A 56049-nucleotide genomic window follows, 5' to 3' on the forward strand; every position below is an offset into this window, starting at 1 on the left:
AATGATAGCAGCCTAACCATCGAGAGAATCGTTTCAGCGACAAAAACACCGTATCAGCTGCCTCGATTCACGATTCTTTGACGGGCCACTCACGCCCCATTCACCCCCACATGACCATTCTGTGAGCCATCAACCTCACCCTATTCGGTCGTGTCACGCATGTTCACCCTTCGATTGCTGCCTGCCTTCGGTCTAGCGTTCCTGGCACTGCTTGCAACCTTCAACACCCGTGCAGACGAGGCTGCCTCCATCCGCTCACCCGAATGGGCGCAGCCGGTGGGCGACCAATTCAACCTGCATCAAATGACGTCGACGCTGTATCGCAGCGCGCTACCGGACAGCAATGCGCTGCCGGTTTTGCAGCAGTTGAAGATCGGCACGGTGATCAACTTCCTGCCGGAGTCTGATGCGCCCTGGCTGAAAACATCTGATATCAAACAGGTGCAGTTGACCTATCGCACCAACCATGTCGACGATTCCGACGTGCTGGCGGCGCTCCGGGCGATTCAGGCAGCCGAAGCCAATGGCCCGGTGTTGATGCATTGCAAACACGGCTCCGACCGCACCGGCCTGATGGCGGCGATGTATCGCGTAGTGATCCAGGGCTGGAGCAAGGAAGATGCGCTGAACGAAATGACCTTGGGCGGCTTTGGCACCAGTAATGGCTTCAAGGACGGTGTTCGCTACATGATGAAAGCCGATATCGACAAGTTGCGTACAGCCTTGGCGAATGGCGATTGCAGCACCAGCGCGTTTGCGCTGTGCTCGATGAAAGATTGGATCACGACTACCGCCAAAGATGAGAAGGCCCTGTAACACGCTCTTCTCTCGGAGCTGGCTTGTGTGGGAGCTGGCTTGCCTGCGATAGGCCCCATGCGGTGTAACTGACACACCGCAGCGCCTGCATCGCGGGCAAGCCCGGCTCCCACATAGAGCCGGTTACGGGCCCTAGTCTTTTTTCAGCTTCGGATTGGGGAAAAACTGCACCGCCTGCACCTTCGGGTCCGCTGGCGCTTTCAACGCCGACGTATTCACCCGCGTGCCCAACTCCTTGGGCACCGACAACCCCTGGTCATTCAGCGTATCGGTATAACCGCAGGCCACGCACTCACGGTGCGGCACGTTGTCTTCGGTCCACATCTTCAACTTGTCCGGCTCACTGCACGCCGGGCAAACCGCCCCGGCGATAAATTGCTTTTTGGTTATCACAGGCCCTTCACTCATGCTGCCGCGTCCTCACTCAGGCCGCTGTGGCGCAAGAGTGCGTCAATCGACGGTGCACGTCCGCGGAAATCGACGAACAACACCATCGGCGCCTGAGAACCGCCGCGCGCCAGGATTGCCTCGCGGAAGGCGCGACCGGTTTCGGCATTCAACACGCCGTCTTCTTCAAACTTGGAGAACGCATCGGCCGACAACACTTCAGCCCACTTGTAGCTGTAGTAACCCGCCGCGTAACCGCCGGCGAAGATATGCGCGAAGCTGTTCGGGAAGCGGTTATAGGCGGGTGGGCGCATCACCGAGACTTCATCGCGAACGCCTTCCAGCACTTGGGCAACGCTGCGGCCATCGCCGTGAGTGGCGTGCAGCTCGAAGTCGAACAACGAAAATTCAAGCTGGCGGACCATCATCAGGCCAGACTGGAAATTCTTCGCCGCAAGCATTTTCTCCAGCAAGTCCTGAGGCAACGGCTCGCCGCTTTCATAGTGACCGGAAATCAGCGTCAGGCCTTCCGGCTCCCAGCACCAGTTCTCCATGAACTGGCTCGGCAATTCCACCGCATCCCAGGCCACGCCGTTGATGCCGGAGACACCGGCGTGTTCAACACGCGTCAGCAGGTGATGCAGACCGTGGCCGAATTCGTGGAACAGCGTGGTCACTTCATCGTGGGTCAACAAGGCAGGCTTGCCGCTGTCGGCCGGGGTGAAGTTGCACACCAGGTTGGCCACCGGGCTTTGCAGCACGCCATCGAGGGTGCGGCGACGGTCGCGGGCGCCGTCCATCCAGGCACCTCCGCGCTTGTTGGCGCGGGCGTACAGGTCGAAGAAGAAACGGCCGACATGCTGGCCGTTTTCCTTGATTTCAAACAGGCGCACATCCGGGTGCCAGGTGTCGAAACCCTTCAGCTCGGCGATCTCGATGCCGTACAGGCGCTGCACGATGGCGAAAAGGCCGCCCAACACTTTGTCGATCGGGAAGTAGGCGCGCAGGGCTTCCTGGGACACGCTGTAGCGCTGCTCGCGGAGTTTTTCGCCGTAGAAACCACTGTCCCAGCTTTGCAGGTCAGCGCAACCTTGTTCGGCGGCGTAAGCCTTGAGCTGCTGCAGGTCCTGGGCGGCAAACGGTTTGCTGCGCTTGGCCAAGTCACGCAGGAAACTCAGCACTTGATCGCTGGACTCGGCCATTTTGGTGGCCAGGCTCAGTTCGGAGAAGGATGCGTAACCCAGCAGCTTGGCCAGTTCCTGACGCAGGTCGAGGATCTGTTCCATCACCGGGCCGTTATCGTTCTGACCGGCATTCGGGCCTTGGTCCGACGCACGCGTGCAGTAAGCGGCGTAAAGCTCTTCGCGCAATGCACGGTCCTGGGCGTAGGTCATCACCGCGTAGTAGCTCGGGAATTCCAGGGTGATCAGCCAGCCGTCGAGGCCTTTGGCCTGGGCGGCGGCCGCCATTTGCGCCTTGGCCGAATCGGTCAGGCCGGCGAGGGTGGCTTCGTCGGTGACGTGTTTGGTCCAGGCCTGGGTGGCGTCCAGCAGTTGGTTGGAGAACTTGCTGCCCAGCTCGGAGAGTTTGCTCTGCACTTCGGCGTAACGCTTTTGCTGCTCCGGCGGCAAATCGATACCCGACAGGCGGAAATCACGCAGAGAGTGTTCCAGGATGGTTTTTTGCGCCACGTCGAAACCGGCGGCTTCGGGGCTGTTGGCCAAGGCTTCAAACGCCTGGAACAGCGCGCGGTTCTGGCCCATCTCGGTGGAGTAGGCGCTCAACGCGGGCAGGCAGCCTTCGTAGGCTTCGCGCAGTTCGGCGCTGTTGCACACGGCATTGAGATGGCTGACCGGGCTCCAGGCTGCGCCGAGGCGGTCATTGAGCTCGTCCATCGCCAGCACCAACCCGGCCCACGTAGGGTTTTTACCCTGGCTTTGCAGGATGCCTTCGATGGCGACGCGGTTGTCGGCGAGGATCTGTTCGATGGCCGGTTGCACGTGCTCGGCACGGATCGCCGAGAACGGCGGCAGGTCGTAGGACTGCAGAAGCGGGTTGTTCGCGCTCACGGTGGGTACCTTGGCTGAAGAAACATGTAAGAACAAAGATGGGGCCATCTTAATTACAATCAACTCCCACCGCAGCTATCAGCAAAAGAGAGAGAGGCTATCGTGACCCTTCGCACCTATCAGAACCACACGCCAACCCTGGGCGCCGGGGCTTTTGTCGATATTTCGGCGGTGGTGATCGGCGATGTCGAAATCGGCACCGACAGCTCGGTCTGGCCGCTGACCGTGATTCGCGGCGACATGCACCGCATCCGCATCGGCGCGCGCACCAGCGTGCAAGACGGCTGTGTGCTGCACATCACCCACGCGGGGCCGTTCAACCCGGACGGCTTCCCGCTGCTGATCGGCGATGACGTGACCATCGCCCACAAAGTCATGTTGCATGGCTGCACAGTCGGCAATCGCATTTTGATCGGCATGGGCAGTATCGTGATGGACGGCGCCGTGGTGGGAGACGACGTGATCATCGGCGCCGGCAGCCTGGTACCGCCGGGCAAGAAACTTGAAAGCGGTTATTTGTATGTAGGCAGCCCGGTTAAACAAATCCGCGAACTGACTGACAAGGAACGCGCCTTTTTCACCTACAGCGCGGCGAACTACGTGAAGCTCAAAGACCTGCACCTGGCCGAAGGATTCGATCAATGACCCTGAAATATTCAACCGTACTGTTCGACCTGGACGGCACCCTGACCGATCCGCGCGAGGGCATCACCCGTTCAATCCAGTACGCCCTCGGCAAACTCGGCATTGATGAGCCGGACCTCACCAGGCTGGAACACTTTATCGGCCCGCCGTTGCTGCAAGCCTTCATGCAGTTCTACGGCTTCGACGAGGCCAAGGCGTGGGAGGCGGTGAATTTCTACCGCGAACGCTTCAAGGTCACCGGCCTGTATGAAAACCGTGTGTTCGACGGCGTGATGCCGCTGCTCGAAGCGCTGAATGGCCAGGGCCGCCAGTTGTATGTAGCCACGTCCAAACCTTGGGTATTTGCCCGCGAGATCGCCCGGCATTTCGATTTTGCCAAGCATTTCAAGGTGATTTACGGCAGTGAGCTGGACGGCACGCGCACCAACAAGGTCGAGCTGATCGCGCATTTGATGAGCGAGGAGGGGCTGGACCCGGCGACCACACTGATGATTGGTGACCGCAAGCACGACCTGATCGGCGCGCGCAGCAATGGGCTGGACTCGGCGGCGGTGGGGTATGGGTTTGGCAGTTTTGAAGAGTTGAATGCTGAGGCACCGACTTGGCATTTTGAAACGTTGGATGAGATGCATCAGATGTTTTTGCAGCACGGCTGAGGCAGCCTTCGCGAGCAAGCCCGCTCCCACATTCGACCGCATTTCAAAGGTAGAACTCGGTCAACTGTGGGAGCTGGCTTGCCTGCGATGAGGCCCTAAAGCCCACCCCCCTCCAGCTGTTTCAACGCCGCCTTGCGCTGCGCCACCGGCAACCCACCCATCTTCTCCACTGCCGCAAAAAACCTCACCCAATCCCCATCTACCTGCGCAAACAACGCTGCAAACGCCGGCACCCATTGGTCATACAGCCCGAACGGCAACAGCCGCGCGTTGTTCATCGGCTGGTTGATCCACACGTCAAAACGCTTGTCCCCGCCCCATTGGCGGTCGCGCATCTGCCGGTATTCGCTGCGCAGGCGCTCAAACTCGGCCGCCTTGGCTTGGCGCATCACATCCGCCGCCAACGGCTGGGCGTACAACGCTTCCAGGCGTTTGCGGGTATCAAGAATCAAGCGGATGAACTGGTCACGCTGCTGCAATGCCGCATCGTTGATCGGCGGCAAACCCCGCGCTGCGCGCCATTGGCGCGTGCCTTCCTGTTCGACGAAGTTGGCATACGACTCGTTGAATTCGGTGTCGTCCTTCACATAAAAACGCTGATGCGCCAGTTCATGGAAGATCAACGTGGCCAGGCGCTCATCGCCCCAGCTCATCATCGAACTCATGATCGGGTCGTTGAACCAGCCCAGCGTGGAATAGGCCTCCACGCCGCCAATCGAGACGTCCAGGCCCTGCTGCTTCAACAGCGCCGCCTCACCCCGGGCAGCGCCCTGGTTGTAATAACCGTGATAGGCCACGCAACCGGCGATGGGGAAACAATGGGTCTCAGGCGAGAGGGAAAATTCCTGCGTGGCGAAGACATTCCAGACCACGTAAGGCCGGCCAATGTCGGCATACAGCCTGTAACTTTGGTTGTCAGGCAAGTGCAGGTGTTCGCTGGCGAAGGTGCGCGCCTTCTGCGACTGCACCAAATGGTCACGCAACGCCTGGGGGCGTGCAGGGTCGGCAATGACCTCGGAAACCGGCTCACGGGCCCGCAGCAGGTGCCATTGGCCGCTCGCCAACTGGCTGTAATAACTGATGCTGGAGCAGCCGCTGAGCAGCAACACCAGCAACCCTGGAAGAAAACGCCTCACCATGCCTTGAACACCCCGTGGGTAATTGGCTCGCCAGACTATCCTGCCCTCACGGAATTTTTCCATGGCACAGCGTGTTTATACTCATAGGGAGTCTGCTGCCATCGGCGCCGGGCTCAATTCTTTCCTTGCGCCCGAGTACCTGCCATGCGCCAGCTCTTGCTACCTGTCACCGCCCTGTTTCTCAGCGCCTGTGCGTCGACGCCAATTCCCCCGGCTGACCCGCAACAAGCCTGGGTCGATTTCGCTACGCCGACACCCGGCGCCAAGTTGGTGATGGCCCAGCGCCTGGATGGCAAAAACCTCTACGACGGGCGTTTCTTCCAGGTGCCGCCCGGCAGCCATGACCTGATGGTGCGCTTTGATTTCGAGGTGAACACCGGCACGGGGATCGGCGGGTTGGACCAGACGCGCGACCGCACCTGTTTCATGTCCTTGCAATACAACAACTTCCAGGCGGGCCAGCATTATGTGCTGGAAGGGCGCTCGCTGGCGTTCACGCCCAACATTCGGCTGTATAACTCGGCGCGCCAATTGCTGGCCGAAGAACACAGCGTGAACTGCCTCTGATCAGTCGTTGTTCTTCTGGTAGATGATGCGTTTGGTACCGTTCTCGCAGGAGCCAACGATCATGGCACTGTCATGATTTTTGGCTTCCTCGGCGGTGATGATTTCCAGGGTATAAGACGGAATCGCCTTGGCCTGAATCTTCACTTCGATCTCTTTCTTGAGCTCTTCACAATCTTTAGGCGCGGCCACAGCCGATGTGGCCAATACACCGCAGATGATCGCCAAGGCAAAACGTTTCATGTGTGAAGCTCCCTGAATGCACTGCGCACGGGTGTGCGGCCAAGACTGCATAGCGTATAGGACCACATCACAGAAACACGAGTTCTGATTTAACGCAGAACAAAATGTGGGAGCTGGCTTGCCTGCGATGGAATCGCCTCGGTCTAACTGAAAACCGAGGTGAACCCATCGCAGGCAAGCCAGCTCCCACAAAAGCTCCACATTGGATCTTGCTGTGTCAGCCGACCAGGGTCGCATCCAGGCTGACTTTCGCATTCAGCACCTTGGACACCGGGCACCCTTCCTTGGCCTTTTTGCTCAGTTCATCGAACTGCGCCTGGCTGGCACCGGGGATTTTGGCTTTGAGGATCAAATGCACGGCAGTGATCGCAAAACCGCCGTCAACCTGGTCCAGAGTGACTTCGGCCTGGGTGTCGATGCTGTCAGCCTTAAGCCCTGCATCGCCCAGAATCATGGAAAACGCCATGGAGAAACAGCCCGCGTGGGCCGCGCCAATCAGTTCTTCAGGGTTGGTACCCTTGCCACCCTCGAAACGCGCCTTGAAGCCGTAGGGCGCTTCGCGCAATACACCGGTTTCCGTGGAAATCGAACCCAGGCCAGTCTTCAGATCACCTTCCCAATGCGCGGATGCTTTTTTAACGATACTCATAGCGGTCTCCTCGAACGGTGGTTTTGCGTCGGTAAGGTTCTGAGGATAGACGGCGGGACAAAGTTCATCTTGTCGGATAAACCTAGTAAAGCAGTAGGAAATTTCTCGATTAGCTATTGAATCTCGGGTATATGCCCTCATTGCATAGACCATGCACATGAAGCGGCAGGTTTTGGTTCGTCTATAAGCCTGCGCACCTAATGGAGAAGCAGGCTTATGAAATCGCTGTCCGACGTGAAGTTTTCGACCCTAGACCTCGTGCCCGTGCGCGCCAACGGCAGCATCGCGCAGTCGTTGCGCAACTCTCTGGACCTGGCGCAGCACGTGGAAAAGTTCGGCTACCACCGTTTCTGGGTGGCTGAGCACCACAATATGGATGGCATCGCCAGCTCAGCCACCTCGGTATTGCTGGGCTATCTGGCCGGCGGCACCTCGACTATCCGCGTCGGCTCCGGCGGCGTGATGCTGCCCAACCACGCGCCGCTGGTGATTGCCGAACAGTTCGGCACCCTGGAAAGCCTCTACCCGGGCCGTATCGACCTGGGCCTGGGCCGCGCGCCCGGTTCCGATCAGATGACCGCCCGCGCCCTGCGCCGTGAACGCTCCGGCAGCGCCGACGATTTCCCCGACGATGTGGCTGAACTGGTGGCCTACCTCGGCCCGCGCACGCCCGACCAACGCATCATCGCCGTACCGGGCACCGGCACCAACGTACCCGTGTGGTTGCTCGGTTCCAGCCTGTTCAGCGCACAGTTGGCCGGCGAGCGCGGTTTGCCCTACGCCTTCGCCTCCCATTTCGCACCGCGCCTGATGCACGAGGCGATTCGCGTCTACCGCAACCACTTCAAACCTTCAGCCGTTTTGGATAAACCCTACGTGATGCTCGGCATTCCGTTGGTGGCCGCCGACACCGACGAGCAGGCCGATTACCTGGCCACCTCCGTGTACCAGCGCATCCTCGCGCTGATGCGCGGCCAAAGCCTGGTGCAGCGCCCGCCGGTCAAAACCATGGACGGCCTGTGGCTGCCCCATGAAAAAGACGCCGTGGGCAGTTTCCTCGGCCTGGCCATGGTCGGCAGCCCGGCGAAAATTCGCGGCAAACTGGAAGTGTTGATCGAACAAACCGGCGCCGATGAGCTGATCTTCACCAGCGACCTGTACGAGCACGCCGACCGGATTCATTCCTACGAGCTGCTGGCACAGGCAATGAAAGGCTAAACCCCAAACGAAAAAAACGACGCACCTGTGGCGAGGGAGCTTGCTCCCGCTGGGCTGCGTAGCGGCCCCAAGAATCTTGGGAGCGCTGCGCACTCCAGCGGGAGCAAGCTCCCTCGCCACAGGTGCGTCGTCTTTATGCTGTCTGCAACACGGGATCAACCGCGCTTGTAGACGATTTCCTTGGTGCCGCCTTCGCAACTGCCAATCACTTTGCCATCAGCGGCTGCGCCTTTCTCGACAACATCCAGCGAATAATGCTGAACGCCTTTAGCGTCAAGCTTCGCCGCGAGTTCGCTTTTCAGCTCTTCGCAAGGCTTGCCCGCCGCCAGGGCTGTACCCGCAATGCTCAACAGACCGACTGCTAACAGGAACTTCTTCATCCGTTACTTCCTTACGCTGATCGAAAAGAACGTGCCGACGCTGTCGCATCGGCACCCCAACGTTGTAGCGCAGGTTATGGCAATCGGCCAGTCAGCAAGTTCAACTCGCGGCGTTAACTACTGGCAATTCGGAACCCCACCTTCAGCGTGACCTGAAAATGCGCAGCCTTGCCGTCCTTGATGTGGCCACGGGTTTCGGTCACTTCAAACCATTCCAGGTGCTTGATGCTTTTGTTGGCTTCGGCAATCGCGTTGTTGATGGCGTCTTCGATACTGGTGGTCGAGGAGCCGACCAGTTCAACTTTCTTGTACGTGTGATGATCAGACATGGCGTTTCTCCTGAGGGCTTTAGTGAGCGTAGCAGTCAATGTTCGTACTGCTTCTGGCGACCGTTCCTACTCGAAAGTTCAGATTTACTGCACTTTCTGAAAACGCTGGAGTCGGTATCTACACATGCCACTCAATCACTTCAGGAGAGTCCCAATGGCCAACACTTCTTTACGCAAAGCGTCGCTGGAAAGCATGGAAGCCGAGATTTCGAGCCTGCTCAAATCTCTGGAAAGCCTCAAGGACGATGCATCCGACGAGTCGCGCAAAACCTTGAAGGCCCTGAAAAGCAATGCCGAGAATGCACTCAAGCACTCCCGCCACCTGATCAGCGACGCCTATGAAGAAAGCAAAGTCAAAATCCGCGAAACCGGTGCTGCAACCCGGGACTACGCTCAAGAGCACCCGTGGACTACAGCCGGTGTCGCCGTAGGCGCTTTGGGCCTGCTGGCCGCTTACCTGCTGTGCAAACGCGGCGATTAAAGCGGTTGGCGCAACAGCTCAGCCTTGAGCCACTGCGCCAATTGCCGAGCGCGCCCGTCTGCGGCGCGCTTGGGTAGCCACAGCGCCAGGTGCGCCGGGGTTTCACTGAAACCCCATGGCGCCACCAGGCGGCCCGCTCGCAAGTCCTCTGCCACCAGCGGTTCGGGCGCAATCGCCACGCCCAATCCCGCCACCGCTGCCTCCAGCAAATAATACAAATGCTCAAACCCCTGGCCGTGTTTCAACGCGCCCGGTTCAATGCCGTGTTGCTGTGCCCAACTGGGCCAGGCTTGCGGGCGCGACGTGGTGTGCAGCAGCGCTTCGCCACGCAAGGCCGAGGCAGGCGCCCGGCACAGGCGTTCATAACCGGCAAAACGCGGGCTCATGACCGGGCCGATGCGCTCGCTGGCCAGCTCATACACCTGCATATCCACTGGCCACGGCGGCTCTGCGAACACCAACAGCGCGTCGAGACCAGGACGTCTTGGATCTAGATCACCGTCACCCGCCGACAGATGCAGGCGCAGATCCGGCAGGTCGGCATTCAAACGGCCCAAGCGCGGGATCAGCCAGCGCGCCAGCAAACTGCCCGAGCAGCCGAGCACGAAGGGCGCGTCTGCGCTGCTTTGGGTGAGTTCGGCGCATACATCCCTTAAACGCTCAAAGGCCTCGCTGCTCGCGTCGCGCAAACGGATACCGGCATCTGTGAGTTTAAGGCCACGCCCATCCTTGGCGAACAGGCTGACACCCAAGTGTTCCTCCAACACTTTCAATTGGCGGCTGACCGCGCCGTGCGTTACATGCAATTGTTCGGCAGCCTGGCTCACACTGTTGAGTCGGGCGGTGGCTTCAAACGCGCGTAAGGCATTGAGGGGCGGAAGGTCTCGGCTCATCTGTGAGTTTTCCTGACAGGTTGTGGCGATCTTATCGGTTTTCAGCGTAGAACGTCAGGGGTAGAGTGGCCCTCATTGTTTCCCATCCCCATTCTCTCCTGGAGCGTCCCATGACTCAGTCCCAGACCGATCTACGCAACGGCCCGGATGCCAACGGCCTCTTCGGCGCCTTCGGCGGCCGTTACGTCGCTGAAACCCTGATGCCGTTGATCCTTGACCTGGCCCGTGAATACGAAGCGGCCAAGATCGATCCGGCCTTCAACGAAGAATTGGCCTACTTCCAGCGCGACTACGTCGGACGCCCAAGCCCACTGTATTTCGCTGAACGCCTGACCGAGTTCTGCGGCGGCGCCAAGATCTACCTCAAGCGCGAAGAGCTGAACCACACCGGCGCGCACAAGATCAACAACTGCATCGGCCAGATTCTGCTGGCACGGCGCATGGGCAAAAAACGCATCATCGCCGAGACCGGCGCCGGCATGCACGGGGTGGCCACCGCCACCGTTGCCGCGCGTTTTGGCCTGCAATGCGTGATCTACATGGGCACCACCGACATCGAGCGCCAACAGGCCAACGTATTCCGCATGAAGCTGCTGGGCGCGGAAGTGATCCCGGTCGTCGCCGGTACCGGCACCCTGAAAGACGCGATGAACGAAGCCCTGCGTGACTGGGTGACCAACGTCGACAGCACCTTCTACCTGATCGGTACCGTGGCCGGCCCACATCCGTACCCGGCGATGGTGCGCGACTTCCAGGCCGTGATCGGCAAGGAAACCCGCGACCAGTTGCAAGCCCAGGAAGGCCGCCTGCCGGACAGCCTGGTGGCGTGCATCGGCGGCGGTTCCAACGCCATGGGCCTGTTCCACCCGTTCCTGGATGACACAGGCGTAGAAATCATTGGCGTTGAAGCCGCCGGCCACGGTATCGAAACCGGCAAACACGCCGCCAGCCTGAACGGCGGTGTACCCGGCGTACTGCATGGCAACCGCACCTTCCTGCTGCAGGACGACGACGGCCAGATCATCGACGCCCACTCGATCTCAGCGGGCCTCGACTACCCGGGTATCGGCCCTGAACACGCCTGGTTGCATGACATCGGCCGCGTTCAGTACACCTCGGTGACTGATGACGAAGCCCTCGACGCCTTCCACAAATGCTGCCGCCTGGAAGGGATCATTCCAGCCCTGGAAAGCGCCCACGCCCTGGCCGAGGTGTTCAAGCGTGCACCGAACCTGCCGAAGGATCATCTGATGGTGGTCAACCTGTCGGGCCGTGGTGACAAAGACATGCAAACCGTGATGTTCCACATGGAACACTCTGAAAAAGAACACTCTTCGCAGGAGAAACACTGATGAGCCGCCTGCAAACCCGCTTCGCTCAGCTTAAAGAACAGAACCGCGCCGCCCTGGTGACCTTCGTCACCGCCGGCGACCCGGGCTATGACACCTCACTGGCAATCCTCAAAGGCTTGCCTGCCGCCGGTGCCGACGTGATCGAGTTGGGCATGCCCTTCACCGATCCGATGGCTGACGGCCCGGCCATTCAACTGGCCAACATCCGCGCGCTGACCGCCAAGCAGAACCTGGCGAAAACCCTGCAGATGGTCCGCGAGTTCCGCAAAGACAACAGCGACACCCCGCTGGTGTTGATGGGCTACTTCAACCCGATCCACAAATACGGCGTGCCGCAGTTCATCACTGACGCCAAGGAAGCCGGCGTAGACGGGCTGATCGTCGTCGACATGCCGCCTGAGCATAACGGCGAACTGTGCGACCCGGCCCAGGCCGCGGGCATCGACTTTATCCGCCTGACCACGCCGACCACTGACGACGTTCGCTTGCCGACTGTGCTCAATGGCAGCTCCGGCTTTGTGTATTACGTGTCGGTGGCCGGTGTGACCGGCGCTGGCGCCGCCACCCTGGAACACGTCGAAGAAGCCGTGACTCGCCTGCGCCGCCACACCGACCTGCCGATCAGCATCGGTTTTGGTATCCGTACGCCGGAACAGGCAGCGGCTATCGCACGCCTGGCAGACGGTGTGGTGGTGGGTTCGGCATTGATCGATCACATCGCCAATGCGAAAAATGATCAGCAAGCGATTGATGGCGTGTTGAGCCTGTGCGCGGCGCTGTCGGAAGGTGTCCGCAACGCCCGTACGTAAAGGCCGTGTAGCGGTAGGTAAAGTTCCTGATACAGAGGAATCAATCCGCCGCATCAGTACCTAAAGTGACAAGACCCAGGGATTTCGAACCTCGTTCGAAATCCCTTTTTTGTTCGTGCAGGACTGAGGAAACCCCCATGAAAATGCCTAAACGCTTGATAGCCGGTCTCGGTGTGCTGATGCTGGGTGCGAGCGCCCTGGCGCAGGCCGCGCCTTACGATCAAGGCGGCCCTGACCGTGGCGGCCCGCAAGGCCAGCACGAACAACGTGGCGATGATCACCGTGGCCCTCAGGACAACCGTCGCGGCCCACCCCAGGACTTCGGCCCGGTACGGCAAATCATCCACGACAACCACGGCCAGTTCTCCCGTGGCGCACCGCCACCGCCCAACGTGCGCCTGGTGCGCGGCCAGCCCCTGCCTCGTGGCTACTACGGCGAGCGCCTGGACAATCGCGCCCTGTCTCGCCTGCCGGTGTACCAGGGTTATGAATGGCGCCGTTCCGGCCCGGATGTCGTGCTGATTGCTGTGGGCACCGGTATCGTCTACGAAATCCTTGACGGGGTACTCAACTAAACCCTGCGCACTGATTGCCGAACTAGCTTTTGTGGTGAGCGGGCTTGCCCCGCGTTGGGGTGCGCAGCAGCCCCATCAAGGCGAATGCGTATTTTCAGATAAACCGAGCGATCTGGTTTTTGGGGGCGCTGCGCACCCCAACGCGGGGCAAGCCCGCTCGCCACAGAGCGGGCGTCAGTCAGAGTTCGATGCGCTCGACCTTACCCACCAGCAACACGTAGGACAGCGCGCCCAGCAATGCCAGCACCGCGATATACGTGATCGCTGGCGCAAACGAATCGCCACTGGCCAGAAAGCCAATCACGATGGGTGTGGTGATCGCCGACAAGTTACCGATGAAGTTGAACACGCCTCCCGTCAGCCCCAACAGCCGAGCAGGCGCGAGCGTTGAGACCAGTGACCAGGTAATCGACGCCAGGCCATTGCCGAAAAACGCCACCGCCAGAAACGCGATGACCCACGCCGTCGAATCCACATAGTTGGCGCCAATGATCGCCGTGGAAATCAGCAAGCCGCCGATGATCGGCAACTTGCGCGCAAAACCCACCGATGCGCCTCGGCGAATCAGCCAGTCGGAAAAAAGCCCCGAACACAGCACGCCCACAAACGCAGCAAGGAAGGGCAGCGATGCCAGCAGGCCGGACTTGATAAAGTCCATGCCGCGATATTTCACCAGGTAGGTAGGGAACCACGTCAGGAAAAACCACAGCGTGGAGTTCAGGCAGAACTGCCCAAGGTAGATGCCCCAGAGTTTGCGCTTGCTCAGCACGATGCCCAAATCCACCCAACTGAACGGCGCCTTGGTGGCCTGTGCCTGGATATCCACCAGCCCGCCGCCCTCACGGATCAGCTCGATTTCCGCCGCGTTGGCGCCCTTGAAATCCTTGGGCTCGCGGTACACGGCGAACCAGATCAGCGCCCACAAAATGCCCACGCCACCGGTGGCGACGAACACCATGTGCCAGCCAAACGCGTGTTGCAGCCAGGCCAGCACCGGCGTGAGAAACGCCAGCCCCACAAACTGCCCGGAGGTGTAGACGCCAATCGCCGTGGCGCGCTCACGCTCGGGAAACCAGGTGGTGACCACACGGCTGTTGATCGGGTAGGCCGGCGCCTCGAGGGCGCCGACGGCCATGCGCAGCACGAACAATGCGATAAAGCTGGCGGCAAAGCCCAGCATCACAGTGGCGATGGACCACAACAACAACGCCACCGTGTAGAGAATGCGCGGCGGCACGCGGTCCACCAGCCAGCCCCCGGGGATCTGCATGGCCGCGTAGGTCCAGCCGAAGGCCGAGAAGATCAGCCCGACGTGCACCGGGTCGATGCCCAGTTCGCTGGTCAGCGCCGGGGCGGCGATCGACAGGTTGCTGCGGTCGAGGTAGTTGATTACCACGGTGATAAACAGCAGCACCATGATGAAGAAGCGCTTTCTGCTGGGCGTGACTAAAGAAGCCTGCCCGGTGAAGGATTCAGGGTGCATGGGGGTTGCCTCTTCTTATGTTTATTGAGGACAGGTCGCGGTCAATGTGAGAGCTGGCTTGCCTGCGATAGCGGTGGATCAGCTTGCATCTCTGGAACTGACACACCGCTATCGCAGGCAAGCCAGCTCCCACAGTTTTAATTGCATTTCGTCAGTCAGAAATCACCACTCGGCAAAGCTGCCATCAGCATGCCGCCAGATCGGGTTGCGCCAGCGGTGGCCGATGGCCGCCCGCTCGATCACGTATTCCTCGTTGATCTCGATCCCCAGGCCCGGCCCGTTGGGGATCTTCACGAAGCCTTTGTCATAGTCGAACACGCCCGGATCGCGCACGTAATCGAGGAGGTCATTGCTCTCGTTGTAGTGAATGCCCAGGCTTTGCTCCTGAATGAACGCGTTGTAGCAAACCGCGTCCAGTTGCAGGCACGCGGCCAAGGCAATCGGGCCCAGCGGGCAGTGCAGGGCCAGGGCCACGTCGTAGGCCTCGGCCATGTTGGCGATCTTGCGGGTTTCGGTGATGCCACCGGCGTGGGAAGCGTCCGGCTGGATGATGTCGACGTAGCCTTCGCTGAGCACGCGCTTGAAGTCCCAACGCGAGAACAGCCGCTCGCCCAGGGCAATCGGCGTGCTGGTCAGCGGCGCCAGCTCTTTGAGCGCTTCGTAGTTTTCGCTGAGCACGGGCTCTTCGATAAACATCAGTTTGTACGGGTCCAGTTCCTTCATCAGCACCTTGGCCATGGGCTTGTGCACGCGGCCATGGAAGTCGACGCCAATGCCCACATTGGGGCCCACCGCATCGCGCACGGCGGCAACGTTGGCCAGGGCCAGGTCGACTTTTTCGAAGCTGTCGACGAACTGCAGTTCTTCAGTGCCGTTCATTTTCACCGCAGTAAAGCCACGGGCAACAGCCTCTTTTGCGGCGCGGGCGGTGTCGGCGGGGCGGTCGCCACCGATCCACGAATACACACGGATCTTGTCACGCACTTGGCCACCGAGCAGGTCGCTGACGGACACACCGAGGGCCTTGCCCTTGATGTCCCAGAGCGCCTGGTCAATGCCGGCGAGGGCGCTCATGTGCACGGCGCCGCCCCGGTAAAAACCGCCGCGATAGAGCACGGTCCAGATGTCTTCGATGTTGCGTGGGTCTTTGCCGATCAGGTAGTCGGATAACTCTTCGACGGCAGCGGCGACTGTGTGAGCGCGGCCTTCAACCACGGGCTCGCCCCAGCCGGTCACACCCTGGTCGGTTTCGACCTTGAGGAAGCACCAGCGCGGCGGGACGATGAAGGTCGTCAGTTTGGTGATTTTCATCTGTTATCTCTCTTATAGATGCGGCGCCTGTGGGCGCGGAACTTGAAATCAGCCCAGGGCTTTCCAGGCGGCGACATACGCCTGGGCCCGGCTCGCCACTTGGTCCACGGTCATGCCCGGCTTGAACAACCCGGAACCCAGCCCGAACCCTTTGGCGCCGGCGTCGATAAACACCTGCATGTTGTCCGGGGTGATGCCGCCCACCGGCAACAGCAACGTCCCGGTGGGCAATACTGCGAGCCACGCCTTGATCACCGCCGGGCCCATCTGCTCGGCCGGGAACAGCTTCAACACGTCAGCGCCTTCGGCCAGGGCGGCGAAGGCTTCGGTCGGCGTAGCGACCCCCGGCGACAGGAACAAACCCGCCGCTTTGGCCGCGCGCAACACCTTGGGATCGCTGTGGGGCATGACGATCACTTGGCCACCCGCCGCTTTCACCTGCTCGACCTGCTCCGGCGTCAGCACCGTGCCCGCGCCGATCAGGCAATCGGCGGGCAGGCTGTCGCGCAGGGTGCGGATGCTGGCGTACGGGTCAGGCGAATTCAGCGGCACTTCGATGACGCGAAAACCGGCCTCATACAGCACTTGGCCGACGGCCTGGGCTTCGTCCGGTCGCACGCCGCGCAGGATCGCGATCAAACCGTTTTGCGAGAGTGCTTCTTTAAGCATGTCTGGCCTCCGTTGCAGGTTGGGTAAGCCCGGCCGCCACGGCCAATTGCCACAGGCCGCGCTCGGTGGCTTCCTGCGCCAGGCTGACGTGAGCAAAACCGCAGAGGGCGAGGGCGCGTTGATAGCGGGCGCAGAGGGCGGGCGCGCCGACCAGGATGATCGGTGTGTGTTTGGCGCTGCCCGGCAGGCCCGTGAGTTCATGGCCGATCAACAGGCCGGACAGGTAATCAGGTTGCTGGTCAGGGGCGAGATCGCCGGTCAACCCGAGGGTCCGGGCGCTGAACAACGTGGACAGCACGCCGCGCTCGCCGTCTGTTGAAAGCGCCACTCGCACGCCACGGTCAAAGGCTTCGCCCTGGAAGTGCTCGCAAGACTGTTGGGTACGACCGAGGATGCTGTGCTTGCTCAGCACCGCGAACACTTCCCCGGTCATGAAGGTGTCGAAGTGGGTGATGCAGCCATCGACCATTTCGACCCATTTGGAATGACTGCCGGGCAGGCCGATCAGCACGTCGGGCCCCCTGTTTTGCAGCACGCCCAGCACCTGGGTTTCTTCGCCGCGCATCACATTGGGCAAACCGGCCCTCTCCATCACGCCAGGCACGATATGCACCTCCACGCCGCTCAGGCTGCGCACGCGGTGCAATGCCTGGCCCAGGCTGGCGACGTCCACGGGGGTATTGCGATACGCCGCCTCACTCCAGCCCTGAGCGCTGCCGACCATGCCGCAGGCAATCACCGGCAGGCCGGGTTGCGCGTCGAGCCAGTCGCCGCAGGCGGCGTCGAAGGCCAACTCGAAACCATCGCTGCACAGCACGCCGCCGATGTTCCGGGGCTCGCTGGGCAGGTGCATGATCCCGAACGCCAGCGCGCGCTGTTCGAGCACCACGCCCGCCGGGCCGAGTTTGTAAGCACGAAGGGAGCTGGTCCCCCAGTCGAGCGCGATCAATTGCGCCTGCATCGCTTCACCTGAAATGAGTGGGTGCTGAAAAAAGCAGATGGGCGAATATAAACCTATGGCCGGCGATATCTCAATATATAAATAACAGTCCCATATATTGGGCCAATCCATAAAAAATCCCGTCACCCGGTTGAAGGGTGACGGGATTGGAATCAGCGCCGGTTAAAAAATAGACAGGTCCAACTCACGCATGGCGCCCATCCAGATCGCGTAGTCGGTGTGGTCTTTCAAATCATTGCCGGTATCGGGGTGCAGGAACACCACCAGCCCCTCGCGATGCAACGCCAGCCACGGCAACACAACGCCGATGTATTCGGGCTCAAACGCCAATTGACAGCTCCAGTCCGGGTGCGGGCCCACTGGGCGTTCGTGTACACGGCCCATGCGCAGGGGAAACAGTTGCGCAGCGTCTTCACACAACTTGCGCGCTTGGCCAATGGTGCTGGCGTCGAAATAGATGTGGGCGTGATAGCCCTTGATACGTTGCATGGCAAAATCCGAATCCGATATACGCCAAATCCTAGACCGCAATGGACGGCAGGGCCAGCCCGGTCAGCGACTGCGCGCTGCTGGCTTGCTCGGCCACCAGCCAGTCGACAAAGCGCTCGACCAGCTGCCCGCGGCGTTTGCGCTGGGGTTGCACCACGTAATAACCGAAACGCGAAATCACCGTATCGCTGACCGGGCGGCACAGCCAGTTCTGCTCCAGCAGGTTATCCACCAGGTGGCGCCAGCCGATGGCCACGCCCTGGCCGGCAATCGCCGCTTGAATCAGCAAGGTGTAGTTGTCGAAACGCAGTTGGCCGGGGGTGGGCGCGGCGCTGATCCCCAGTTCGCGAAACACACCGCTCCAGTCGAACCACTGGCTGTTGTTTTCCTGCCGCAAATGCAACAAGGGAAAATCGTGCAAATTTTGCACAGTCAGCGGCGTGGCTTGTTCCTTGAGCCATTGCGGGCTGCACACCGGGAACACTTCCTCGTTGAACAGCCAGAGGCTGTCGCCCTGTTTGAAACGGCCGTCGCCAAACAACACTGCCACGTCGATATCGCTGCGCAAGGTGGCGTGGTTGCGTTCGCTGGTCACCAGGCTGACGTCGACCTGCGGGTTGGCCGCGTGGAAGCGGTGCAGGCGCGGCATCAGCCAGTAGGCGGCGAAGGCAAAGTCGGTGGCCACTTGCAGCACTTCGTGCTGGTCTTGTTGAGTAATGGCGCTGAGGCCGTGGTTGATCGTCTGCAAGCCGGCTTGCACGTGCTCGAACAGCAAGGCGCCGGCGTCGGTCAGCTCAATGCCCCGGTAGATGCGGTCAAACAGCCTGATCGCGAGTTGTTCTTCCAGGCGCTTGATCTGCTGGCTGATGGCCGGCTGTGTGGTGCCAAGCTCCATGGCGGCGGCGGTAAAGCTGCGGTGGCGCGCCGCCGCTTCAAAGGCGCGCAGCAAATCGAGGGAGACGTCACCGAGGGCTTCATACATAAGCTGTGCTTATCCTAGACATTGCTTTTCATGGGCTTTACCCCATTTTCCATGGGCTGCATGCTCATTCGCATAAACACCGCCTATGGAATGCCGAGAACCCATGAAGCGCAAGAACATTCTTTTCATCATGGCCGATCAAATGGCCGCCCCGTTGCTTCCGTTCTACGGTTCTTCGCCGATCAAGCTGCCTAATCTGAGCCGTTTAGCGGAGCAGGGCGTGGTGTTCGATGCCGCCTATTGCAACAGCCCGCTGTGCGCGCCATCGCGTTTTACCCTGGTCAGCGGCCAGTTGCCGAGCAAGATCGGCGCCTACGACAACGCCGCCGATTTCCCCGCCGACGTACCGACTTATGCTCACTACCTGCGTCGCCTCGGCTACCGCACCGCGCTGTCCGGCAAGATGCACTTCTGCGGCCCCGACCAGTTGCATGGTTATGAAGAACGCCTGACCAGCGACATCTACCCCGCCGACTACGGTTGGGCGGTGAACTGGGACGAGCCGGACGTGCGACCCACCTGGTACCACAACATGTCCTCGGTGCTGCAAGCCGGGCCCTGCGTGCGCACCAACCAGCTGGATTTCGATGAAGAAGTGGTGTTCAAGGCGCAGCAATACCTGTTCGACCACATCCGCGAAGACGGCGACCAGCCGTTCTGCCTGACCGTGTCGATGACGCACCCCCACGACCCGTACACCATTCCCAAGCCGTTCTGGGACCTGTACGACGATGGCGATATCCCTTTGCCCACAACGCCTGCGCAAGCTGATCTCGACCCGCACTCCCAGCGCCTGCTCAAAGTCTACGACCTGTGGGGCAAGCCGTTGCCAGTAAACAAGATCCGTGATGCACGGCGTGCCTATTTTGGCGCGTGCAGCTACATCGACAGCAATGTCGGCAAACTGCTGCAAACCCTGGAAGACACAGGCCTGGCTGACGATACGATCATCATCTTCTCCGGCGACCACGGCGACATGCTGGGCGAGCGCGGCCTCTGGTACAAAATGCACTGGTTTGAAATGGCGGCACGTGTGCCGCTGCTGGTGAGTGCGCCGGGGCAATTTGCGGCGGGCCGGGTGAGTAAAGCCGTGTCCACCGCCGATTTGTTGCCGACCCTGGTAGAACTGGCCGGCGGCGAGCTGGACCCGCGCCTGCCACTGGACGGCCGCTCGCTGCTCCCGCACTTGCGGGGGCAGGGCGGGCACGACGAAGTGTTTGGCGAATACATGGCCGAAGGCACCATCAGCCCGCTGATGATGATTCGCCGTGGCGCCTACAAATTCATCTACAGCGAAGACGACCCTTGTCTACTGTTCGATGTGCACAACGACCCGCACGAGCGGGAAGACCTCAGCCAGTCACCGGAACACCGGCCACTGTTCGAGGCGTTTTTGAGTGAGGCGCGGGCCAAATGGGACATCCCGGCGATCCACCAGCAGGTGCTCGCCAGCCAACGCCGCCGCCGTCTGGTGTTTGACGCACTGACCGAAGGCAAGCTGAAGAGCTGGGATCACCAGCCCCTGGTGGACGCCAGTCAGCAATACATGCGCAACCATATCGACCTCGACGACCTGGAGCGCAAGGCACGTTATCCACAACCCTGCCAAAACCAATAAATAGACAGAGGGAAGGCCATGCGAAAGTTGACTGTAGTGTTGGGCATGCTGGCGTTGAGCAGCGCCAATGTGTACGCGGACGCCAGTTGTGACACGGTGAAGATGGCTGATCCGGGCTGGAGCGATATCGCCGCCACCAATGCCATCACCGGTTTTCTGTTGAACGGCATGGGCTACAAGGCCAAGGTCGATACCCTCGCGGTGCCGATTACATTTGGCGGGCTCAAGGACGGCCAGGTGGATGTGTTCCTGGGCAACTGGATGCCGGCGCAGCAGGGCTTCTACGACAAGTTCGTGGCCAATGGCGATGTGGTGCAACTGGCGAAAAACCTCGACGGCACCGAGTTCACCCTCGCTGTGCCCGACTATGTGTGGGACGCCGGTGTGCATGACTTTGCCGACTTGAACAAATTTGCCGACAAGTTCGACAAGAAGATCTACGGCATCGGCTCCGGCGCGCCGGCGAATATCTCGTTGCAGGAAATCATCAAGAAGAACGACTTCGAGCTCGGCCAGTGGAAACTGGTGGAATCCAGCGAACAGGCGATGCTTGCCGAAGTGTCGCGGGCGGTGAAGAAGCAGAAATTCGTCACCTTCCTCGGCTGGACGCCACACCCGATGAACGTGCAGCTGAAAATGCACTACCTCAAAGGTGGCGAGAAATATTTTGGTGACACAGGAAGTGTGTATACCTTGACCCGCAAGGGCTACGCACAGTCCTGCCCGAACGTAGGAAAACTGCTGACCAACCTGAGTTTTACCCAGGAGATGGAGAACAGCATCATGGCCGAAGTGGCCAACAACAAGGTCAGCAATGCCGACGCGGCAAAGGCGTGGATCAAGGCTAATCCGGCGGTGCTGGATAAATGGCTCGATGGCGTGAAGACCGTGGATGGCAAGGATGCGTTGGCGGCTGTAAAAGCCAAGCTCTAAACCTCCGCCAAACCCTGTGGAAAGCGGCTACTGTGCAAACTGGTTTGTGTGGGAGCTGGCTTGCCTGCGATAGGATCACCTCGGTTTTACTGACAGACCGCGTCGTCTGCATCGAAGGCAAGCCAGCTCCCACACAAGCCTGCTTCCACAGGGGCCGGTGTGTGCTGATACCCTGATGCAAACCTTTCAACCCGAGCCTTTCATGCCCCGGCCCAACCGCCACACCCTTTTCCCTTTCCTCGCCTGGCTCCCGCGCCAAACCCGCGCCAACGTCGGCCGGGACGCGATTGTCGGCCTCAGTGGGGCCGTGCTCGCCCTTCCACAATCAATTGCCTACGCGCTGATCGCTGGCCTCCCACCCGAGTACGGTCTATACGCGGCCATCATCCCGGTGTTGATCGCGTGCCTGTGGGGCTCGTCATGGCACCTGATTTGCGGCCCGACAGCGGCCATTTCCATCGTGCTCTACGCCAGTGTCAGCCCGCTTGCCGTGCCGGGGTCACAGGACTACATCACGCTGATCCTGTTGCTGACATTCCTCGCCGGGGTTTTCCAGTGGTTGCTCGGCATGCTGCGCTTTGGCGCGCTGGTGAATTTCGTCTCTCATTCGGTGGTGCTGGGTTTCACGTTGGGTGCGGCCGTGGTGATTGCCTTGGGGCAACTGCCCAACCTGCTGGGGCTGGATCTGCCCAGCCAGGCCACGGCGATCAAAAGTTTGCTGGCACTTGTGGACCACGGCGGGGAGTGGGATCACGCCTCCCTCGCGCTCGGGGCAGGCACCTTGCTGGCAGGCGCACTGCTCAAGTGTTGGGTACCGCGCTGGCCGACGCTGCTGATCGCCCTGGCCCTGGGCAGCCTGGTCGCGTGGCTGTGGCCGGCCATGTTCGGGCATGTGGCGCTGGTGAGTTCGTTTGTGGGCAAGCTGCCGCCCTTCAGCCCGTTGCCGATGGACCTGGACATGATTCTGCGCCTGCTGCCCAGCGCCGTGGCCGTGGGCATGCTGGGGCTGGTGACCAGCCTGTCGATTGCCCGCTCACTGTCGGCCCGGTCGCAGCAATTGCTCGATGCCAATCAAGAAGTCCGCGCGCAGGGGTTATCCAATATCGTTGGCGGTTTTTTCTCCGGGTACCTGTCAGCCGGCTCCTTTACACGCTCAGGGCTCAGCTATGAGGCCGGCGCGTGTTCGCCGCTGGCGGGGGTGTTTTCAGCCCTGTGGGTGGCGCTGTTTGCGCTGTTTGGCGCGGCGTTGATCGCCCACATTCCGATCCCGAGCATGGCCGCGAGCATCCTGCTGATTTGCTGGGGGTTGGTGGACCACAAAGGCATTCGCGCCTTGTTTCGCGTGAGCCGTGCCGAGTTTGTGGTAATGGGCCTGACCTGCGTTGCAACCTTGTTGCTGGAGCTGCAAACCGCGATTTACGCGGGCGTGTTGGCCTCGCTGTTTTTCTACTTGAAACGCACCTCGCAGCCCCGCGTTCAGCAATGGCGCGACGGGGATGAGGATGTGCTGCGAGTGGGCGGTTCGATCTTTTTCGGCGCCAGCCATTACCTGCAAGTGCGCCTGCAAAGCTTGCAGGGCGAGCGGGTGGTGATCGAGGCGCAGCAGATCAACTTTATCGACTATTCGGGGGTGGAGATGCTGCACCAGGAGGCGCGCAGGTTGCGCGGTTTGGGGCGTAGTCTGACGTTGCGCCGGGCGCGGCCGCAGGTGGTGGAAGAACTGAAAAAGCTCGAGGGTGCCGACAACTGCCCCCTCCATTTCGAAGACTGAACGGAATCAAAAATGTGGGAGCTGGCTTGCCTGCGGTAGCGGTGGGTCAGCCAACAAACCTGTCTCTGACAGACCGCTATCGCAGGCAAGCCAGCTCCCACATTGACTGTGCCCACTTTGGATTGGGGCTAGGCCAACTGCCGGCGCAGTTCAGCCAACACCGGCGCCGACGCCGGGCGCACTCCACGCCACAGGAAGAACGCTTCCGCCGCCTGCTCAACCAGCATGCCGAGGCCGTCCATCGCCACTGCGGCGCCTTGCTCAGAAGCCCAGCGGCAAAATGCTGTCGGCTCCTTGGCATACATCATGTCGTAGCAAAACGTCTTGCCCGGTTCGATCAAGCTTCCGGCAATCGGCGGTACATCGCCTGACAGGCTGGCGGACGTGGCGTTGATAATCAGGTCCACCGGCTCACGCAACCAGTCGAAACCGCTGGCAGACACGGGGCCCAAATCATCAAACAGCTCGGCAAGCCGTTCGGCCTTTTCCACGGTGCGGTTGGCGATAATCAGCGAGGCGGGCTTTTGCGCCAGCAAAGGCTCCAAAGCCCCACGCACCGCGCCGCCAGCGCCCAGCAGCAGAATGCGTTTACCTTGCAGGCTCAACCCGGCGTTGACCGTCAGATCACGCACCAGGCCCGCGCCGTCGGTGTTGTCGCCGAGCAGGCTGCCATCGGCCAGTTTGCTCAGTGTGTTCACCGCACCCGCGCGCTCGGCGCGTTGGGTGAGGGAGCTTGCCAACCGATAGGCCTCTTCCTTGAACGGCACGGTGACGTTGGCGCCACGGCCTTGCTGAAAGAACTCACGGGCACAACCGGTGAAATCCTCCAATGGCGCGAGCAAAGTGCTGTAGTCCAACTGCTCACCGGTCTGCTCAGCAAACATGCGATGAATCAGCGGCGATTTGCTGTGGCCGATGGGGTTGCCGAACACGACATAACGGTCCATTACACCACCGCCTTTGGCGCGGCCACGCCCAGCCAGTCACGGTCTTGCAGGAAGTAGTCAGTGAGGCGTGCTTCTTCGCTGCCGGCCTCGGCTTTCCAGTCATAGCTCCAGCGCACTTGGGGCGGCAGCGACATGAGGATGGACTCGGTACGCCCGCCCGACTGCAGGCCAAACAAGGTGCCGCGGTCGTAAACCAGGTTGAATTCAACGTAGCGCCCGCGACGGAATTCCTGGAACTGGCGCTGTTGCTCGGTGTAAGCCATGGCCTTGCGGCGCTGCACGATCGGCAGGTAGGCGTCGATGTACGCATCGCCAATGGCGCGGATGAAGGCGAAGCAGGTGTCGAAATCCCACTCGTTCAAATCATCGAAGAACAAACCGCCGATACCGCGCGGTTCATTGCGGTGCTTGATGTGGAAATAGGTGTCGCACCAGGCCTTGTAGCGTGAATACACGTCCGGGCCAAAGGGCGCGCAGGCCTGCTCGGCCACACGGTGCCAGTGGATGCAGTCGTCTTCGTTGCCGTAGTAGGGCGTGAGATCGAAGCCACCGCCGAACCACCACACCGGCTCTTCGCCTTCTTTTTCGGCGATGAAAAAACGCACATTGGCGTGGGACGTTGGTACATGCGGGTTATGCGGGTGGATCACCAGCGACACGCCGAGCGCTTCGAAGCCGCGGCCAGCCAATTCCGGGCGGTGCGCGCTGGCGGAGGGTGGGAGACCGCTGCCAAACACGTGGGAAAAGTTGACGCCGCCTTTTTCGATCACCGAACCGTTTTCGATCACACGGGTGCGACCGCCGCCGCCGGCAGGCCGGGTCCAAGCGTCTTCGATAAAGCGAGTGTCCGTCTCGAAGGTTTCCAGGGCGCTGCAAATGCGGTCTTGCAGGTCGAGCAGGTAGGCCTTTACAGCCTCGGTGCGGGTAGTCATGGCATCACCTTGAATCGGGCAAAGCTACGCGAGGCCATTGGGCGTCGGCGGCAAATGGGCGCACAGGATACCACTGCACCCCCTGCCGCCGCAGTTGACGAAGATCAAGCTTAGGAGTCCGATAGGGGGCTACGCGATTCGACCTCAGGAGAAGTGCAGATGGCCAAACGTATCCAGTTCAGTGCCCATGGCGGCCCCGAAGTACTTGAGTATGTGGACTACACGCCAGCGGAGCCTGGCCCACAGCAGGTTCGCGTGCGCAACGAGGCCATTGGCCTGAACTTCATCGACACCTATTTTCGCAGCGGCCTGTATGCGCCGCCGTCCTTGCCATCGGGGTTGGGCGCCGAAGGTGCCGGGGTGGTCGACGCCGTGGGCAGCGAAGTCACCCAATTCAAAGTCGGCGACCGCGTTGCCTATGGCAGCGGCCCGCTCGGTGCCTACAGCGAGCTGCATGTGCTGCCCGCCGCCAACCTGGTGCACCTGCCAGAGGGCATCAGCTTCGAACAAGCCGCCGGCGCCATGCTGAAAGGTCTGACTGTGCAGTACCTGCTGCGCCAAACCTATGAATTGAAAGGCGGCGAAACCATTCTGTTCCACGCAGCCGCCGGTGGCGTGGGTTCCCTGGCCTGCCAGTGGGCCAAGGCGTTGGGCGTCAAGCTGATCGGCACTGTCAGCTCGCCGGAAAAGGCCGCGCTGGCCAAATCCCTCGGTGCGTGGGAAACCATCGACTACAGCAAGGAAAACGTCGCACAGCGCGTGCTGGAGTTGACTGACGGCAAGAAAGTCCCGGTGGTGTACGACGGCGTCGGCAAAGATACTTGGCTGACTTCGCTCGATAGCGTGGCACCGCGTGGACTGGTGGTCAGTTTTGGTAACGCGTCGGGCGCCGTGGATGGGGTGAACCTGGGGATTTTGGCAGCTAAAGGCTCGCTGTACGTCACCCGGCCAACACTGGCGACCTACGCCAACAACCCGGAAAACCTGCAGGCGATGGCCGACGATCTGTTCTCGATGATCAAGAGCGGCAAGGTGCGCATTGATATCAACCAGCGGTACTCGCTGGCTGAGGCGGCGAAGGCGCAGACGGAGTTGTCGGGGCGGCGTACGACGGGGTCGACCATTCTGTTGCCGTAAGGCAATGGATTTTCAGGGTCAGTGATGGCCTCTTCGCGGGCAAGCCCGCTCCCACAGTTGGAATGCGTTTCCCTGTAGGAGCGGGCTTGCCCGCGATGGCCGCACCTCGGTCTCAGGAAGGCCGCACCACCTCACCCGTGGCCAAATCACGAATCAGGCTCGGGTTCTTGCGCCCACCCAAAGCACCGCCCAACACCAGGTCAACCTGGCCTCGGAAATACTGCTCCACTCGAATCCGTGTACGCGCTGAAGGGCGCCCCTGTGGGTTCGCCGACGTTGAAATCAACGGCCCAACCAGCGAACACAAATCCCGCACCAGCGGGTGATCGCTGACCCGCAAGGCCACCGTATCGTGCACACCCGTCACCCATTCCGGCAGCAAGTCCTGATGGGGCACCAACCAAGTGTTCGGCCCCGGCCAGGTGCTGGCCATGCGTTCAATCCAGGTGTCCGGGAAGTCTTCGAACAGGAAGTCGAACTGGCGGATATTGTCCGCCACCAGAATCAGGCCCTTATCCACCGAGCGATTCTTGATTGCCAGCAGCCGGTCCACCGCCTCTTCATTCCACGGGTCGCAGCCCAGGCCCCAGACCGCCTCGGTCGGATAGGCAATCACCGCGCCTGCGCGAATTTCTCGTGCGGCTTCCAGCACACGCCACCTGTTGACCATTGCTTGTTCTCCGGACTAAAGCTCTACGCAGTTTACCGATCTTCTTTACAAAACCTAATTACAAAACCTGGCTGCGCGCATGCCAGCGCCCGCTTTCACAGACCACCAAGCCTTCAAGTTCCAGCTCAGTCAGGGTTGCCAGTACCTGGGACAGAGCCCGCCCGCTGGCAATGGCCAACGCTTCACTGGTATGGGGCGCCGCGTGCAGCAAGGTTACCAGCGGATGGGTCACCGGCAGCGGCACCGGGCACGACAGCGCCTGCCAGCCGCGCAACCCTTCCAGGATATGGTCGATGGTTTCCACCAGCATCGCACCGTCGCGGATCAACTGGTGACAACCCTTGGCGCCGGGGTGATGAATGGAGCCCGGAATCGCGTACACCTCACGACCTTGTTCAGCCGCCAGCCGCGCGGTGATCAGTGAGCCGCTGGCCACGCCGGCCTCCACCACCAGCACACCCAGGGACAGGCCGCTGATGATTCGATTGCGTCGAGGAAAGTTGGCGGGCTGGGGCGCCGTGTCCAGCGGGTACTCGGAAACCACGGCACTGCCTCTGGCAATCATCGCGGCGGCGAGCTTTCGATGGCGCTGTGGATAAAAATTTTCCAGCCCGGTGCCGAGCACGCCGATTGTATGCCCACCCACATCCAATGCCGCCTGATGCGCAGCGCCGTCGATGCCCAGTGCAAGCCCGCTGGTGATAACAAAACCAGCGCTCGCCAGGCTGCGGGAAAAGGCAGCCGCGGTGTCCATGCCGGGGCGGGAAGCGCGGCGGCTGCCGACCATCGCCAACTGTGGTTTTTCCAGAATAGTGGGGTCGCCAGCAACGAATAATAACGGCGGCGCATCCTCTATCTGCGCAAGCAATGCCGGGTAGTCGGGGCTGTCCCACATCAGCAAATGCTGGGCCGGACGCTCCAGCCATGCCAATGCCTCGCTGGCACCATCACGAATTTGCGGGCTGCGCCGGGCCTCGGCACTGACAGCGGGCAACCCTAGGGAACGCCAGGCACTGGCGGGTGCACTGATGGCCTTTGACGCGCTACCGAACGCTTCGATCAATGTGTGAAACCGCTTCGGACCCAGTTCCGGAAGCCTGTGCAAGCGTAGTCGAGCTTCCAGTTCTGACGGGGAAATTTCACTGCAGTTTGTCGGATACATCTGATCGTCCTTGACCGGAACAAGCTGTGGATAACTCTGTTGGTAACTTATTTAGCAGGCTACTTATTGCGTTTGACGGACAGTCTTGAATCGGTCTTTCACCGCCAGGGCACGCGAGGCGCTGAGCACCAGCCCGTAACTGAGCTTTTCATAGGTCCGAAACACCAGCAGGGTGCCGGCGCGTTCGTCGGGGAGTTGGGTTTGAGCATGGGTAAAAGGGTCGCGCACGGTGACGCCGGTTTTGATGACGCTCAGCAATTGGCCTTCAACCAGGCCATCGCGGCGGCCTTTGTTCAGGGTCACGGCGTCCAGCACACCGATGTGGGCAACGCCTCTGGGGATGTCGATGATGTGCCCTTCGACAAGAGGCCCAGGCGCCGACCTCGCAAGGCTGGAAAGCTGGATAGGCTGTTCGGCACGCAATAAGCGGTCACCGGGGCGCACCTCTTGGGTGATTCGCTGCACCGCCAGGGTGGTGAGGTCACCCGCGGTGACAAAGCGCGCCGTGCCGATATCATCGGCGTTGATACCCAGCAGCTCCCGGGTTTGCGGGTCGGTGTAGGCCTTGCCGCGCCGGAATATCCCATAAACAGGCTGAGCCGGGTCCAGGTTGCCCCGGGCATGTACCCGATCCCCCTCAGCGCCCAGCACGCGCCCCGAACCGGCCGAAACAATGTAAGGCGCGCGGTCCAGTTCCTGCGGACTATCCAGAATGCGGTTATGCAGTAGAAAGCGCTGGATGGCCTGCTGTGTCGGTTGATCCAGACGCTGCGCGGGCTGTGGCAGCAGGGCCATGGCAGACGGGCCCCACAGCAGCAAGACGAGTAGCGATTTCCTCATGGGGTGAATCTCCTTTATTATGTGCGTTCGCGTGAAATGCCAGAGCCTTCGCGGCCTTTGGACGTTTCACACCGGTCGTGTGGGTCCATCCCAACGCCGATTTGCCTCTACCTCACATGTGCAGCAATTACGCTTATGGCTATTTTGAACATCCTCGAATTTCCCGACTCGCGCCTGCGCACGATCGCCAAACCGGTGGCCGTAGTGGACGACAAGGTTCGTCAGTTGGTCGATGACATGTTTGAAACAATGTATGAAGCGCCGGGCATTGGCCTCGCCGCCACTCAGGTCAACGTGCATCAGCGCGTCGTGGTCATGGACCTGTCGGAAGATCGCAGCGAGCCCCGGGTGTTTATCAACCCCGAGTTCGAACCGCTGACCGAAGAGATGGGTGAATACCAGGAAGGCTGCCTGTCGGTGCCGGAGTTCTACGAGAACGTCGAACGCCCGCTGCGCGTGAAGATCAAGGCCCTGGACCGTGATGGCAAACCCTACGAGCTGATCGCCGACGGCCTGCTGGCCGTGTGCATCCAGCACGAGTGCGACCACCTTAACGGCAAGCTGTTTGTTGATTACCTGTCCACGCTTAAACGCGACCGGATCAAGAAGAAGCTGGAAAAAAAGCATCGCCAGCAAGCTTGATGCCCTTCTTCCAAAGGCTTGCTACGGCAAGCCTTTTTCTTTTGTGACTGTTTTTAACCGAGACCTCCCATGACCGAGCCACTGCGCATTGTTTTTGCCGGCACTCCTGAATTTGCCGCCGAACATCTGAAGGCCTTGCTTGCCAGCCCTTATGACATCGTCGCGGTGTACACGCAGCCGGATCGCCCGGCCGGTCGCGGGCAAAAACTGATGCCGAGCCCGGTCAAGCAGCTGGCGCTGGAGCACAACATTCCTGTGGTGCAACCGCCGACCCTGCGCAATGCCGAGGCTCAGGCTGAACTGGCTGCACTGAAACCCGACCTGCTGGTGGTAGTGGCTTACGGCTTGATCCTGCCTCAAGCCGTGCTGGATATCCCGCGCCTGGGTTGCATCAACAGCCACGCCTCGCTGCTGCCACGCTGGCGCGGTGCGGCGCCGATCCAACGCGCCGTGGAAGCGGGCGACAACGCAAGCGGTGTAACGGTGATGCGCATGGAAGCGGGTTTGGATACCGGCCCGATGCTGCTCAAAGTCACTACGCCGATCACGGTCGAAGACACCGGCGGCAGCCTGCATGATCGCCTTGCCGAGCTGGGCCCGCCCGCCGTGATCCAGGCCATCGCCGGCTTGGCTGCAGGCACACTGCAAGGCGAGGTGCAGGACGACAGCCTGGCCACCTACGCCCACAAACTGAACAAAGACGAAGCGCGCATCGACTGGAGCCGCCCGGCGGTAGAGCTGGAGCGTCTGGTACGCGCCTTCAACCCGTGGCCGATCTGCCACAGCACCCTCAACGGCGAAGCGTTGAAAGTATTGGCCGCCACATTGGCCGACGGCAAAGGCGCCCCCGGTGAAATCATCGGCGCCAGCAAGGACGGCCTGCTGGTCGCGTGCGGTGAACAAGCGCTGTGCCTGACCCGTCTGCAATTGCCCGGTGGCAAGGCGCTTAATTTCAGCGATTTGTTCAACAGCCGTCGTGAGAAATTTGCCTTGGGCACGGTTCTCGGGGCGGTTGCTCAATGAACCCGCGTCTGGCCGCCGCCAAGGCTCTCGCCGCCGTACTCAACGGCAAGGCGTCGCTGAACAGTTCACTGCCCACGCAGTTGGACAAGGTTGAAGACCGCGACCGAGGTTTCACCCAGGACCTGGCATTCGGCACCGCGCGCTGGCAGCCACGTTTGTCGGCACTCGCGGCCAAGCTGCTGCAAAAGCCGTTCAAGGCAGCGGACGCCGATGTTGAGGCGCTGATGCTGGTCGGCCTCTATCAGTTGCTCTACACCCGTGTGCCCGCCCACGCCGCCATCGGTGAGACGGTCGGTTGCGCCGACAAGCTGAAAAAGCCTTGGGCCAAAGCCCTGCTCAACGCCGTGCTGCGCCGCGCCCAACGTGAGAGCGAAGCGCTGCTGGCCGAGCTGGAGCACGATCCGGTGGTGCGCACCGCTCACCCGCGCTGGCTGCAGAAATCCCTCAAGGCCTTCTGGCCTGAACAATGGGAAGCCATTTGCGCCGCCAACAATGCGCACCCGCCGATGATCCTGCGGGTCAACCGCCGCCATCACAGCCGTGACGCCTACCTGCAATTGCTCACCGATGCCGGTATCAATGCAACGCCGTGCGTGTACAGCGTCGACGGCATCGTGCTCGAAGCCGCCAGCGATGTGCGCAGCCTGCCGGGCTTTGCCGAAGGCTGGATCAGCGTGCAGGACGAAGCAGCGCAACTGGCCGCCGACCTGCTCGACCTGGCGCCCGGCCAACGCGTGCTCGACGCCTGCTGCGCACCCGGCGGCAAGACGTGTCACATCCTTGAAGTGGAAAAAGACCTGGCCGGTGTCGTCGCGGTTGACCTGGAAGCCAAGCGCCTGGTGCGCGTGCGCGAGAACCTCGCGCGCTTGGGCCTGAGCGCCGACTTGATTGCCGCCGATGGCCGCGATACCGCCACTTGGTGGGACGGCAAACCGTTCCAGCGCATTCTGCTCGACGCGCCGTGTTCCGCCACCGGTGTGATCCGCCGCCACCCGGATATCAAGCTGACCCGCCAACCGGACGACATCGCCGCCCTCGCCGTGCTGCAAGGCGAGCTGCTCGACGCCCTGTGGCCGACCCTGGAAGTCGGCGGCATTCTGCTCTACGCCACCTGCTCCACGCTGCCGACCGAGAACACCGAAGTGATCGCAGCCTTCCTGGCCCGCACCAGTGGTGCGCGGGAGCTGGACCTCGCTACAGCGGCCGGCATCAAGCAGCCCCACGGTCGCCAATTACTTGCACAGGAAGGCGGCCATGATGGCTTCTACTACGCCAAACTGATCAAGATCGCCGCCGCGCGCGGCTGAACGGTTTTAAGGGAGTGACCGGATGAAAATCATCATCCTTGGGGCAGGGCAGGTCGGCGGCACGCTGGCCGAACATTTGGCCAGCGAAGCCAATGACATCACGGTGGTCGACACCGACAGCGAGCGCCTGCGCAACCTCGGCGACCGCCTGGATATCCGCACCGTACACGGTCGCGCGTCGTTCCCGACGGTGCTGCGCCAGGCCGGTGCCGACGATGCCGACATGCTCGTAGCGGTGACGAACAGCGACGAGACCAATATGGTGGCCTGCCAGGTCGCCCATACCCTGTTCCACACCCCGACCAAAATCGCCCGGGTCCGTGAGGCGGCGTACCTGACCCGTGCAGGGCTTTTCGACAACGACGCGATTCCCGTCGACGTGTTGATCAGCCCGGAGCAAGTGGTCACTCACTACATCAAGCGCCTGATCGAAATTCCCGGCGCCTTGCAGGTCATCGACTTTGCCGAAGGCAAGGCGCAACTGGTGGCCGTGAAGGCTTACTACGGCGGGCCGTTGGTGGGCCAGCAACTGCGTCAGCTGCGCGAACACATGCCGAATGTGGAAACCCGCGTGGCCGCGATTTTCCGTCGCGACCGGCCGATCCTGCCGCAGGGCGACACGGTGATCGAGGCCGATGACGAGGTATTTTTCATCGCCGCCAAAGCGAATATTCGCGCAGTGATGAGCGAAATGCGCCGGCTCGACGAGACCTATAAACGGATCGTTATCGCGGGCGGTGGGCAAATCGGCGAGCGTTTGGCCGAGGCCATCGAGAGCCGCTACCAGGTGAAGATCATCGAGATGAACCCGGCACGTTGCCGGCATTTGTCCGACACCCTGGACAGCACCGTCGTACTCCAGGGCAGTGCCTCGGACCGCGACCTGCTGCTGGAAGAAAACATCGCCGATGCGGATATCTTCCTGGCCCTGACCAATGATGACGAAGCCAATATCATGTCCTCGTTGCTGGCCAAACGGCTGGGGGCGAAGAAGGTGATGACCATCATCAACAACCCGGCCTATGTGGACCTGATCCAGGGCGGCGACATAGACATCGCCATCAGCCCGCAACTGGCCACCATCGGCACTTTGCTCGCCCACGTGCGCCGTGGCGATATCGTGAGTGTGCACTCCCTGCGCCGGGGTGCGGCAGAAGCCATCGAGGCGATTGCGCACGGTGATTCCAAGTCGAGCAAGGTGATCGGCAAGGCCATCCGCGATATCGGTTTGCCGCCGGGCACCACCATTGGCGCCATCATTCGTGATGAAGAAGTGATCATTGCCCACGACGATACGATGATCGCCACCGGTGACCATGTGATCCTGTTTCTGGTGGATAAAAAACATATCCGCGATGTGGAGAAGTTGTTCCACGTGGGGCTGAGCTTCTTTTAATTCCATTGTGGCGAGGGAGCTTGCTCCCGCTGGACCGGGCTGGCGCACCAGTGCGAAGCGCTCGCAAAATCTTTGGGACTGCTGCGCAGTCCAGCGGGAGCAAGCTCCCTCGCCACAACAGCCTTCTTTCACTCAAGGAGCCAATAAATGCTCGAATCCCTGGAAAAAATGCTCGCCAAGGGTGTGGATAATTCACTGCTGCGCTTTGGCTTGGGCAAGGGTTATCTGGACTTGAAGGAGAATGCCAAGGCGGCGGAGCATTTGCACAAATGCGTGGAGTTTGATCCGAAATATTCAGCCGCGTGGAAGTTGTTGGGCAAGGCTCAGCAAGCGCTGGGTGACAGCGCCGCCGCACGGCAGGCGTGGGAAAAGGGGATTGCAGCGGCCCAGGCCCATGGCGACAAACAGGCCGAAAAAGAAATGACGGTATTCCTGAAAAAACTCGACCGCCAGGCCTGAGGTGGTCCCCTGTGGGAGCTGGCTTGCCTGCGATGCAGGCAACTCGGTGTTTCAGTTACACCGAGGCGATGCCATCGCAGGCAAGCCAGCTCCCACCTATGACCTCCATCGGTCTGGAGGTCAGCGGTGAATCAATACCACCGCTCTTCACCCGGCGGGCGTTTCTTGAAGCGTTTCATGCTCCACATGTACTGGCTCGGGTAGGCGCCGACATAACGCTCCACCACCTTGCTCATTGCCGCGCAGGACGTGGCAGTGTCGGTGCTGTACATGTCTTGCGGCGCAGCTTCCAGAATCACTTTGTAACCCGAACCGTCCGGCAGCCGCAGCGCGTGCAGGAACACGCCAACCGCCTTGTGGCCCGCGAGCATGTTCGGCACGAATTTGCTGGTCAGCGCCTGGGTGGCGAAGAACGGCACAAAAATTCCCGCCGATTCCGCCGGCTCAGGATCAGCCGGGATGCCCACCTGGCCACCTTTGCGCACTTCCTTGATCACGCTGAGAATGCCTTCCTTGGTCGACGCCGCCACGCGATTGCCCAATTGCACGCGCTGTTTTTGCAGCAGCTCGTCCACCGCCTTGAGCTTGGGCGGGCGGTAGAAAATGATCGGTTTGCATTGGTTGCAATAGAAGTGATTGAGCACTTCCCAGTTGCCCAGGTGGCTGGTGATGCCGACCACGCCTTTGCCCGAGGCCAGGGCTTCGTGCAGCACTTCCAGGCCTTCGACTTCGCGTACCAGATCGATGGAGCGCTGGGCCGGCCAGATCCAGGCACAGGCGCTTTCGGTCAGGGACTTGCCGATGTCCATCAGGCTCTGGCCGACGAGGCGCTCGCGGGCAGCCGGGTCCATGTCCGGAAAACACTTGGACAGGTTGATCCGCACCGTGTCGCGGGAGCGGTTGGGGGTTTTCCACATGATCCAGCCAATTGCCGTGCCCACGGCCTGAACGGCGCGCCAGGGCAACAGGGCAAATAACCGAAGAGCGCCTACCAGCAAGGCGCCTTTAAACTTTTCCACAGGTCACTCCTGATCGTGTGTGGTGCGCAAAGCCGGCATTCTAACCGGCGTTGGCCAGGTCCGCGTAACGGTCGCAATCTTGAGTGTGGTCCATGACCATGCCCGAGGCCTGCATGAACGCGTAGCAAATGGTCGGGCCGACGAAGGTGAAACCGGCCTTTTTCAGCGCTTTGCTCATGGCTTCGGCTTCGGCGGTGATTGCCGGGACTTCGCTGCGATCCTTGAAGTGATTGACCTTGGGCTTGCCGCCGACGAACGACCAAAGCAACCCCACCGGATCTTCCAGCGCCAGCCAGGCCGCAGCATTGCGGCGGGTGGCGTTGAGTTTGAGGCGATTGCGCACGATGCCCGGGTCGAGCATCAACGCTTCGATTTCGTCATCGGTGAGCCGTGCCAGGCGCTGCGCATCAAACCCGAACAGGACCTTTCGATAATGCTCGCGTTTGCGTAAAACAGTGATCCAGGACAGGCCCGCCTGGAACCCTTCGAGCAAAAGCAACTCGAACAGTCCCTGCGCATCGCGCAGCGGCGTTCCCCACTCCTGATCGTGATAAGCCATGTACAGCGGATCTTCAGAACACCAAAAGCAGCGTGGCATAAGGCTCCAGGGAGTGGTGGCGGGGCCGAATCGGGTATACTCCCGCTCTTTAAATCGCAGCCCAAGTAACAGGTGAATTTCGTGAGCCAGCCTACGCCAGCCGTGCGTACCTTCCAAGACTTGATCCTCGCCCTCCAGCAATACTGGGCCGAGCAAGGTTGTGTGGTACTTCAGCCCTACGATATGGAAGTAGGCGCCGGCACTTTCCACACCGCAACATTCCTGCGGGCCATCGGCCCGGAAACCTGGAACGCCGCTTATGTGCAGCCCAGTCGTCGCCCGACTGACGGCCGCTACGGCGAAAACCCGAACCGTCTGCAGCATTACTACCAGTTCCAGGTGGTGTTGAAGCCGAACCCGGACAACTTCCAGGAGCTGTACCTGGGCTCGCTCAAGCATGTCGGCCTGGACCCATTGGTGCACGACATCCGCTTCGTCGAAGACAACTGGGAATCTCCAACCTTGGGCGCCTGGGGCCTGGGCTGGGAAGTCTGGCTCAACGGCATGGAAGTGACGCAGTTCACTTACTTCCAGCAAGCGGGCGGCATCGAATGCTACCCGGTGACCGGCGAAATCACTTACGGCCTTGAGCGCTTGGCCATGTACCTGCAAGGCGTGGACTCGGTCTACGACCTGGTGTGGGCTGACGGCCCGTTCGGCAAAGTGACCTACGGCGACGTGTTCCACCAGAACGAAGTGGAGCAGTCCACCTACAACTTCGAACACGCCAACGTCGACAAGCTGTTCGAACTGTTCGACTTCTATGAAAGCGAAGCCAAGCGCCTGATCGAACTCGACCAGCCGCTGCCGTTGCCAAGCTATGAAATGGTGTTGAAGGCCTCCCACACCTTCAACCTGCTGGATGCCCGCCGTGCCATCTCGGTCACTGCGCGCCAGCAATACATCCTGCGTGTGCGCACCCTGGCGCGTTCCGTCGCCCAAGCCTACCTGCTGGCGCGCGCCAAGCTGGGCTTCCCGATGGCAACCCCGGATCTGCGTGATGAAGTACTGGCCAAGCTGGAGGCTGCACAATGAGTGCTCAAGATTTCCTGGTTGAACTGGGCACCGAAGAGCTGCCACCCAAGGCACTGAACACCCTGGCCGACGCATTCCTGGCCGGTATCGAAAAAGGCCTGCAAAGCGCCGGCCTGAAATTCGCCGCGAAAAAAGTCTACGCCGCGCCACGCCGCCTGGCCGTGTTGCTGACCGCGCTGGAAACCCAGCAGCCGGACCGCAGCATCAACCTCGACGGCCCGCCACGCCAGGCCGCGTTTGACGCCGAAGGCAACCCGACTCAAGCGGCCCTGGGCTTCGCCAAGAAGTGCGGCGTTGAACTGAGCGAGATTGACCAGAGCGGCCCGAAACTGCGGTTCAGCCAGGTCATCACCGGCAAGCCGACCGCGAGCCTGCTGCCGACCATCGTCGAAGACTCCCTGAACGACCTGCCGATCCCCAAGCGCATGCGCTGGGGTGCACGCAAGGAAGAATTCGTTCGCCCAACCCAATGGCTGGTGATGCTGCTCGGTGACCAGGTCATCGATTGCACCATCCTCGCTCAAAAGGCCGGCCGTGATTCCCGTGGTCACCGCTTCCACCATCCTGAGGCTGTACGCATCACCTCGCCGGCCAACTACGCCGCCGACCTGCGTGCTGCCTACGTGCTGGCCGATGCCAACGAGCGGCGCGAGCTGATCAGCAAGCGCACCGAAGAACTGGCCCGCCTGCAGGAAGGCACTGCCATCGTGCCGCCGAGCCTGCTCGACGAAGTGACCGCGCTGGTTGAATGGCCGGTGCCGCTGGTGTGCTCGTTCGAAGAACGTTTCCTCGACGTGCCGCAAGAAGCGCTGATCACCACCATGCAGGACAACCAGAAGTATTTCTGCCTGCTGGACGTGGACGGCAAGTTGCTGCCGCGCTTCATCACGGTGGCCAACATCGAGAGCAAGGACCCGCAGCAGATCATCGCCGGTAACGAGAAAGTCGTTCGCCCGCGCCTGACCGACGCCGAGTTCTTCTTCAAGCAAGACAAGAAGCAGAAGCTGGAAGACTTCAACCTGCGCCTGCAGAACGTGGTGTTCCAGGAAAAGCTCGGCAGCGTCTACGACAAGGCCGTGCGGGTTTCCAAGCTGGCGGCCTACATTGCGCCACGCATTGGCGGTGACGCGGCGTGGGCTGCGCGTGCGGGCCTGCTCTCCAAGTGTGACCTGGCCACTGAAATGGTCGGCGAGTTCCCGGAGATGCAAGGCGTTGCCGGCTACTACTACGCCCTCAACGACGGCGAGCCGGACGATGTGGCCCTGGCCCTGAACGAGCAGTACATGCCGCGCGGTGCCGGTGCTGAGCTGCCGACCACCCTCACCGGTGCGGCCGTGGCGATCGCTGACAAGCTGGACACCCTTGTGGGTATCTTCGGTATCGGCATGTTGCCAACCGGCAGTAAAGACCCGTATGCCCTGCGCCGTGCGGCCTTGGGTGTGCTGCGTATCCTGATCGACAAGAAGCTCGACCTCGACCTGACCCAAGCCGTGGTGTTCGCGGTCGGCCAGTTCGGCGGCAAGGTCAAGCAAGCCGGCCTGGCCGAGCAAGTGCTGGAGTTCGTGTTCGACCGCCTGCGTGCGCGTTATGAAGACGAGGGCGTGGACGTGGCCACCTACCTGTCGGTACGTGCCCTGCAACCGGGTTCGGCACTGGATTTTGACCAGCGCGTACAAGCCGTTCAGGCCTTCCGCAAACTGCCGGAAGCCGATGCCCTGGCCGCCGTGAACAAGCGTGTGTCGAACCTGCTGAGCAAGGCCGACAACCTCGGCAATGCCGAAGTCGACCCTGGCCTGTTTGCCGATGCCAAGGAGTTCTCGCTGAACTCGGCCATCGCCAAGGCAGAAAACGCCGTGAAGCCGTTGATTGCCGAACGCAACTACGCCGAAGCGTTGGCGCGCCTGGCCAGCTTGCGTGAGCCGGTGGATGCGTTCTTCGAAGCGGTGATGATCAATGCCGAAGATGCTGGCGTGCGGAAAAACCGCTACGCCATGCTGGCGCGTCTGCGCGGCCTGTTCATCAATATCGCTGACATTTCCGTACTGGGCTGATCATGTTGAAACTGCTGATTCTCGATCGGGACGGAGTGATCAATTACGACTCCGACGCTTACATCAAGTCGGTGGCGGAATGGATTCCACTGCCCGGGTCGATCGAGGCCATCGCGCAGTTGAGCAAAGCCGGCTGGACAGTGGCCATCGCCACTAACCAGTCCGGCATCGCCCGCGGTTATTACGATATTGCCACGTTGGACGCCATGCACGCGCGCTTGCGCACGTTAGTGGCCGAGCAGGGCGGCGAGGTGGGGCTGGTGGTGTACTGCCCCCACGGGCCGGATGAGGGCTGCGATTGCCGCAAACCCAAGCCTGGCATGTTGAAAACCATTGCAGAACATTACAAGGTGCCCCTGGCTGGGCTATGGTTCGTCGGGGACAGCCTCGGTGACCTGGAGGCGGCCAAAGCCGTCGACTCTCAGCCCGTTTTGGTGAAAACCGGGAAAGGCGAAAAGACCCAGGCGAAAAACCTGCCGGTAGGCACTTTGATTTTTGACGATCTGGCGGCGGTTGCCGCAGAACTTATTAACAACTAGCCACCCTCGGCTTCCTGAACAAGGATTGCTCGGGAGTGCGCTTTTAGCAGGCGGGCCGTGCCCCGCAACGGTAAATGCTGCCATGTCGATCTTGCAGGCCATCAGAACCTTTTTCTTTTACCTGCTGCTGGGCACCAGTTCGTTTCTCTGGTGCACCCTGAGCTTTTTTATTGCGCCTTTCCTGCCCTTCAAGGCGCGCTATCGCTTTATCAACGTCTATTGGTGCCGCTGCGCGTTGTGGCTGACCAAGGTATTCCTTGGCATCCGCTTCGAGGTCAAAGGTGCTGAAAACGTCCCGGACCAGCCTTGCGTGATTCTGTCGAACCACCAGAGCACCTGGGAGACGTTCTTCCTCTCGGCCTATTTCTCGCCCCTGAGCCAAGTGCTCAAGCGTGAGTTGCTGTACGTGCCGTTCTTCGGCTGGGCCATGGCGATGTTGCGCCCGATCGCAATTGACCGTGACAACCCCAAGGCCGCCCTCAAGCACGTTGCCAAGAAGGGCGACGAGCTACTCAAGGACGGTGTTTGGGTGCTGATCTTTCCGGAAGGTACTCGCGTGCCCTACGGCACGGTAGGCAAGTTCTCACGGGGCGGCACCGCACTGGCGGTCAACGCCAACCTGCCAGTGCTGCCGATTGCTCATAACGCCGGGAAGTTCTGGCCGAAGACCGGTTGGGCCAAACGTGAAGGCACCATCACCGTGGTGATTGGCGAGCCGATGTACGCCGAAGGCGAAGGGCCACGTGCCATCGCGGCCTTGAATGACCGCGCTGCAGCATGGAACGAAGCTCAGCAACGCGCCATGGGTTCACTGCCGCCAGAGCCCGTTGTGGTCGATACACCGGCGATCTGAGGATCTGTGGATAACCTGTGTACGGTTTGTTGGCGAATGGTTGTTTTTGATTCATAAGAAGCTGATTTAATTACATATTTCTTGAACTCATAAATTCACTGAAAACGTGCATAAGTTTTTTCAGAATAAAAAAACCGGTCCTTGTGACCAGTTTTTTATGCACAGCAGAAAAGTACGTTTTTCAATCGTCGAGCAAGGGCAACTGCAGGGTGAAGGTGGAGCCTTGTCCCAGTGCGCTGTCACACAAAATCCGGCCGCCGTGGCGCTCGACCACCGCCTTGACCATGGTCAGGCCCAGCCCCAATCCCTCACTCCCTTGCGCTGAGTCGAAACGTCGATATTGGTTGAACAGTTCAGGAAGGTCTTGCGGCGCGATGCCGGGCCCCTGGTCACGAATACGGCACTCCAACAAGCCCTGCGCACTGCCATGGCTCAACGTAACAGTAGTACCGGACGGCGAATACTTGATCGCGTTCTCCAGTACGTTGAACAGTGCCCGGGTGAGCAGCGACTGGTCGGCGCAAACCATGCCTTCATCCGCCTCATCCAAATCGTGAACCAGATGAATACCCTTGAGCTGGGCGATCACTGCCACCTGATCAAAGGCGTCCATCACCAGCATCGCGAACAGTGTGGGTTGGAAGTGATAGCCATCAGCTTCAGCCTTGGCCAACTGTACGAAAGACTCGGTGAGGCTCAGGGCTCGTCGCACTTGCTGCTCGATCTGGGCAAATACCGGTGACTCCCCGTTGTGCACGTCCAGCAGTGCCAGGATCGCTGAATGGGGCGCACGCAAGTCATGGGACAGAAAGCGCAGCATCGTCTCACGGTGTTGCTGGGCTTCACGCTCTTTGCTCAGGTCGGTCAGGCTCAACAGCCAGCCAAGGGCCACGTCACCTTCTGCTGGAAGCAAGGGCGCGAGTTCCATGCGCAGGCTGCGTTGGTGAATGTCACGAAACTCGACAAGCTCCATCGCCGACAGGGCAGGGCGCACGCCATTGTGCAGTGGCGGGTAACCCAGGTCGGCGAGTTGTTCGAGCAAGTTACCGTTGACCAGATCATTGCCAAACACGTCACGCGCGACACGGTTTGCCAACAACACGATGCCTTTGGGATCGGTGATCAGGGTTGCGACCGGCAGGCATTCCAAGCCATCGGCCATGAAGCGTCGGGTGTCCCGGGTGCGGCTGACCGCTTGCTCCAGGGCAAAGATCCGACCCTGAAGCACATCACCTTTGCTGGCAGGTGCACGGCGACGTTCGGGTAATACTTTGGGCTCATTGTCCAAACGCGCCAATTCCCAGCCAAAGTAAGCGAGGATCACGCTGAGGCGGCGCCAATTCCAGATCAGGTAGCTGAGCAGCAAGCCGATCAAACACGCGGCGGGTGACCACCAATGCCCCAAACGCAAGAGCGCCCATGAGCCGAGCAAGGCGCCAGCCATACAACCCAACGTCATCCACAGGGCATAGCGTGGGCGGTACAACAGAAGGCCCAGCAGCAATGCCACCAAAGAGGTTGCCATCAGCGCTGAAAGCCAGCCAGGGAGGTCGACGATACTGCGCCCTTGCAGCAAGCCATTGAGGATATTGGCCTCGATCTCCACGCCGGCGGTAGTGCCAAAGGAAGAGGAAAGCGGCGTGATAAAACGATCGCCCATACCATAGGCGGTGGCCCCCACCAGAATCAGACGGCCACGCAGCAACTCTGGCGAAACTTCACCGCGCAACACACTGACATAAGAGACGCTGGGGAAATGACCGTCAGCGGTGAACGGAACACGAACCGCATGCTCCCGATGCCAATGCGGGCCCGTCGCTTTTTGGGTAAATCCAGGCATTGGCTCGGGTTCACCCGTGAGGGTATACGCCAGCCACGCCAACTGCGGGAGCGTGTTGCCGGGCGGACCTTCGCGCAGATACAGGCTGCGTACCACGCCGTCATTGTCCGCTTCTACGTTGACATGCCCCACGCCCTTCGCGCATTTGAACAAGGGCATCAAACGCTCGTCCGGCGGGTGGGCGCTCACCGAACCCTCCGTCACCAGCGGCAGGAGCACGTTGCCGGCGTTGCAGACCGCGTCAGCCAACCGCTGGTCTTCGGAAGCTTCGCCCGGTTCACTGAAGATCACATCAAACAAAATGCCTACAGGTCGTGCAGCACCAAGACGATCAATCAGATCAGCGTGCAGGCTGCGCGGCCATGGCCATTGGCCGAGTTGCTGCAAGCTCTGATCATCAATGGTCACCAATAAGATTCGCGGGTCGACCGGCAGGGGAGTGAGGCGCCGAAGGCTGTCATACAGCGGGTTATTGAGCGCCAGGCCGGCGCTCAACGACAGGTAGACGGTGAAGGGCAGAAGCACCAGGCCAATCCACAGCCACTCGCGCACAAGGCCATGAAACAGCAACTGGGCCTGAGTGGGTTGGCGTTTTTCGGCCTTGCGCCACCACATCACGAAGCTGCCGCCGCATAGCAATAGTGGGTGGTTGTTGATGTCATGGCCCCGGCTTCTCCTTCCAGGCGATGTTTTTGGAATGTGATGTCCTGGAACCCATTGAAGCTCATTCCTGTCTGAGGGAAAGCCTTTCCTGAATGTTTCGCTGGGGAACCTGGCGACTGTGCCTGAAGGGCCATCGGCCGCGATCCTTTTCCTTACCGGCAGGAGCCGGTATCTTCCCTTTAGGTCTCATGGTCTTTTATAGGGTTAAAGGCGCTTTGATATCAGCGTACCCAGAGAACCGAGGGTCTTTGAATCTGACCACAATTCTTCAGATTCATAGGCCGGCATCTGTGCAGTATGTGCCCGCTTTGAACCAGGCCATCGGCTGCCGTATTTTTTAGTAGAAAGGACCCACCCATGCGTGTCGCAATACTGGATGACGAGCCCGTTGAATTGCGCCGGGTTGAGCAGACACTGCGACAAATCCCCGGCACCTCGGAACAACCCTGGTCTTTACATTGCTTCGAGCGCGGTGAGGACCTGCTGCGTCAACTGCGCCGGGAAACGTTCGACCTGCTCATACTCGATTGGCAACTGCCCGATATCAGCGGTATCGCATTATTGCGCTGGACCCGTGAACACATGGAGTCGCCACCTGCCGTGATCATGCTCACGAGCCGAGACGCCGAGAGCGATATCGTGGCGGCGTTGAACAGCGGGGCCGACGACTACGTCAGCAAACCCTTCCGGCCTAATGAATTAAAAGCTCGGGTCAGTGCTGTGCTGCGCCGTCATGGCCTGCAAAAAACGGCCTCACAGGAAGTGCAGAGCTTCAATGACCTCACCTTCGATGATGCCGAACTGACCGTAACCCGCGCAGGCAAACCGATCAACTTGACCGAGCGAGAGTATCGTCTCGCCAGTTGCCTGTTTGCCAATCTAGCGCGCCCGTTATCCCGTGAGTATCTTTACGAACGGTTCTGGACCCATGAAGAAATGGTGTCCTCTCGTCCTTTGGATACACATATCTACCGCCTGCGTAACAAGCTTGGGCTGACTGCGGACCGAGGCTGGCAACTGCTGACCATCTACGGTTATGGCTATCGTCTAGAGAGCGTCGCGGCTGCGACCCCAGGTTAAAACTGCAGATGTTCCACGTGGAGCATTTAGTATTCGCTTAATCATCATCCAATAAAAAAGGCCAACGCTAAGCGTTGGCCTTTTTGTTTTAGCACGTTGACCTGATCAGAAATCCAGGTTGGACACGGCCAAAGCATTGCTCTCGATGAAATCACGACGGGGTTCAACCGCATCCCCCATGAGGGTGTTGAAGATCTGATCCGCGCCAATCGCATCTTCGATGGTCACGCGCAGCATACGGCGCTGAGCAGGGTCCATGGTGGTTTCCCACAGTTGATCCGGGTTCATTTCGCCCAGACCTTTGTATCGCTGGATTGTGTGACGCTTGGTGCTTTCCGCCATCAGCCAGTCGAGGGCTTCCTTGAATTCCTTGACCTGCTTCTTGCGTTCGCCACGCTGGATGTATGCGCCATCGTCCAGCAGGGTGCTCAATTGCGCGCCCAGGGTAACGACAGTTTTGTAGTCATTGCTGCCGAAGAAGTCGCGGTTGAAGGTGACGTAGTTCGACAGGCCGTGGGAAATCAGTTCGACCTCTGGTAGCCACACGTTACGTTCACGGTCTTCACGCAGGCTGGCTTTGTACACCAGGCCAGACTTTTCGACGGTGCGCAGGCGTACTTCGTACTGGGCCAGCCAATCCTGCATCGCTGCGTGATCGCCCAGCTGTTCCAGGCTGACGGCCGGCAGGTAGATGAAGTGCTCGGTCAGTTCCTGAGGGTACAAGCGCGACAGACGCTTGAGGGTCTTCATCACCATGCGGAAGTCGTTAACCAGGCGCTCCAGCGACTCACCGGAGATGCCAGGGGCTTCATCGTTCAAGTGCAGGCTGGCATCTTCCAGGGCCGACTGTGTCATGTACTCTTCCATGGCGTCGTCGTCTTTGATGTACTGCTCTTGCTTGCCCTTTTTCACTTTGTACAACGGCGGCTGAGCGATGTAGATATAGCCACGCTCGATCAGCTCCGGCAACTGACGGAAGAAGAAGGTCAGCAGCAGGGTACGGATGTGCGAACCGTCGACGTCAGCATCGGTCATGATGATGATGTTGTGATAACGCAGTTTGTCGATGTTGTACTCGTCACGGCCGATACCGCAGCCCAACGCCGTGATCAAGGTGCCGACTTCCTGCGAGGAAATCATCTTGTCGAAACGCGCTTTTTCGACGTTGAGGATCTTGCCCTTCAGCGGCAGGATGGCTTGGGTGCGGCGGTTACGACCCTGCTTGGCGGAGCCGCCAGCAGAGTCACCTTCCACTAGGTACAGTTCGGAGAGGGCAGGGTCCTTCTCCTGGCAGTCCGCCAGTTTGCCCGGCAGGCCGGCGATGTCCAACGCGCCTTTACGGCGAGTCATTTCACGGGCCTTACGCGCCGCTTCACGGGCACGTGCAGCATCGATCATCTTGCCGACGACCAGCTTGGCTTCGTTCGGATTCTCGAGCAGGAAGTCAGAGAAGTACTTGCCCATTTCCTGCTCGACCGCCGTCTTCACTTCGGAAGACACCAGTTTGTCTTTGGTCTGCGAGCTGAACTTTGGATCCGGCACTTTCACCGAAATAATCGCGGTCAGGCCTTCGCGCGCATCGTCACCGGTGGTGGCAACCTTGTGCTTCTTGGCCAGGCCTTCGGCTTCAATGTAGGTGTTCAGGTTACGCGTCAACGCCGAACGGAAACCCACCAAGTGAGTACCGCCATCGCGCTGCGGAATGTTGTTGGTGAAGCACAACAGGTTCTCGTTGAAGCTGTCGTTCCATTGCAGGGCGATTTCCACGCCAATGCCGTCTTCACGCTGGATGTTGAAGTGGAACACCTGGTTGACCGCAGTCTTGTTGGTGTTCAGGTATTCAACGAATGCACGCAGGCCGCCTTCGTATTTGAACAACTCTTCTTTACCGCTGCGTTCGTCTTTGAGGACGATACCCACACCGGAGTTGAGGAAAGACAGTTCGCGAATACGCTTGGCCAGGATGTCCCAGCTGAAATGGATATTCTTGAAGGTTTCTGCCGATGGCTTGAAATGAATCTGGGTGCCGGTCGATTCACTGTCGCCGACGATTTTCATCGGTTCTTGTGGAACACCGTGGACGTAAGTCTGTTCCCAGATCTTGCCACTGCGGCGTACGGTCAGGATCAGCTCTTCGGACAGGGCATTCACCACCGACACACCCACACCGTGCAAACCGCCGGAGACTTTATAGGAGTTGTCGTCGAACTTACCGCCGGCGTGGAGCACGGTCATGATGACCTCTGCCGCCGATACGCCTTCTTCTTTGTGCACATCGACCGGGATACCGCGACCGTTGTCGCGCACGGTGATGGACTCATCCGGGTGGATGATGATGCTGATGTCGTCGCAGTGACCGGCCAAAGCTTCGTCGATGGAGTTGTCGACCACCTCGAACACCATGTGGTGCAGACCGCTACCATCATCGGTGTCGCCGATGTACATACCAGGACGTTTGCGTACGGCATCCAAACCTTTCAGCACTTTAATGCTGGTCGAGTCGTACGTGTTTTCTTCGCTCATGCCTTCACTCCCGATGGTCGTGGGTCTGGGTGATACGGCCTTGTTCCACGTGGAACAAAGCGACTGGCGTTTCCGTCTGCCAGCCTTCCCTCAATAATTCGTGGTCTACACAGGTGATAAACACCTGGCAGCGTAAGTCTTCCAACAAGCGGCATAACGCGCGGCGGTGTTGCTCGTCGAGTTCAGACGGCAGGTCATCCACCAGATAAATACACTGACCGCGTCGGGCCTGGCTAACCAGATGGCCCTGCGCGATACGCAACGCACACACCACCAACTTCTGCTGGCCACGGGACAAGATATCCGCAGCATTGTGAGCGCCTAATCTAAGGCGCAAATCAGCCCGTTGGGGTCCGGCTTGGGTATGGCCAATTTGCTGATCCCGCTGCAAGGAGGTGGCGAGTACTGCACTCAGTTCACGCTCTTTGTCCCAACCACGGTAGTAACTCAACGTCAGCCCTTCGAGATCCAACAACTCACTCAAAGTCTGCTCAAAGACTGGTTTCAAGGCTTTGATGTAGGCACGGCGGTATTCATCTATTTCGTCGCTGGCCAGGCACAATTCCCGATCCCAGGCCGCTTGTGAAGCGGCGTCAAGTGTACCATGCCGCAGCCATGAGTTCCGCTGCCGCAGGGCCTTCTGCAGGCGCTGCCACGTGGCCATAAAACGTGGTTCCACGTGGAACACACCCCAATCGAGGAACTGCCTGCGAATTTTGGGTGCACCTTCCAGCAAGCGGAAGCTGTCAGGGTTAATCAACTGCAACGGCAGAATTTCTGCAAGCTGCGCAGCGCTCCGAGCATTTTGCCCATCGATGCGAATTTGAAACTCCCCACCGCGATCACGGGATATCCCCAGGCTGCTATGGCCGCCTTCCGCCAGTTCGACTTGGCCAAACACGGTGCACGCCAATTGTTCGTACTGGATGACCGGTAGCAACCGAGCACTGCGAAAGGAACGGGCAAGCCCAAGCAGATGAATGGCTTCCAGCACGCTGGTTTTGCCACTGCCATTGGCGCCATGGAGGATATTGATGCGGGGGGAGGGAGAGAAGGTCACCGGGTGCAGATTGCGCACCGCGGTGACAGAGACACGACTGAGGGACATCTAGCTTCTGCTGAGCATGATTACAGGCGCATCGGCATAACAACGTAAGCCGAGTCGTCGTTGTCGGATTCCTGCACCAGGGCGCTGCTGTTGGAGTCAGACAGAATCAAGCGGACCTGCTCAGTCGTCATCACACCCAGTACGTCCAGCAGGTAGCTCACGTTGAAACCAATTTCCAGCGAACCGCCGTTGTAGTCGACGCCCACTTCTTCTTCCGCTTCTTCCTGTTCCGGGTTGTTGGCCTGGATTTTCAGCTGACCATTGGCGAGTTGCAGACGGATGCCGCGGTACTTTTCGTTCGACAGAATTGCTGTGCGGCTGAACGCTTCACGCAAAGCCTGACGATCACCCAGCACGAGCTTGTCACCGCCTTTAGGCAGTACTCGCTCGTAGTCCGGGAACTTGCCGTCTACCAGCTTGGAAGTAAAGGTGAACTCGCCAGTAGTGGCGCGGATGTGGTGCTGCCCCAACACGATGCTGACGTTGCCATCTGGCTCAGTAAGCAGGCGTGCCAGCTCAAGGATACCCTTGCGCGGTACGATGACCTGATGACGATCCGGCTGGCCGATATCGGCTTTCATCGAGCACATGGCCAGACGGTGACCGTCGGTTGCCACCGCGCGAATAATGCCTTCCGACACTTCCAGCAGCATGCCGTTGAGGTAGTAACGCACGTCCTGCTGGGCCATGGCGAAGCTGGTGCGCTCGATCAAGCGCCGCAGTCGGCTCTGTTCCAGGCTGCACGTCAGCGAGCCCGGGCCTTCTTCAACGGTCGGGAAATCATTGGCCGGCAAAGTCGACAGGGTGAATTTACTGCGGCCAGCCTTTACCAACAGCTTGTTCTGTTCGTCGACCTTGATATCGATCAGAGCGTCATTGGGCAAGCTCTTGCAGATGTCCATCAGCTTGCGCGCCGGCACAGTGATCTCGCCCGGCTCTGCGGGTTCTTCCAGCTGTACGCGACCCACCAACTCGACTTCCAGGTCGGTACCGGTCAAAGACAACTGCTGGCCTTCAACCACCAGCAATACGTTGGAGAGCACCGGCAAGGTCTGTCGGCGCTCGACGACGCCTGCGACCAGTTGCAGGGGTTTCAACAGGGCTTCGCGTTGAATGGTGAAATGCATGGTCTAGTCCCTTGCCTTAATAAGCTGCGCTGGTGTCATCAAGTTGTCAGTGTACGCAGCAGGTTCTTGTAGTCCTCGCGAATATCCGCGTCGGATTCCTTAAGTTCATTGATCTTGCGGCATGCGTGCAAGACCGTGGTGTGATCGCGACCACCAAACACATCACCAATTTCCGGCAGGCTGTGGTTGGTCAACTCTTTGGAGAGGGCCATGGCGACTTGGCGCGGACGAGCTACCGAGCGTGAACGGCGCTTGGACAGCAGGTCGGAAATCTTGATCTTGTAGTACTCGGCCACAGTGCGCTGAATGTTATCCACACTGACCAGCTTGTCCTGCAGTGCCAGCAAGTCCTTCAGGGATTCGCGAATCAACTCGATGGTGATATCGCGCCCCATGAAGTGCGAGTGAGCGATGACGCGCTTGAGCGCACCTTCCAGCTCACGCACGTTGGAACGAATGCGTTGAGCAATAAAGAAGGCAGCGTCGTGGGGCAGATCGACTTTGGCCTGGTCGGCCTTTTTCATCAGGATCGCGACGCGGGTTTCCAGTTCCGGCGGCTCCACCGCTACGGTCAAGCCCCAGCCGAAACGCGACTTCAAGCGTTCTTCCAGGCCTTCGATTTCCTTCGGGTAACGGTCACTGGTCAAGATGACCTGTTGGCCACCTTCGAGCAAGGCGTTGAAGGTGTGGAAAAACTCTTCCTGGGAACGCTCTTTGCGCGCGAAGAATTGAATGTCATCGATCAGCAACGCATCCACCGAACGGTAGAAACGCTTGAACTCGTTGATGGCATTGAGCTGCAAGGCCTTGACCATGTCAGCCACGAAGCGCTCCGAGTGCAGGTACACAACCTTGGCATTCGGGTTCTTCTTTAATAGGTGGTTACCCACAGCATGCATCAAGTGAGTCTTACCCAAGCCAACACCACCATAAAGGAAGAGTGGGTTGTAACCATGCTTGGGGTTATCGGCGACTTGCCAGGCCGCGGCGCGAGCCAGCTGGTTGGATTTACCCTCAACGAAGTTTTCGAAGGTAAAAGTGCGATTCAGGTAGCTGGTGTGCTTGAGCGCGCCTTCCACCTGCACGGTGCGCTGTTCGGCGCGGACCGGCGCTTGTTGGGAGCTGGCGCCCGCCATCGGATCAAAGCTGTCGCGGGACGGCTCTTCATTTGCAGGAGCGTTTTTCTGCGACGACGACTTCGCTGGCGCCTGGGCAACCGACGGCGGCACGTTATTAACCGGCGCCGCTGCGGCCTGCGCCTGCGAGGCACTGGCTGCCAGCGGAGCATTCGGCGCAGCGCGAGGCGCGGAGCTGCGTTTGCTGCCTATTAATAGAGAAAGCACAGGGGCGATGCCATTGCCGTGTTCATCGAGCAATTCGAGAACGCGGCTCAGGTATTTCTCGTTGACCCAGTCGAGAACGAAACGGTTGGGCGCATAGACGCGCAACTCGTCGCCTTCGGCTTCGACCTGTAGCGGACGGATCCAGGTGTTGAATTGCTGGGCAGGCAGCTCATCGCGCAAAAGCTCCACGCACTGCTGCCAAAGTTCCACTGACACGGATATCCCCTAAGTTGAAAGCCGGTGAGGCAAAAACAGCCGCCATTGTAGCGGCCAGCCGCCCACTTATCCACATGTAGGTTGCTCACAGGGCAGCCAAAATCAACGCTTTAGGCACAATAAAGGCGACCAATGGTCTGTGCATAAGCTCTGTGGATAAGCGTGCCTGAGCTCGTTGTACAAGTGGGGTCGAAAGTCTGTGGGTAACTGGCCTGTGGATAACAACCTGTTTCACACACAGCTTATCCGACAGCGCAGCACAGGCAGAGCACCGTTTTCCCCCGTAGTTGTCATTCTCTGTACATCACGTGAAACAAGGTGTCGAGGCAGTTATCCACAGATGATCGTGTGCCTAGCTTTTATAAGCTTTACAGAAAAGCTTTAAATAACTTCCTTCTTTATTTTTATATCTATGGCATTGCCCATGTAATCCCCTGGCTCAGAAAAACACCTAGAGACCTGCTGAGATCTAATTAAAGGAAAAGCTGGTTGGAAATTGACCTAGAGGCTTGCTTTCTCTAGAATCGCCGGTCTCTTAAAACGGGGGCCATTCCGGCCCGTTGTGGACGAACCAGGTAACAACGCCATGAAACGTACTTTCCAACCAAGCACCATCAAACGCGCCCGTACCCACGGCTTCCGTGCTCGCATGGCCACCAAGAACGGCCGTGCTGTCCTGTCGCGTCGCCGCGCCAAAGGTCGTGCGCGTCTGGCAGTTTGATAATCCGGTACTGGTGGTGAGTCAGGACTTCAGTCGGGAAAAGCGTTTGCTGACCCCCCGGCATTTCAAGGCAGTCTTTGACTCCCCCACCGGCAAGGTTCCGGGGAAAAATCTCCTGCTCCTTGCGCGTAACAACGATCTTGATCACCCCCGTCTCGGGTTGGTGATTGGCAAGAAGAGCGTAAAGCTCTCCGTTGAGCGCAATCGCCTCAAGCGTCTGATGCGCGAATCGTTTCGCCTCCACCAGGACACTCTGGTTGGTTGGGATATTGTTATCGTCGCGCGCAAAGGCTTGGGGGACGTAGAAAACCCCGAATTGATTCAGCATTTCGGCAAGCTCTGGAAACGTTTGGCGCGTACCAACAAGCCAGCACCAGCAGTCAGCACCGAAACTGTAGGGGTAGACAGCCTTGATGCGTAAACTGGCAATCGTTCCGATCCAGTTTTACCGCTATGCCATTAGTCCTCTGATGGCCAACCACTGTCGTTTCTACCCCAGTTGTTCCTGCTACGCGTTAGAGGCCATTGAAAATCATGGTCTTCTGCGCGGTGGCTGGTTGGCCTTTCGTCGTTTAGGTCGCTGTCATCCGTGGAATCCCGGTGGTTTTGACCCGGTTCCACCTATCCCTACCTCCCGTTCTTCTTCGATGGCCGAGTAATCATGGATATTAAACGCACAATCCTGATCGTCGCCCTGGCAATCGTGTCCTATTCTATGGTTCTCAAGTGGAACCAGGACTATGGTCAGGCTGCCCTGCCGACTCAGAATGTTGCTGCCAACCAGGCTGCGCCGGCTATTCCGGACACCCCGTTGGGTAACAATGCGTCCGCGAGTGCCGATGTTCCCAGCGCGAATGGCGAGACAACTGCCCCTTTAGAAACGCCAGTTGTTACCAATAAAGACCTCATCCATGTGAAAACGGATGTGCTCGACCTGGCGATCGACCCACAAGGTGGTGATATCGCGCAGCTGAAGCTGCCCCTGTATCCACGTCGCCAAGACCATCCGGATGTACCATTCCAGCTGTTCGATAACGGTGGCGAACGTACTTATCTGGCACAAAGTGGCCTGACCGGTACCAATGGTCCGGACGCACGTGCTACCGGCCGTCCGGTTTATTCGACCGAACAGAAGACTTATCAACTGGCTGATGGCCAGAACCAGTTGAACGTTGACCTGAAATTCAGCCTCGACGGCGTCAACTACATCAAGCGTTTCAGCTTCACCCGTGGTTTGTACGACTTGAAGGTCACTTACCTGATCGACAACGAAAGCGACAAACCGTGGAGCGGCAACCTGTTTGCCCAGCTCAAGCGTGACAACAGCGCTGATCCTTCTTCCAGCACCGCCACCGGCACCGCGACTTACCTGGGCGCCGCCCTGTGGACAAGTAGCGAGCCGTACAAAAAAGTGTCGATGAAAGATATCGACAAGGGCGCGCTCAAAGAAACGGTCCAGGGCGGTTGGGTTGCCTGGTTGCAACACTACTTCGTGACCGCATGGATCCCGAACAAGGGTGAAGCCAACCTGGTTCAAACCCGCAAAGACAGCCAAGGCAACTACATTATTGGTTTTACTGGCCCGGCGTTGACCGTCGCACCCGGTGCCAAGGCTGAAACCAGCGCCACTCTGTACGCAGGCCCGAAAAGCCAGGCCGTGCTCAAAGAGTTGTCCCCAGGTCTGGAACTGACTGTGGATTACGGCATTCTGTGGTTTATTGCCCAGCCTATCTTCTGGCTGCTGCAACATATCCACAGCATCGTCGGTAACTGGGGCTTCTCGATCATCTTCCTGACCATGCTGATCAAAGGGATCTTCTTCCCTCTGTCGGCAGCCAGCTACAAGTCGATGGCGCGCATGCGTGCCGTTGCTCCGAAACTGGCGGCTCTGAAAGAGCAACATGGTGACGACCGGCAGAAAATGTCGCAGGCCATGATGGAGCTGTACAAGAAAGAGAAGATCAACCCGCTGGGTGGATGCTTGCCGATTCTGGTGCAGATGCCGGTGTTCCTCTCGCTGTACTGGGTACTCCTGGAAAGCGTGGAAATGCGTCAGGCACCGTTCATTCTGTGGATAACTGACCTGTCGATCAAAGACCCGTTCTTTATCCTGCCGATCATCATGGGCGCTACCATGTTTATCCAGCAGCGTCTGAACCCTACACCGCCGGACCCAATGCAAGCCAAGGTCATGAAAATGATGCCAATCATCTTCACCTTCTTCTTCCTGTGGTTCCCAGCTGGTCTGGTGCTGTACTGGGTAGTCAACAACGTGTTGTCGATCTCCCAACAGTGGTACATCACTCGTAAAATCGAAGCGGCTACCAAAAAAGCTGCGGCGTAACTTACTCTGTGGATAACCACTCAAGACGCCCCCTAGTGGGGCGTTTTGCATTCCGTCACTTTGTTCTGGAACCTGCTGATGAGCGCTCCTCGTGAAACCATCGCTGCTGTCGCTACCGCTCAAGGTCGCGGCGGTGTCGGTATCGTTCGAATTTCCGGGCCGCTGGCGAGCGTGGCAGCCAACGCAATCAGCGGCCGGGAGCTGAAGCCGCGTTACGCCCATTACGGTCCTTTCCTGGATGCTGACCAGAGTGTTTTGGACGAGGGCCTGGCGCTCTATTTTCCAGGACCCAACTCCTTCACCGGTGAAGACGTTCTGGAACTGCAGGGCCATGGTGGTCCGGTTGTGTTGGATATGTTGCTTCAGCGTTGCCTGCAACTGGGTTGCCGCCTGGCACGCCCGGGCGAATTCAGCGAGCGGGCATTCCTCAACGACAAACTCGACTTGGCCCAAGCTGAGGCGATCGCCGATTTGATCGAAGCCAGTTCTGCACAGGCTGCACGCAATGCATTGCGTTCGCTGCAGGGGGCATTTTCCCTGCGTGTGCATAACTTGACCGAGCAGCTGATCAGTTTGCGTATCTATGTTGAGGCTGCCATCGATTTCCCCGAGGAGGAGATCGACTTTCTCGCCGATGGCCACGTCCTGACGATGCTGGATAAGGTTCGCGATGAGTTATCCACCGTGCTGCGTGAAGCAGGCCAGGGAGCCTTGCTGCGTGATGGTATGACGGTGGTGATCGCCGGGCGGCCGAATGCCGGCAAATCAAGCCTGCTCAATGCCCTGGCGGGTCGCGAAGCCGCCATCGTCACCGAGATTGCGGGTACCACGCGGGATATCTTGCGCGAACATATCCACATTGATGGCATGCCCCTGCACGTGGTCGACACCGCTGGCCTGCGCGATACCGATGACCAGGTCGAAAAGATCGGCGTGGAGCGCGCGCTCAAGGCGATCGGCGAAGCAGACCGGGTGTTGTTGGTGGTGGATGCGACTGCACCCGAAGCTGTGGATCCTTTTGCCTTGTGGCCAGAATTCCTCGAGCAACGGCCGGATCCGGCCAAAGTAACCTTGATCCGCAACAAGGCGGACCTGACCGGCGAAGCCATTGCTATGGAAACCAGCCAGGACGGTCACGTCACGATCAGCCTGAGTGCAAAGTCAGCTGGCGACGGGTTGGAATTGCTGCGCGATCACCTCAAGGCCTGCATGGGCTACGAACAGACGTCGGAAAGCAGCTTCAGCGCACGCCGCCGGCACCTGGAGGCACTGCGTCACGCCAGCGCAGCGTTGGAGCATGGTCGCGCCCAGTTGACCCTGGCAGGGGCTGGAGAGCTGCTGGCTGAGGATCTGCGCCAAGCACAGCAGCTGTTGGGTGAAATCACCGGCGCATTCAGCTCCGATGACCTGCTGGGAAGGATCTTCTCGAGCTTTTGCATCGGTAAATAACCCATCGTTGTTCACAGGCAGGCCGTTCGTGCCTGCCTGTTTCGCCCGCGTCAGGGCATTCCAAATCCAATTTTGACTCACTGCCCAAAAGAATGGCGGCTTCTGCGCGGGCGCCATTTGACGATGTGACCATTTTCTGTGGATTAAGCCCTGTGAATAACCCACCTTGTGCTCAGTTGATAACAGGGCGTGAAACCTGAGTAAAAACCCCGCTGTGGATAACCACTGCTTTAATCCACAGGCTTAAACCACTTATCCAAGGGCCTCATTGGCACATGACCACAGACTTTTGAACCTCTGTACACCACGTAAATAAATGGCTGTATAGATCTATCCACAGAAAACAGGCTCAGTAGAAATAAACATAAAAACAAAGATCTTATAAATTTCTTCTCTTTTAATTTCTATTGTCTGTGATTCATCCACAGCTGGTTAAATTTTGTGCAAAGGGTTCTTTAGGAGGGGCTAAGTCCCTATACTTGCCGCCAAAGCTCCAAAACCCTTTCAACAGACAATTCCTGATTACCTACATAAGCAGGCACGAGGTGCGTGGTGGATTTCCCTTCCCGTTTTGAAGTGATCGTCATCGGCGGCGGTCATGCCGGTACCGAGGCAGCACTGGCGTCAGCACGCATGGGCGTAAAAACCCTGTTGCTGACGCACAACGTGGAAACCCTCGGTGCAATGAGTTGCAACCCCGCGATTGGTGGGATCGGCAAAAGCCATCTGGTCAAAGAAATCGACGCCCTTGGCGGCGTCATGGCCATGGCTACCGACAAGGGTGGTATTCAATTTCGCGTGCTAAATAGCCGTAAAGGCCCAGCCGTGCGTGCCACTCGGGCTCAAGCCGACCGCATTCTGTACAAGGCGGCCGTACGCGAAACCCTGGAAAACCAACCGAACCTGTGGATATTTCAACAGGCAGCGGATGACCTGATCGTCGAGCAAGACCAAGTACGTGGTGTTGTCACTCAGATGGGCCTGCGTTTTTTCGCAGAATCCGTGGTGTTGACCACCGGTACGTTCCTCGGCGGACTTATCCACATCGGTATGCAGAACTACTCCGGCGGTCGTGCCGGTGATCCGCCGTCGATTGCCCTGGCAAAACGCCTGCGTGAATTGCCGCTGCGTGTCGGCCGCCTGAAAACCGGGACCCCGCCGCGTATCGACGGGCGTTCTGTGGATTTTTCAGTGATGACCGAACAAGCCGGTGATACACCGATTCCGGTGATGTCGTTCATGGGGTCCAAAGAACAGCACCCGAAACAGGTCAGTTGCTGGATTACCCACACCAACGCGCGTACCCACGAAATCATCGCTGCGAACCTCGACCGTTCGCCGATGTATTCCGGGGTGATCGAGGGCATTGGCCCGCGTTATTGCCCATCGATCGAGGACAAGATCCATCGCTTTGCCGACAAGGAAAGCCATCAGGTCTTCATCGAGCCCGAAGGCTTGACCACCCACGAGCTGTACCCGAACGGGATTTCCACTTCACTCCCGTTCGACGTACAAATTCAGATCGTGCAATCAATTCGCGGCATGGAAAACGCACACATCGTGCGCCCGGGTTATGCCATCGAGTACGACTACTTCGACCCGC

The 56049-nt window shown here is 59.6% G+C and carries 55 protein-coding genes (1 of these 55 cut by a window edge); 29 read left to right on the forward strand and 26 right to left on the reverse strand.

All coding sequences use genetic code 11. From position 1 onward, the window contains the following. Positions 1-159 precede the first annotated feature (159 nt). Entirely contained in the window at positions 160-816 is a 657-nt protein-coding gene (locus tag AB4P94_RS06190; RefSeq protein ID WP_395609841.1) for a dual specificity protein phosphatase family protein, read from the forward strand. Between the two features lie 132 nt (positions 817-948). Here the strand turns inward: AB4P94_RS06190 and AB4P94_RS06195 are convergent, their stop codons facing one another. Continuing rightward, complete coding sequence (locus AB4P94_RS06195) at positions 949-1224, reverse strand: YheV family putative zinc ribbon protein (protein WP_010207776.1); 276 nt, start codon at positions 1222-1224, stop codon at positions 949-951. Next, positions 1221-3272 (reverse strand): oligopeptidase A, encoded by a 2052-nt coding sequence (prlC, locus tag AB4P94_RS06200; RefSeq protein ID WP_395609842.1) that lies wholly within the window; start codon positions 3270-3272, stop codon positions 1221-1223. Before prlC ends, AB4P94_RS06195 begins: the two co-directional genes overlap by 4 nt. Before the next feature lie 102 nt (positions 3273-3374). Here prlC and AB4P94_RS06205 point away from each other — a divergent pair, with 102 nt between their 5' ends. Next, a complete protein-coding gene (locus tag AB4P94_RS06205) occupies positions 3375-3917 on the forward strand; it encodes a gamma carbonic anhydrase family protein (RefSeq protein ID WP_395609843.1) in 543 nt (180 codons plus the stop codon). Next, a complete protein-coding gene (locus AB4P94_RS06210; protein ID WP_395609844.1) occupies positions 3914-4573 on the forward strand; it encodes an HAD family hydrolase in 660 nt (219 codons plus the stop codon). Before AB4P94_RS06205 ends, AB4P94_RS06210 begins: the two co-directional genes overlap by 4 nt. 95 nt (positions 4574-4668) lie before the next feature. On the opposite strand, the gene AB4P94_RS06215 is transcribed toward AB4P94_RS06210, so the two are convergent. Further along, positions 4669-5712 (reverse strand): aminopeptidase, encoded by a 1044-nt coding sequence (locus tag AB4P94_RS06215; protein WP_395609845.1) that lies wholly within the window; start codon positions 5710-5712, stop codon positions 4669-4671. 144 nt (positions 5713-5856) lie between these two features. Between AB4P94_RS06215 and AB4P94_RS06220 the strand changes: the two genes are divergently transcribed. Beyond that, positions 5857-6279 carry a hypothetical protein gene (locus AB4P94_RS06220; protein WP_395609846.1) on the forward strand — a complete coding sequence of 141 codons (423 nt, stop codon included), beginning with the start codon at positions 5857-5859 and terminating at the stop codon, positions 6277-6279. Here the strand turns inward: AB4P94_RS06220 and AB4P94_RS06225 are convergent, their stop codons facing one another. Next, positions 6280-6519: a DUF1161 domain-containing protein gene (locus tag AB4P94_RS06225; protein ID WP_395609847.1), complete on the reverse strand. Its 240-nt coding sequence runs from the start codon at positions 6517-6519 to the stop codon at positions 6280-6282. A gap of 217 nt (positions 6520-6736) precedes the next feature. Next, a complete protein-coding gene (locus tag AB4P94_RS06230) occupies positions 6737-7168 on the reverse strand; it encodes an OsmC family protein (protein ID WP_395609848.1) in 432 nt (143 codons plus the stop codon). 216 nt (positions 7169-7384) lie between these two features. Here AB4P94_RS06230 and AB4P94_RS06235 point away from each other — a divergent pair, with 216 nt between their 5' ends. Beyond that, positions 7385-8386: an LLM class flavin-dependent oxidoreductase gene (locus AB4P94_RS06235; protein WP_395609849.1), complete on the forward strand. Its 1002-nt coding sequence runs from the start codon at positions 7385-7387 to the stop codon at positions 8384-8386. A 155-nt stretch (positions 8387-8541) separates the two neighbouring features. Here AB4P94_RS06235 and AB4P94_RS06240 read toward each other — a convergent pair whose 3' ends face one another. Then, positions 8542-8766, reverse strand: a complete 225-nt coding sequence (locus AB4P94_RS06240) for a DUF1161 domain-containing protein (protein ID WP_395609850.1) — start codon at positions 8764-8766, stop codon at positions 8542-8544. Between the two features lie 113 nt (positions 8767-8879). Next, complete coding sequence (locus tag AB4P94_RS06245) at positions 8880-9095, reverse strand: dodecin (protein ID WP_078739963.1); 216 nt, start codon at positions 9093-9095, stop codon at positions 8880-8882. Positions 9096-9249: 154 nt separating this feature from the next. On the opposite strand from AB4P94_RS06245, the gene AB4P94_RS06250 reads away from it, so the two are divergent. After that, positions 9250-9576, forward strand: a complete 327-nt coding sequence (locus tag AB4P94_RS06250) for a YqjD family protein (protein WP_016969656.1) — start codon at positions 9250-9252, stop codon at positions 9574-9576. Here AB4P94_RS06250 and AB4P94_RS06255 read toward each other — a convergent pair. Then, positions 9573-10469, reverse strand: a complete 897-nt coding sequence (locus AB4P94_RS06255) for a LysR family transcriptional regulator (RefSeq protein WP_395609851.1) — start codon at positions 10467-10469, stop codon at positions 9573-9575. The genes AB4P94_RS06250 and AB4P94_RS06255 overlap by 4 nt on opposite strands. Before the next feature lie 110 nt (positions 10470-10579). Here AB4P94_RS06255 and trpB point away from each other — a divergent pair, with 110 nt between their 5' ends. From trpB to AB4P94_RS06270, 3 genes are all read left to right on the forward strand, one after another. Further along, positions 10580-11821: a tryptophan synthase subunit beta gene (gene trpB / locus AB4P94_RS06260; RefSeq protein WP_395609852.1), complete on the forward strand. Its 1242-nt coding sequence runs from the start codon at positions 10580-10582 to the stop codon at positions 11819-11821. Next, complete coding sequence (gene trpA, locus AB4P94_RS06265) at positions 11821-12630, forward strand: tryptophan synthase subunit alpha (protein WP_395609853.1); 810 nt, start codon at positions 11821-11823, stop codon at positions 12628-12630. Before trpB ends, trpA begins: the two co-directional genes overlap by 1 nt. A 137-nt stretch (positions 12631-12767) precedes the next feature. Next, a complete protein-coding gene (locus tag AB4P94_RS06270) occupies positions 12768-13205 on the forward strand; it encodes an anti-virulence regulator CigR family protein (protein ID WP_395609854.1) in 438 nt (145 codons plus the stop codon). A 178-nt stretch (positions 13206-13383) separates the two neighbouring features. Here AB4P94_RS06270 and AB4P94_RS06275 read toward each other — a convergent pair whose 3' ends face one another. The 6 genes from AB4P94_RS06275 to AB4P94_RS06300 all read right to left on the reverse strand — a co-directional run bounded on the left by AB4P94_RS06275 (position 13384) and on the right by AB4P94_RS06300 (position 19100). Continuing rightward, entirely contained in the window at positions 13384-14688 is a 1305-nt protein-coding gene (locus AB4P94_RS06275; protein WP_395609855.1) for an MFS transporter, read from the reverse strand. A gap of 162 nt (positions 14689-14850) precedes the next feature. Next, entirely contained in the window at positions 14851-15999 is a 1149-nt protein-coding gene (gene dgoD / locus AB4P94_RS06280; RefSeq protein WP_017137927.1) for a galactonate dehydratase, read from the reverse strand. A gap of 48 nt (positions 16000-16047) precedes the next feature. Further along, entirely contained in the window at positions 16048-16668 is a 621-nt protein-coding gene (locus AB4P94_RS06285) for a 2-dehydro-3-deoxy-6-phosphogalactonate aldolase (RefSeq protein ID WP_395609856.1), read from the reverse strand. Next, positions 16661-17629, reverse strand: coding sequence for a 2-dehydro-3-deoxygalactonokinase (locus AB4P94_RS06290; protein ID WP_395609857.1), 969 nt, complete (start codon positions 17627-17629; stop codon positions 16661-16663). The genes AB4P94_RS06285 and AB4P94_RS06290 overlap by 8 nt, the downstream gene beginning before the upstream one ends. A gap of 162 nt (positions 17630-17791) precedes the next feature. Next, positions 17792-18118, reverse strand: a complete 327-nt coding sequence (locus tag AB4P94_RS06295) for a DOPA 4,5-dioxygenase family protein (protein ID WP_395609858.1) — start codon at positions 18116-18118, stop codon at positions 17792-17794. A gap of 31 nt (positions 18119-18149) precedes the next feature. Continuing rightward, positions 18150-19100: a choline sulfate utilization transcriptional regulator gene (locus AB4P94_RS06300; protein ID WP_395609859.1), complete on the reverse strand. Its 951-nt coding sequence runs from the start codon at positions 19098-19100 to the stop codon at positions 18150-18152. 103 nt (positions 19101-19203) lie between these two features. Here AB4P94_RS06300 and betC point away from each other — a divergent pair, with 103 nt between their 5' ends. From betC to AB4P94_RS06315, 3 genes are all read left to right on the forward strand, one after another. Further along, complete coding sequence (betC, locus tag AB4P94_RS06305; protein ID WP_395609860.1) at positions 19204-20718, forward strand: choline-sulfatase; 1515 nt, start codon at positions 19204-19206, stop codon at positions 20716-20718. 18 nt (positions 20719-20736) lie between these two features. Then, positions 20737-21651 (forward strand): choline ABC transporter substrate-binding protein, encoded by a 915-nt coding sequence (gene choX, locus AB4P94_RS06310; RefSeq protein ID WP_395609861.1) that lies wholly within the window; start codon positions 20737-20739, stop codon positions 21649-21651. A gap of 202 nt (positions 21652-21853) precedes the next feature. After that, positions 21854-23422 (forward strand): SulP family inorganic anion transporter, encoded by a 1569-nt coding sequence (locus AB4P94_RS06315; RefSeq protein ID WP_395609862.1) that lies wholly within the window; start codon positions 21854-21856, stop codon positions 23420-23422. Between the two features lie 128 nt (positions 23423-23550). Here the strand turns inward: AB4P94_RS06315 and aroE are convergent, their stop codons facing one another. Together aroE and hemF are read right to left on the reverse strand one after the other, a co-directional pair. Further along, positions 23551-24369, reverse strand: coding sequence for a shikimate dehydrogenase (gene aroE / locus AB4P94_RS06320; RefSeq protein WP_395609863.1), 819 nt, complete (start codon positions 24367-24369; stop codon positions 23551-23553). Next, positions 24369-25301: an oxygen-dependent coproporphyrinogen oxidase gene (gene hemF, locus AB4P94_RS06325; RefSeq protein ID WP_395609864.1), complete on the reverse strand. Its 933-nt coding sequence runs from the start codon at positions 25299-25301 to the stop codon at positions 24369-24371. Before hemF ends, aroE begins: the two co-directional genes overlap by 1 nt. 159 nt (positions 25302-25460) lie before the next feature. On the opposite strand from hemF, the gene AB4P94_RS06330 reads away from it, so the two are divergent. Beyond that, positions 25461-26438, forward strand: a complete 978-nt coding sequence (locus AB4P94_RS06330; protein ID WP_395609865.1) for a quinone oxidoreductase family protein — start codon at positions 25461-25463, stop codon at positions 26436-26438. 112 nt (positions 26439-26550) lie between these two features. Here AB4P94_RS06330 and AB4P94_RS06335 read toward each other — a convergent pair whose 3' ends face one another. From AB4P94_RS06335 to AB4P94_RS06345, 3 genes are all read right to left on the reverse strand, one after another. Further along, entirely contained in the window at positions 26551-27108 is a 558-nt protein-coding gene (locus AB4P94_RS06335; RefSeq protein WP_016970665.1) for an L-threonylcarbamoyladenylate synthase, read from the reverse strand. A gap of 58 nt (positions 27109-27166) precedes the next feature. After that, complete coding sequence (dprA, locus tag AB4P94_RS06340) at positions 27167-28270, reverse strand: DNA-processing protein DprA (protein WP_395609866.1); 1104 nt, start codon at positions 28268-28270, stop codon at positions 27167-27169. A gap of 63 nt (positions 28271-28333) precedes the next feature. Continuing rightward, positions 28334-29110, reverse strand: coding sequence for a peptidoglycan-binding protein (locus tag AB4P94_RS06345; RefSeq protein WP_395609867.1), 777 nt, complete (start codon positions 29108-29110; stop codon positions 28334-28336). A gap of 135 nt (positions 29111-29245) precedes the next feature. Here AB4P94_RS06345 and def point away from each other — a divergent pair, with 135 nt between their 5' ends. From def to AB4P94_RS06370, 5 genes are all read left to right on the forward strand, one after another. Continuing rightward, entirely contained in the window at positions 29246-29752 is a 507-nt protein-coding gene (gene def / locus AB4P94_RS06350; protein WP_016970668.1) for a peptide deformylase, read from the forward strand. 69 nt (positions 29753-29821) lie between these two features. After that, positions 29822-30775, forward strand: a complete 954-nt coding sequence (gene fmt, locus AB4P94_RS06355) for a methionyl-tRNA formyltransferase (RefSeq protein WP_395609868.1) — start codon at positions 29822-29824, stop codon at positions 30773-30775. After that, complete coding sequence (gene rsmB / locus AB4P94_RS06360) at positions 30772-32082, forward strand: 16S rRNA (cytosine(967)-C(5))-methyltransferase RsmB (protein WP_395609869.1); 1311 nt, start codon at positions 30772-30774, stop codon at positions 32080-32082. Before fmt ends, rsmB begins: the two co-directional genes overlap by 4 nt. A gap of 22 nt (positions 32083-32104) precedes the next feature. Then, positions 32105-33478, forward strand: a complete 1374-nt coding sequence (gene trkA / locus AB4P94_RS06365; RefSeq protein WP_395609870.1) for a Trk system potassium transporter TrkA — start codon at positions 32105-32107, stop codon at positions 33476-33478. A gap of 147 nt (positions 33479-33625) precedes the next feature. Next, a complete protein-coding gene (locus tag AB4P94_RS06370) occupies positions 33626-33937 on the forward strand; it encodes a hypothetical protein (protein ID WP_395609871.1) in 312 nt (103 codons plus the stop codon). Between the two features lie 131 nt (positions 33938-34068). On the opposite strand, the gene AB4P94_RS06375 is transcribed toward AB4P94_RS06370, so the two are convergent. Then, on the reverse strand, positions 34069-34956 hold the full coding sequence (locus AB4P94_RS06375; RefSeq protein WP_395609872.1) for a lysophospholipid acyltransferase: 888 nt from the start codon (positions 34954-34956) through the stop codon (positions 34069-34071). A 40-nt stretch (positions 34957-34996) separates the two neighbouring features. Next, on the reverse strand, positions 34997-35554 hold the full coding sequence (locus AB4P94_RS06380) for a DNA-3-methyladenine glycosylase I (RefSeq protein ID WP_395609873.1): 558 nt from the start codon (positions 35552-35554) through the stop codon (positions 34997-34999). An 81-nt stretch (positions 35555-35635) separates the two neighbouring features. On the opposite strand from AB4P94_RS06380, the gene glyQ reads away from it, so the two are divergent. The 4 genes from glyQ to AB4P94_RS06400 all read left to right on the forward strand — a co-directional run bounded on the left by glyQ (position 35636) and on the right by AB4P94_RS06400 (position 40032). Beyond that, positions 35636-36589 carry a glycine--tRNA ligase subunit alpha gene (glyQ, locus tag AB4P94_RS06385; protein ID WP_003187265.1) on the forward strand — a complete coding sequence of 318 codons (954 nt, stop codon included), beginning with the start codon at positions 35636-35638 and terminating at the stop codon, positions 36587-36589. After that, positions 36586-38640: a glycine--tRNA ligase subunit beta gene (gene glyS / locus AB4P94_RS06390; protein ID WP_395609874.1), complete on the forward strand. Its 2055-nt coding sequence runs from the start codon at positions 36586-36588 to the stop codon at positions 38638-38640. The genes glyQ and glyS overlap by 4 nt, the downstream gene beginning before the upstream one ends. Next, on the forward strand, positions 38640-39179 hold the full coding sequence (gene gmhB, locus AB4P94_RS06395; protein ID WP_174245652.1) for a D-glycero-beta-D-manno-heptose 1,7-bisphosphate 7-phosphatase: 540 nt from the start codon (positions 38640-38642) through the stop codon (positions 39177-39179). Before glyS ends, gmhB begins: the two co-directional genes overlap by 1 nt. 82 nt (positions 39180-39261) lie before the next feature. Next, positions 39262-40032 (forward strand): lysophospholipid acyltransferase family protein, encoded by a 771-nt coding sequence (locus AB4P94_RS06400; RefSeq protein ID WP_395609875.1) that lies wholly within the window; start codon positions 39262-39264, stop codon positions 40030-40032. Between the two features lie 181 nt (positions 40033-40213). Here AB4P94_RS06400 and AB4P94_RS06405 read toward each other — a convergent pair whose 3' ends face one another. Further along, positions 40214-42490 carry a CHASE2 domain-containing protein gene (locus tag AB4P94_RS06405; RefSeq protein ID WP_395609876.1) on the reverse strand — a complete coding sequence of 759 codons (2277 nt, stop codon included), beginning with the start codon at positions 42488-42490 and terminating at the stop codon, positions 40214-40216. Between the two features lie 402 nt (positions 42491-42892). Here AB4P94_RS06405 and AB4P94_RS06410 point away from each other — a divergent pair, with 402 nt between their 5' ends. Further along, positions 42893-43615 carry a response regulator transcription factor gene (locus AB4P94_RS06410; RefSeq protein ID WP_395609877.1) on the forward strand — a complete coding sequence of 241 codons (723 nt, stop codon included), beginning with the start codon at positions 42893-42895 and terminating at the stop codon, positions 43613-43615. 105 nt (positions 43616-43720) lie between these two features. Here AB4P94_RS06410 and gyrB read toward each other — a convergent pair whose 3' ends face one another. Genes gyrB through dnaA form a run of 4 tightly spaced genes read right to left on the reverse strand, consistent with a single transcriptional unit; the run spans position 43721 to position 49932 of the window. After that, the gene (gyrB, locus tag AB4P94_RS06415; RefSeq protein WP_145158421.1) at positions 43721-46138 is read right to left on the reverse strand and encodes a DNA topoisomerase (ATP-hydrolyzing) subunit B; all 2418 of its coding nucleotides are present in this window, start codon (positions 46136-46138) and stop codon (positions 43721-43723) included. Between the two features lie 4 nt (positions 46139-46142). Next, the gene (gene recF, locus AB4P94_RS06420; RefSeq protein ID WP_010565854.1) at positions 46143-47246 is read right to left on the reverse strand and encodes a DNA replication/repair protein RecF; all 1104 of its coding nucleotides are present in this window, start codon (positions 47244-47246) and stop codon (positions 46143-46145) included. 20 nt (positions 47247-47266) lie between these two features. Beyond that, the gene (gene dnaN / locus AB4P94_RS06425) at positions 47267-48373 is read right to left on the reverse strand and encodes a DNA polymerase III subunit beta (protein WP_078739908.1); all 1107 of its coding nucleotides are present in this window, start codon (positions 48371-48373) and stop codon (positions 47267-47269) included. Positions 48374-48411: 38 nt separating this feature from the next. Continuing rightward, positions 48412-49932, reverse strand: a complete 1521-nt coding sequence (gene dnaA, locus AB4P94_RS06430) for a chromosomal replication initiator protein DnaA (RefSeq protein WP_395609878.1) — start codon at positions 49930-49932, stop codon at positions 48412-48414. Between the two features lie 586 nt (positions 49933-50518). Here dnaA and rpmH point away from each other — a divergent pair. The 6 genes from rpmH to mnmG form a co-directional block, all read left to right on the forward strand. Continuing rightward, the gene (gene rpmH, locus AB4P94_RS06435; RefSeq protein WP_003213577.1) at positions 50519-50653 is read left to right on the forward strand and encodes a 50S ribosomal protein L34; all 135 of its coding nucleotides are present in this window, start codon (positions 50519-50521) and stop codon (positions 50651-50653) included. A 16-nt stretch (positions 50654-50669) separates the two neighbouring features. Continuing rightward, positions 50670-51074 carry a ribonuclease P protein component gene (gene rnpA / locus AB4P94_RS06440; RefSeq protein WP_010565857.1) on the forward strand — a complete coding sequence of 135 codons (405 nt, stop codon included), beginning with the start codon at positions 50670-50672 and terminating at the stop codon, positions 51072-51074. Beyond that, entirely contained in the window at positions 51067-51312 is a 246-nt protein-coding gene (gene yidD / locus AB4P94_RS06445; protein ID WP_395609879.1) for a membrane protein insertion efficiency factor YidD, read from the forward strand. The genes rnpA and yidD overlap by 8 nt, the downstream gene beginning before the upstream one ends. A 2-nt stretch (positions 51313-51314) precedes the next feature. Beyond that, complete coding sequence (gene yidC, locus AB4P94_RS06450) at positions 51315-52997, forward strand: membrane protein insertase YidC (RefSeq protein WP_395609880.1); 1683 nt, start codon at positions 51315-51317, stop codon at positions 52995-52997. 78 nt (positions 52998-53075) lie between these two features. Next, positions 53076-54446 carry a tRNA uridine-5-carboxymethylaminomethyl(34) synthesis GTPase MnmE gene (mnmE, locus tag AB4P94_RS06455; protein WP_395609881.1) on the forward strand — a complete coding sequence of 457 codons (1371 nt, stop codon included), beginning with the start codon at positions 53076-53078 and terminating at the stop codon, positions 54444-54446. Between the two features lie 552 nt (positions 54447-54998). Beyond that, positions 54999-56049, forward strand: partial view of a tRNA uridine-5-carboxymethylaminomethyl(34) synthesis enzyme MnmG gene (mnmG, locus tag AB4P94_RS06460; RefSeq protein ID WP_026136734.1) — the 5' portion only. 842 nt of this gene lie beyond the right edge of the window; only the first 1051 of its 1893 coding nucleotides appear in the window; it begins with the start codon at positions 54999-55001; its stop codon lies off the right edge, out of view.

Source organism: Pseudomonas sp. B22129 (genome assembly GCF_044218875.1).
Taxonomy (GTDB): domain Bacteria; phylum Pseudomonadota; class Gammaproteobacteria; order Pseudomonadales; family Pseudomonadaceae; genus Aquipseudomonas.

Coding starts and splice junctions, on each gene's coding strand:
- AB4P94_RS06190 (WP_395609841.1), top strand. CDS start 160: ATGTTCACCCTTCGATTGCTGCCTGCCTTCGGTCTAGCGTTCCTGGCA.
- AB4P94_RS06195 (WP_010207776.1), bottom strand. CDS start 1,224: ATGAGTGAAGGGCCTGTGATAACCAAAAAGCAATTTATCGCCGGGGCG.
- AB4P94_RS06210 (WP_395609844.1), top strand. CDS start 3,914: ATGACCCTGAAATATTCAACCGTACTGTTCGACCTGGACGGCACCCTG.
- AB4P94_RS06215 (WP_395609845.1), bottom strand. CDS start 5,712: ATGGTGAGGCGTTTTCTTCCAGGGTTGCTGGTGTTGCTGCTCAGCGGC.
- AB4P94_RS06220 (WP_395609846.1), top strand. CDS start 5,857: ATGCGCCAGCTCTTGCTACCTGTCACCGCCCTGTTTCTCAGCGCCTGT.
- AB4P94_RS06225 (WP_395609847.1), bottom strand. CDS start 6,519: ATGAAACGTTTTGCCTTGGCGATCATCTGCGGTGTATTGGCCACATCG.
- AB4P94_RS06230 (WP_395609848.1), bottom strand. CDS start 7,168: ATGAGTATCGTTAAAAAAGCATCCGCGCATTGGGAAGGTGATCTGAAG.
- AB4P94_RS06235 (WP_395609849.1), top strand. CDS start 7,385: ATGAAATCGCTGTCCGACGTGAAGTTTTCGACCCTAGACCTCGTGCCC.
- AB4P94_RS06240 (WP_395609850.1), bottom strand. CDS start 8,766: ATGAAGAAGTTCCTGTTAGCAGTCGGTCTGTTGAGCATTGCGGGTACA.
- AB4P94_RS06245 (WP_078739963.1), bottom strand. CDS start 9,095: ATGTCTGATCATCACACGTACAAGAAAGTTGAACTGGTCGGCTCCTCG.
- AB4P94_RS06250 (WP_016969656.1), top strand. CDS start 9,250: ATGGCCAACACTTCTTTACGCAAAGCGTCGCTGGAAAGCATGGAAGCC.
- AB4P94_RS06255 (WP_395609851.1), bottom strand. CDS start 10,469: ATGAGCCGAGACCTTCCGCCCCTCAATGCCTTACGCGCGTTTGAAGCC.
- trpB (WP_395609852.1), top strand. CDS start 10,580: ATGACTCAGTCCCAGACCGATCTACGCAACGGCCCGGATGCCAACGGC.
- trpA (WP_395609853.1), top strand. CDS start 11,821: ATGAGCCGCCTGCAAACCCGCTTCGCTCAGCTTAAAGAACAGAACCGC.
- AB4P94_RS06270 (WP_395609854.1), top strand. CDS start 12,768: ATGAAAATGCCTAAACGCTTGATAGCCGGTCTCGGTGTGCTGATGCTG.
- AB4P94_RS06275 (WP_395609855.1), bottom strand. CDS start 14,688: ATGCACCCTGAATCCTTCACCGGGCAGGCTTCTTTAGTCACGCCCAGC.
- dgoD (WP_017137927.1), bottom strand. CDS start 15,999: ATGAAAATCACCAAACTGACGACCTTCATCGTCCCGCCGCGCTGGTGC.
- AB4P94_RS06285 (WP_395609856.1), bottom strand. CDS start 16,668: ATGCTTAAAGAAGCACTCTCGCAAAACGGTTTGATCGCGATCCTGCGC.
- AB4P94_RS06290 (WP_395609857.1), bottom strand. CDS start 17,629: ATGCAGGCGCAATTGATCGCGCTCGACTGGGGGACCAGCTCCCTTCGT.
- AB4P94_RS06295 (WP_395609858.1), bottom strand. CDS start 18,118: ATGCAACGTATCAAGGGCTATCACGCCCACATCTATTTCGACGCCAGC.
- AB4P94_RS06300 (WP_395609859.1), bottom strand. CDS start 19,100: ATGTATGAAGCCCTCGGTGACGTCTCCCTCGATTTGCTGCGCGCCTTT.
- betC (WP_395609860.1), top strand. CDS start 19,204: ATGAAGCGCAAGAACATTCTTTTCATCATGGCCGATCAAATGGCCGCC.
- choX (WP_395609861.1), top strand. CDS start 20,737: ATGCGAAAGTTGACTGTAGTGTTGGGCATGCTGGCGTTGAGCAGCGCC.
- AB4P94_RS06315 (WP_395609862.1), top strand. CDS start 21,854: ATGCCCCGGCCCAACCGCCACACCCTTTTCCCTTTCCTCGCCTGGCTC.
- aroE (WP_395609863.1), bottom strand. CDS start 24,369: ATGGACCGTTATGTCGTGTTCGGCAACCCCATCGGCCACAGCAAATCG.
- hemF (WP_395609864.1), bottom strand. CDS start 25,301: ATGACTACCCGCACCGAGGCTGTAAAGGCCTACCTGCTCGACCTGCAA.
- AB4P94_RS06330 (WP_395609865.1), top strand. CDS start 25,461: ATGGCCAAACGTATCCAGTTCAGTGCCCATGGCGGCCCCGAAGTACTT.
- AB4P94_RS06335 (WP_016970665.1), bottom strand. CDS start 27,108: ATGGTCAACAGGTGGCGTGTGCTGGAAGCCGCACGAGAAATTCGCGCA.
- dprA (WP_395609866.1), bottom strand. CDS start 28,270: ATGTATCCGACAAACTGCAGTGAAATTTCCCCGTCAGAACTGGAAGCT.
- AB4P94_RS06345 (WP_395609867.1), bottom strand. CDS start 29,110: ATGAGGAAATCGCTACTCGTCTTGCTGCTGTGGGGCCCGTCTGCCATG.
- def (WP_016970668.1), top strand. CDS start 29,246: ATGGCTATTTTGAACATCCTCGAATTTCCCGACTCGCGCCTGCGCACG.
- fmt (WP_395609868.1), top strand. CDS start 29,822: ATGACCGAGCCACTGCGCATTGTTTTTGCCGGCACTCCTGAATTTGCC.
- rsmB (WP_395609869.1), top strand. CDS start 30,772: ATGAACCCGCGTCTGGCCGCCGCCAAGGCTCTCGCCGCCGTACTCAAC.
- trkA (WP_395609870.1), top strand. CDS start 32,105: ATGAAAATCATCATCCTTGGGGCAGGGCAGGTCGGCGGCACGCTGGCC.
- AB4P94_RS06370 (WP_395609871.1), top strand. CDS start 33,626: ATGCTCGAATCCCTGGAAAAAATGCTCGCCAAGGGTGTGGATAATTCA.
- AB4P94_RS06380 (WP_395609873.1), bottom strand. CDS start 35,554: ATGCCACGCTGCTTTTGGTGTTCTGAAGATCCGCTGTACATGGCTTAT.
- glyS (WP_395609874.1), top strand. CDS start 36,586: ATGAGTGCTCAAGATTTCCTGGTTGAACTGGGCACCGAAGAGCTGCCA.
- AB4P94_RS06400 (WP_395609875.1), top strand. CDS start 39,262: ATGTCGATCTTGCAGGCCATCAGAACCTTTTTCTTTTACCTGCTGCTG.
- AB4P94_RS06410 (WP_395609877.1), top strand. CDS start 42,893: ATGCGTGTCGCAATACTGGATGACGAGCCCGTTGAATTGCGCCGGGTT.
- gyrB (WP_145158421.1), bottom strand. CDS start 46,138: ATGAGCGAAGAAAACACGTACGACTCGACCAGCATTAAAGTGCTGAAA.
- recF (WP_010565854.1), bottom strand. CDS start 47,246: ATGTCCCTCAGTCGTGTCTCTGTCACCGCGGTGCGCAATCTGCACCCG.
- dnaN (WP_078739908.1), bottom strand. CDS start 48,373: ATGCATTTCACCATTCAACGCGAAGCCCTGTTGAAACCCCTGCAACTG.
- rpmH (WP_003213577.1), top strand. CDS start 50,519: ATGAAACGTACTTTCCAACCAAGCACCATCAAACGCGCCCGTACCCAC.
- yidD (WP_395609879.1), top strand. CDS start 51,067: ATGCGTAAACTGGCAATCGTTCCGATCCAGTTTTACCGCTATGCCATT.
- yidC (WP_395609880.1), top strand. CDS start 51,315: ATGGATATTAAACGCACAATCCTGATCGTCGCCCTGGCAATCGTGTCC.
- mnmE (WP_395609881.1), top strand. CDS start 53,076: ATGAGCGCTCCTCGTGAAACCATCGCTGCTGTCGCTACCGCTCAAGGT.